Annotated in this window: 54 protein-coding genes; 25 read left to right on the top strand and 29 right to left on the bottom strand. The window is 33.5% G+C overall.

The window, feature by feature from the left end:
- Positions 1-211: 211 nt before the first annotated feature.
- From DFQ11_RS13335 to DFQ11_RS13315, 5 genes are read right to left on the bottom strand one after another with little or no spacing between them, the layout of a single operon-like run.
- Positions 212-1,021 (bottom strand): TPM domain-containing protein, encoded by an 810-nt coding sequence (locus DFQ11_RS13335; RefSeq protein WP_146221537.1) that lies wholly within the window; start codon positions 1,019-1,021, stop codon positions 212-214.
- 17 nt (positions 1,022-1,038) lie between these two features.
- The gene (locus tag DFQ11_RS13330) at positions 1,039-1,476 is read right to left on the bottom strand and encodes a TPM domain-containing protein (RefSeq protein WP_110476374.1); all 438 of its coding nucleotides are present in this window, start codon (positions 1,474-1,476) and stop codon (positions 1,039-1,041) included.
- A gap of 9 nt (positions 1,477-1,485) precedes the next feature.
- On the bottom strand, positions 1,486-2,085 hold the full coding sequence (locus tag DFQ11_RS13325; RefSeq protein WP_110476373.1) for a LemA family protein: 600 nt from the start codon (positions 2,083-2,085) through the stop codon (positions 1,486-1,488).
- Positions 2,086-2,097: 12 nt separating this feature from the next.
- Positions 2,098-2,427: a MerR family transcriptional regulator gene (locus tag DFQ11_RS13320; protein WP_110476372.1), complete on the bottom strand. Its 330-nt coding sequence runs from the start codon at positions 2,425-2,427 to the stop codon at positions 2,098-2,100.
- Between the two features lies 1 nt (position 2,428).
- Entirely contained in the window at positions 2,429-3,400 is a 972-nt protein-coding gene (locus tag DFQ11_RS13315) for a M23 family metallopeptidase (protein WP_110476371.1), read from the bottom strand.
- Between the two features lie 229 nt (positions 3,401-3,629).
- Between DFQ11_RS13315 and alaS the strand changes: the two genes are divergently transcribed.
- The 3 genes from alaS to DFQ11_RS13300 all read left to right on the top strand — a co-directional run bounded on the left by alaS (position 3,630) and on the right by DFQ11_RS13300 (position 8,106).
- Positions 3,630-6,242 (top strand): alanine--tRNA ligase, encoded by a 2,613-nt coding sequence (alaS, locus tag DFQ11_RS13310; RefSeq protein WP_110476370.1) that lies wholly within the window; start codon positions 3,630-3,632, stop codon positions 6,240-6,242.
- Positions 6,243-6,347: 105 nt separating this feature from the next.
- Entirely contained in the window at positions 6,348-7,313 is a 966-nt protein-coding gene (locus DFQ11_RS13305) for a GSCFA domain-containing protein (RefSeq protein ID WP_110476369.1), read from the top strand.
- 52 nt (positions 7,314-7,365) lie between these two features.
- On the top strand, positions 7,366-8,106 hold the full coding sequence (locus DFQ11_RS13300; protein ID WP_110476368.1) for a hypothetical protein: 741 nt from the start codon (positions 7,366-7,368) through the stop codon (positions 8,104-8,106).
- A gap of 86 nt (positions 8,107-8,192) precedes the next feature.
- Here the strand turns inward: DFQ11_RS13300 and coaD are convergent, their stop codons facing one another.
- Both coaD and DFQ11_RS13290 read right to left on the bottom strand, forming a co-directional pair.
- Positions 8,193-8,663: a pantetheine-phosphate adenylyltransferase gene (gene coaD / locus DFQ11_RS13295; RefSeq protein ID WP_110476367.1), complete on the bottom strand. Its 471-nt coding sequence runs from the start codon at positions 8,661-8,663 to the stop codon at positions 8,193-8,195.
- An 81-nt stretch (positions 8,664-8,744) separates the two neighbouring features.
- Entirely contained in the window at positions 8,745-9,725 is a 981-nt protein-coding gene (locus tag DFQ11_RS13290) for a D-alanine--D-alanine ligase (protein ID WP_110476366.1), read from the bottom strand.
- Positions 9,726-9,976: 251 nt separating this feature from the next.
- Here DFQ11_RS13290 and DFQ11_RS13285 point away from each other — a divergent pair, with 251 nt between their 5' ends.
- From DFQ11_RS13285 to DFQ11_RS13270, 4 genes are all read left to right on the top strand, one after another.
- Positions 9,977-10,525, top strand: a complete 549-nt coding sequence (locus tag DFQ11_RS13285; protein ID WP_110476365.1) for a PASTA domain-containing protein — start codon at positions 9,977-9,979, stop codon at positions 10,523-10,525.
- A gap of 9 nt (positions 10,526-10,534) precedes the next feature.
- Positions 10,535-11,572 carry an RluA family pseudouridine synthase gene (locus tag DFQ11_RS13280; RefSeq protein WP_110476364.1) on the top strand — a complete coding sequence of 346 codons (1,038 nt, stop codon included), beginning with the start codon at positions 10,535-10,537 and terminating at the stop codon, positions 11,570-11,572.
- Between the two features lie 330 nt (positions 11,573-11,902).
- Entirely contained in the window at positions 11,903-12,661 is a 759-nt protein-coding gene (gene yaaA, locus DFQ11_RS13275; protein WP_110476363.1) for a peroxide stress protein YaaA, read from the top strand.
- A 21-nt stretch (positions 12,662-12,682) separates the two neighbouring features.
- A complete protein-coding gene (locus DFQ11_RS13270; protein WP_110476362.1) occupies positions 12,683-13,417 on the top strand; it encodes a hypothetical protein in 735 nt (244 codons plus the stop codon).
- 154 nt (positions 13,418-13,571) lie between these two features.
- Here the strand turns inward: DFQ11_RS13270 and DFQ11_RS13265 are convergent, their stop codons facing one another.
- Positions 13,572-14,138, bottom strand: coding sequence for a hypothetical protein (locus DFQ11_RS13265; RefSeq protein WP_110476361.1), 567 nt, complete (start codon positions 14,136-14,138; stop codon positions 13,572-13,574).
- Positions 14,139-14,240: 102 nt separating this feature from the next.
- A complete protein-coding gene (locus DFQ11_RS13260) occupies positions 14,241-14,948 on the bottom strand; it encodes a 2'-5' RNA ligase family protein (protein ID WP_229791301.1) in 708 nt (235 codons plus the stop codon).
- Between the two features lie 113 nt (positions 14,949-15,061).
- Between DFQ11_RS13260 and DFQ11_RS13255 the strand changes: the two genes are divergently transcribed.
- The 4 genes from DFQ11_RS13255 (at position 15,062) to DFQ11_RS13240 (ending at position 17,742) form a co-directional block, all read left to right on the top strand.
- On the top strand, positions 15,062-15,868 hold the full coding sequence (locus DFQ11_RS13255; RefSeq protein ID WP_110476359.1) for a tryptophan-rich sensory protein: 807 nt from the start codon (positions 15,062-15,064) through the stop codon (positions 15,866-15,868).
- 104 nt (positions 15,869-15,972) lie between these two features.
- A complete protein-coding gene (locus DFQ11_RS13250; RefSeq protein ID WP_110476358.1) occupies positions 15,973-17,259 on the top strand; it encodes a DEAD/DEAH box helicase in 1,287 nt (428 codons plus the stop codon).
- Between the two features lie 3 nt (positions 17,260-17,262).
- On the top strand, positions 17,263-17,475 hold the full coding sequence (locus DFQ11_RS13245; protein WP_110476357.1) for a DUF6500 family protein: 213 nt from the start codon (positions 17,263-17,265) through the stop codon (positions 17,473-17,475).
- Between the two features lie 39 nt (positions 17,476-17,514).
- Positions 17,515-17,742 carry a VF530 family protein gene (locus DFQ11_RS13240; protein ID WP_110476356.1) on the top strand — a complete coding sequence of 76 codons (228 nt, stop codon included), beginning with the start codon at positions 17,515-17,517 and terminating at the stop codon, positions 17,740-17,742.
- Here DFQ11_RS13240 and DFQ11_RS13235 read toward each other — a convergent pair.
- The 4 genes from DFQ11_RS13235 to DFQ11_RS13220 all read right to left on the bottom strand — a co-directional run bounded on the left by DFQ11_RS13235 (position 17,739) and on the right by DFQ11_RS13220 (position 20,154).
- On the bottom strand, positions 17,739-18,398 hold the full coding sequence (locus tag DFQ11_RS13235; protein ID WP_110476355.1) for a hypothetical protein: 660 nt from the start codon (positions 18,396-18,398) through the stop codon (positions 17,739-17,741). The genes DFQ11_RS13240 and DFQ11_RS13235 overlap by 4 nt on opposite strands.
- Before the next feature lie 410 nt (positions 18,399-18,808).
- Positions 18,809-19,261 carry a tRNA (cytidine(34)-2'-O)-methyltransferase gene (locus DFQ11_RS13230; RefSeq protein ID WP_110476354.1) on the bottom strand — a complete coding sequence of 151 codons (453 nt, stop codon included), beginning with the start codon at positions 19,259-19,261 and terminating at the stop codon, positions 18,809-18,811.
- Between the two features lie 5 nt (positions 19,262-19,266).
- Complete coding sequence (locus tag DFQ11_RS13225; RefSeq protein ID WP_110476353.1) at positions 19,267-19,506, bottom strand: hypothetical protein; 240 nt, start codon at positions 19,504-19,506, stop codon at positions 19,267-19,269.
- Between the two features lie 81 nt (positions 19,507-19,587).
- On the bottom strand, positions 19,588-20,154 hold the full coding sequence (locus DFQ11_RS13220) for an anthranilate synthase component II (protein ID WP_110476352.1): 567 nt from the start codon (positions 20,152-20,154) through the stop codon (positions 19,588-19,590).
- Between the two features lie 263 nt (positions 20,155-20,417).
- Here DFQ11_RS13220 and DFQ11_RS13215 point away from each other — a divergent pair, with 263 nt between their 5' ends.
- From DFQ11_RS13215 to DFQ11_RS13205, 3 genes are all read left to right on the top strand, one after another.
- Entirely contained in the window at positions 20,418-20,732 is a 315-nt protein-coding gene (locus tag DFQ11_RS13215) for a rhodanese-like domain-containing protein (protein ID WP_110476383.1), read from the top strand.
- Between the two features lie 21 nt (positions 20,733-20,753).
- Positions 20,754-21,158, top strand: a complete 405-nt coding sequence (locus tag DFQ11_RS13210) for a rhodanese-like domain-containing protein (protein ID WP_110476382.1) — start codon at positions 20,754-20,756, stop codon at positions 21,156-21,158.
- 156 nt (positions 21,159-21,314) lie between these two features.
- Complete coding sequence (locus DFQ11_RS13205; protein WP_110476351.1) at positions 21,315-23,744, top strand: protein-disulfide reductase DsbD family protein; 2,430 nt, start codon at positions 21,315-21,317, stop codon at positions 23,742-23,744.
- Between the two features lie 89 nt (positions 23,745-23,833).
- Here DFQ11_RS13205 and DFQ11_RS13200 read toward each other — a convergent pair whose 3' ends face one another.
- Genes DFQ11_RS13200 through msrB form a run of 3 tightly spaced genes read right to left on the bottom strand, consistent with a single transcriptional unit; the run spans position 23,834 to position 25,348 of the window.
- Positions 23,834-24,316: a peroxiredoxin family protein gene (locus tag DFQ11_RS13200; protein ID WP_110476350.1), complete on the bottom strand. Its 483-nt coding sequence runs from the start codon at positions 24,314-24,316 to the stop codon at positions 23,834-23,836.
- 31 nt (positions 24,317-24,347) lie between these two features.
- Complete coding sequence (gene msrA / locus DFQ11_RS13195) at positions 24,348-24,896, bottom strand: peptide-methionine (S)-S-oxide reductase MsrA (RefSeq protein WP_110476349.1); 549 nt, start codon at positions 24,894-24,896, stop codon at positions 24,348-24,350.
- Complete coding sequence (gene msrB, locus DFQ11_RS13190; protein WP_110476348.1) at positions 24,896-25,348, bottom strand: peptide-methionine (R)-S-oxide reductase MsrB; 453 nt, start codon at positions 25,346-25,348, stop codon at positions 24,896-24,898. The genes msrA and msrB overlap by 1 nt, the downstream gene beginning before the upstream one ends.
- 175 nt (positions 25,349-25,523) lie before the next feature.
- Between msrB and DFQ11_RS13185 the strand changes: the two genes are divergently transcribed.
- Positions 25,524-25,952 carry an FKBP-type peptidyl-prolyl cis-trans isomerase gene (locus tag DFQ11_RS13185; protein WP_110476347.1) on the top strand — a complete coding sequence of 143 codons (429 nt, stop codon included), beginning with the start codon at positions 25,524-25,526 and terminating at the stop codon, positions 25,950-25,952.
- Between the two features lie 177 nt (positions 25,953-26,129).
- Positions 26,130-26,957, top strand: coding sequence for a universal stress protein (locus DFQ11_RS13180; RefSeq protein ID WP_110476346.1), 828 nt, complete (start codon positions 26,130-26,132; stop codon positions 26,955-26,957).
- A gap of 36 nt (positions 26,958-26,993) precedes the next feature.
- Here DFQ11_RS13180 and DFQ11_RS13175 read toward each other — a convergent pair whose 3' ends face one another.
- The 13 genes from DFQ11_RS13175 to DFQ11_RS13115 form a co-directional block, all read right to left on the bottom strand.
- On the bottom strand, positions 26,994-27,443 hold the full coding sequence (locus DFQ11_RS13175) for a hypothetical protein (protein ID WP_110476345.1): 450 nt from the start codon (positions 27,441-27,443) through the stop codon (positions 26,994-26,996).
- A 98-nt stretch (positions 27,444-27,541) separates the two neighbouring features.
- Complete coding sequence (locus DFQ11_RS13170) at positions 27,542-28,915, bottom strand: MBL fold metallo-hydrolase RNA specificity domain-containing protein (RefSeq protein WP_110476344.1); 1,374 nt, start codon at positions 28,913-28,915, stop codon at positions 27,542-27,544.
- An 11-nt stretch (positions 28,916-28,926) separates the two neighbouring features.
- Positions 28,927-29,769, bottom strand: coding sequence for an ATP cone domain-containing protein (locus DFQ11_RS13165; protein WP_110476343.1), 843 nt, complete (start codon positions 29,767-29,769; stop codon positions 28,927-28,929).
- Positions 29,770-29,888: 119 nt separating this feature from the next.
- Positions 29,889-30,743, bottom strand: a complete 855-nt coding sequence (locus tag DFQ11_RS13160; protein ID WP_110476342.1) for a universal stress protein — start codon at positions 30,741-30,743, stop codon at positions 29,889-29,891.
- 65 nt (positions 30,744-30,808) lie between these two features.
- Entirely contained in the window at positions 30,809-31,645 is an 837-nt protein-coding gene (locus DFQ11_RS13155) for a universal stress protein (RefSeq protein WP_110476341.1), read from the bottom strand.
- A gap of 65 nt (positions 31,646-31,710) precedes the next feature.
- Positions 31,711-32,547: a universal stress protein gene (locus DFQ11_RS13150; protein WP_110476340.1), complete on the bottom strand. Its 837-nt coding sequence runs from the start codon at positions 32,545-32,547 to the stop codon at positions 31,711-31,713.
- Positions 32,548-32,680: 133 nt separating this feature from the next.
- Entirely contained in the window at positions 32,681-33,526 is an 846-nt protein-coding gene (locus DFQ11_RS13145) for a universal stress protein (protein WP_110476339.1), read from the bottom strand.
- A gap of 20 nt (positions 33,527-33,546) precedes the next feature.
- On the bottom strand, positions 33,547-34,395 hold the full coding sequence (locus DFQ11_RS13140) for a universal stress protein (RefSeq protein WP_110476338.1): 849 nt from the start codon (positions 34,393-34,395) through the stop codon (positions 33,547-33,549).
- 109 nt (positions 34,396-34,504) lie between these two features.
- Positions 34,505-34,813: a YceI family protein gene (locus tag DFQ11_RS15465; protein ID WP_110476337.1), complete on the bottom strand. Its 309-nt coding sequence runs from the start codon at positions 34,811-34,813 to the stop codon at positions 34,505-34,507.
- Between the two features lie 21 nt (positions 34,814-34,834).
- Positions 34,835-35,221 carry a hypothetical protein gene (locus tag DFQ11_RS13130; RefSeq protein WP_110476336.1) on the bottom strand — a complete coding sequence of 129 codons (387 nt, stop codon included), beginning with the start codon at positions 35,219-35,221 and terminating at the stop codon, positions 34,835-34,837.
- Positions 35,222-35,226: 5 nt separating this feature from the next.
- A complete protein-coding gene (locus tag DFQ11_RS13125; RefSeq protein ID WP_110476335.1) occupies positions 35,227-36,075 on the bottom strand; it encodes a universal stress protein in 849 nt (282 codons plus the stop codon).
- Between the two features lie 85 nt (positions 36,076-36,160).
- Positions 36,161-37,204, bottom strand: coding sequence for a response regulator (locus tag DFQ11_RS13120; protein ID WP_110476334.1), 1,044 nt, complete (start codon positions 37,202-37,204; stop codon positions 36,161-36,163).
- Positions 37,201-39,090 carry a PAS domain-containing sensor histidine kinase gene (locus DFQ11_RS13115; RefSeq protein ID WP_110476333.1) on the bottom strand — a complete coding sequence of 630 codons (1,890 nt, stop codon included), beginning with the start codon at positions 39,088-39,090 and terminating at the stop codon, positions 37,201-37,203. The genes DFQ11_RS13120 and DFQ11_RS13115 overlap by 4 nt, the downstream gene beginning before the upstream one ends.
- Before the next feature lie 229 nt (positions 39,091-39,319).
- Here DFQ11_RS13115 and DFQ11_RS13110 point away from each other — a divergent pair, with 229 nt between their 5' ends.
- From DFQ11_RS13110 to DFQ11_RS13070, 9 genes are all read left to right on the top strand, one after another.
- Entirely contained in the window at positions 39,320-39,667 is a 348-nt protein-coding gene (locus tag DFQ11_RS13110; protein ID WP_229791300.1) for a hypothetical protein, read from the top strand.
- Positions 39,668-39,945: 278 nt separating this feature from the next.
- Positions 39,946-41,913, top strand: coding sequence for a heavy metal translocating P-type ATPase (locus DFQ11_RS13105; RefSeq protein WP_110476331.1), 1,968 nt, complete (start codon positions 39,946-39,948; stop codon positions 41,911-41,913).
- Positions 41,914-41,960: 47 nt separating this feature from the next.
- Positions 41,961-43,184, top strand: a complete 1,224-nt coding sequence (locus DFQ11_RS13100; protein WP_110476330.1) for a metallophosphoesterase — start codon at positions 41,961-41,963, stop codon at positions 43,182-43,184.
- Positions 43,185-43,242: 58 nt separating this feature from the next.
- Positions 43,243-43,713: a pyridoxamine 5'-phosphate oxidase family protein gene (locus DFQ11_RS13095; protein WP_110476329.1), complete on the top strand. Its 471-nt coding sequence runs from the start codon at positions 43,243-43,245 to the stop codon at positions 43,711-43,713.
- A 252-nt stretch (positions 43,714-43,965) separates the two neighbouring features.
- Complete coding sequence (locus tag DFQ11_RS13090) at positions 43,966-44,742, top strand: patatin-like phospholipase family protein (protein WP_110476328.1); 777 nt, start codon at positions 43,966-43,968, stop codon at positions 44,740-44,742.
- Positions 44,743-45,110: 368 nt separating this feature from the next.
- A complete protein-coding gene (locus DFQ11_RS13085) occupies positions 45,111-50,054 on the top strand; it encodes a lamin tail domain-containing protein (RefSeq protein ID WP_110476327.1) in 4,944 nt (1,647 codons plus the stop codon).
- A gap of 217 nt (positions 50,055-50,271) precedes the next feature.
- Positions 50,272-50,802, top strand: a complete 531-nt coding sequence (locus DFQ11_RS13080; RefSeq protein ID WP_146221536.1) for a hypothetical protein — start codon at positions 50,272-50,274, stop codon at positions 50,800-50,802.
- A gap of 120 nt (positions 50,803-50,922) precedes the next feature.
- On the top strand, positions 50,923-51,150 hold the full coding sequence (locus tag DFQ11_RS13075; RefSeq protein WP_110476325.1) for a hypothetical protein: 228 nt from the start codon (positions 50,923-50,925) through the stop codon (positions 51,148-51,150).
- Entirely contained in the window at positions 51,147-51,467 is a 321-nt protein-coding gene (locus DFQ11_RS13070) for a hypothetical protein (RefSeq protein WP_110476324.1), read from the top strand. The genes DFQ11_RS13075 and DFQ11_RS13070 overlap by 4 nt, the downstream gene beginning before the upstream one ends.
- Positions 51,468-51,610: the final 143 nt, after the last annotated feature.

The following is a 51,610-nucleotide window of genomic DNA, read 5'->3' as shown; positions in this document are numbered from 1 at the left end:
AAGATAAAATTTTAAAAGTAAATTTTTTGCCTATGAATTTCAAAATCATTTTTCGGCTATCTAAAAGTTGAAAACACAAAATAATTTACAGTCCCGATTTTAAGTTGTTGATTAAAGCTTAGGTTTTTAGAGAGGTTATTATTTTAAGAGTCGATACAGAGAAATTCATAATTTATGAGTTAGTAAAAATTACTATGAACTAAAGTTTAAATTACCATCCTCCCGAGGCACCACCACCTCCAAAGCTACCGCCTCCAAAGCCTCCTCCGAAACCACCACCTCCAAAGCTTCCACCTCCTGAGCCGCCGCCAAACCCTCCGAAACCACCAGAGCCTCGTGAATAGCTTCCGCGACCCATATTACTCAAAATTATAGCTTCAAGTAGGCTTCTGCTATCAGATCGATTTCCTCTATTTCCACCACTTCCGCCACCATGACTTTTTGAAATAACAATCACGAAAATTATAAATATTATAGCTAGGAATATTAGAGTCTCAAATGGTATTTCGTTATCTGATTGTCTCGATCCTTGATATTCGCCTTTCATGACTTCGAAAATGGCGTCTGTAGCTCGATTTAATCCGCCGTAATAGTCATTTTGTTTAAAATAAGGAATAATGTCCTGATTAATTATTCGCTTACTCATAGCATCAGTTAGTAGGTGTTCTGTTCCCTTTCCTGTGCTTATTCCAATTTGGCGATCGTTTCTAGCTAATAATATAAGGATACCGTTGTCTTCTTTCGCTTGACCAATTCCCCATTTTTCACCCCACTGCGCTCCTAAATAATTAATGTATTCACCATTTGTGCTACTAATTATCACTACTACAATTTGTGTTGAAGTAGAATCAGAATATCTAATAAGTTTCTGCTCTAAATTATTTTTTTGAGTAGGATTGAGTAAGTTGATTTCTTCATCATAAACACTTGTTTCAAATTCTGGCTTTTCAGGAATGTTATACTGAGCTAAACCAATGAATGGACTAACTAAAAATAGTAATACTAATATTCTAATGGCCATAATTTTAGTTTGTTGCATTACCCTTTAGAAATTGAGTTGTCTAGCTCGTCGATGTCATCATGATGCCAAGGAAAATGCTTAGACAATGCTTTGCCTGCTTCAGTAATGCCATCAATTATACCTTCTTTAAAATTTCCAGCTTTAAATTGATTAGAAATTTTATCACGAGTAGAGTTCCAAAAGTCTGAGCCTACAATATTATTAATTCCTTGATCGCCAAAAATCACAAAGGTTCTATTGTCAATAGCTACATAAATAAGCACACCATTTCGTTGAGCTGTATTGTCCATTTTCAAATAGTGAAAGACTTCTAGGGCATGTTCGTAAACATCGATGTCACATTTCTGTTCAATATGCACACGGATTTCGCCTGAAGTATTACATTCAGCAATTCGAATAGCTTCAACAATTTCCGCTTCTTCTTCAGAAGTGAGGAAATCTTCAATTTTTGGCATAATTATATTTTATTTAAAGTCAAAATCTACATCTGGAGCGTTTTCACTTCCTGGGTCTGCTTTGTATCTAGGCATTTCTTCAAATCCAAACATCCCTGCTAATAGTGTTCCAGGGAATTTAGAAATATGTTTGTCGTAAATATTTACGTTCTCATTATATCTGTCTCTCGCTACATTAATACGGTTTTCTGTTCCTTCTAACTGGCTTTGTAATTCAAGAAAGTTTTGATTGGCTTTTAATTCAGGATAACGCTCAACAGAAACTAAAAGTTTGGATAAAGCACCACTCAAGCCTGTTTGTGCTTGTTGGAATTGTGCCATATTTGCTTCTGTTAGCTTACTTGCATCAATGTTTGTAGAAGTGGCTTTAGCTCTTGCTTCAATAACCTCTCTTAATGTTGTTCTTTCAAAATCTGCAGCACCTTGTACTGTTTTAATTAAGTTTCCAATGAGGTCGTTTCTTCTTTGGTATGAGCTTTCTACATTAGACCAAGCTGTTTTTGCGTCAGCTTCATATTCTACAGCAGTGTTATTGAATCCTACAGCCCAAGAATAGAGTCCGAATGCTACAATTGCAATTACGATTACAGGAATAAGCCATTTTTTCATGATTGTTTAGTTTTAAAGTTGTGTTTTTATTTTTACAAGTTGTGCTTTTATACTTTCGAGTTTATCTATGATTTCAAATTTCTCTAAAGCTTGCTTTTTATTTTCTTTTAAGTGAGTCTTTGCGCCATCCAAAGTGAATCCTCTTTCTTTTACCAAATGGTAAATAAATTTAAGATTTTTTATGTCTTCTGGAGTGAATTTTCTGTTCCCTTTTGCATTTTTCTTTGGCTTTATTACATCAAATTCTTTTTCCCAAAAGCGAATCAAAGATGCATTCACCTTGAAGGCTTTGGCTACTTCGCCAATACCATAATATCGCTTTTCTGGTAAATCTATATGCATTTTAATCTAGGGATTGATTTTCTAATGATGCCTTTTGCAACAATTCGTCATACTCTTCTGCAGATAAGTTTCCGTAGTAGAAGTTGATTGGGTTAATACGTTCACCATCTTTAAATATTTCATAATGTAAATGAGGTGCTTCTGATCGTCCTGTACTTCCTACATAGCCAATTAAATCGCCACGTTTTACACGCTGATTCACCTTCACATTATACTTATATAAATGTGCGTAGAGTGACATATAGCCGTAACCATGATCTATTCTAATATGGTTTCCATAACCAGTTGCACTATTATCTGCGCGTTTTACAATACCGTCACCCGAAGCATAAATAGGTGTTCCTCGAGGTGCTGTAAAGTCCATACCGTAGTGGAACTTTCTCACCTTAGTAAAAGGGTCGGTTCTATATCCATAACCCGATGCCATACGTGTTAAATTTTCATTACTTATAGGTTGAATGGCAGGAATGGCTTCTAAGAATTTTTCTTTGTCTTCAGCAAGTTTAGCAATTTCATCTAAAGATTTAGATTGTACCACAATTGCCTTTTCTAAAATATCTAAACGTTTATTGCTTTCTCCTATTAATTCTGAATTGTCAAAACCTTCATACTTCTTATAGCGGTTAATACCACCAAAGCCAGCACGACGTTGTTCAATTGGAATTGGATTTGCCTCAAAATAAAGTCGGTAAATGGCATTATCGCGTTCTTCAACGTTTTCTAAAGCTGCGATGGCATCATCCATTCGCTTATTTAATAACTCGTATTGCAGTTCCATATTTTGCAATTCACGAGCCATTTGACGCTCCTTTGGCGATTGTATATATTGACTCGCCACAAAAAAGGATAAAAAACCGAATAGTGCAGCAGCTGTTAAAAACACTGTAGCATACTTGAATGTTGTGGTTTTTTTACGCTTTATTCTTCGATAAGAAAGCGTTTCAGAATCATAATAATATTTTACTTTAGCCATGTTTGAATTTATGCTATTTTTGCAGCATTATAGTCACCTTTAGTGCCTGTAATTTAATGGTAGAACAATCAAACTTACAAAATTAATCCATTACAAATTTAATAAACTAATGGGATATATTTGTGGACGCTGCTCTCTGAGCATAAAAGTAAATTAAATTTCTCAGAGAAAAGATAAAAATTGTTTTGCATTTGCGCCTAGATAATACAACAAGCAATAATTTCAATATATGAAGTCTCAAGACATACGTGCTAAATTTTTAAGTTTCTTTGAAGAAAAACAACATCTTATCGTGCCATCTGCACCAATGGTATTAAAAGATGATCCAACTTTAATGTTTATCAATGCTGGAATGGCACCTTTTAAGGAGTACTTTTTAGGTAATGCCGAACCAAAAAGGAACAGAATTGCCGATTCACAAAAATGTCTTAGAGTGTCTGGTAAGCATAATGATTTGGAAGAAGTGGGCTATGATACTTATCATCATACCTTGTTTGAAATGCTTGGGAATTGGAGTTTTGGTGATTACTTTAAAAAAGAAGCTATTGCTTGGGCTTGGGAACTTTTAACAGAAGTTTACGGTATAGATAAGGATATTCTTTATGTAACGGTTTTTGAAGGAAGTGATGATAATGACAACCTTAAAATGGACACTGAAGCTTATGATATTTGGAAGCAATACATTTCTGAAGACCGAATTTTAAAAGGAAATAAAAAGGATAACTTCTGGGAAATGGGAGATCAAGGACCATGTGGACCTTGTAGTGAAATCCACGTGGATATCAGATCTGCCGAGGAAAAAGCAAAGGTTGATGGAAAATCCTTAGTCAATATGGATCACCCTCAAGTGGTAGAAATTTGGAACCTAGTATTTATGCAATACAACCGAAAAGCCAATGGTTCGCTTGAAGCTTTACCAAACAAACATATAGATACAGGTATGGGGTTTGAGCGACTATGTATGGTGTTACAAGGTGTTCAATCTAATTACGATACAGATGTATTTACGCCTATAATTCGTGAAATTGAAACCATTACGGATAATGAATATGGTAAGGATGAAGTTACGGATATTGCTATCCGAGTTATTTCAGATCACGTAAGAGCAGTAGCGTTTTCAATAGCTGATGGACAATTACCAAGTAATACAGGTGCGGGTTATGTGATTCGTAGAATCTTAAGAAGAGCCATTAGATATGGTTTTACCTTTTTAGATAAAAAAGAACCATTTATATATCGATTAGTTGATGTATTAGGTAAGAAAATGGGAGAAGCTTTCCCTGAGTTGAAGGCACAGCAAGTACTGATTGAAAATGTGATTAAAGAGGAGGAAGCTTCGTTTTTAAGAACTTTAGATCAAGGTTTGGTGTTGTTAAACCGCATTGTTGAAGAAACAAAAGGTGATACCATTTCAGGAGAAAAGGCCTTTGAATTATATGATACCTATGGATTCCCAATAGATTTAACCGCTTTAATTCTTTCTGAAAAGAACTTAAAACTTGATGAAAAAGGGTTTAAAGAGCATTTAGAAAAACAAAAGAATAGATCGCGTTCGGCTAGTGAAACTTCAACCGAAGATTGGACTGTTTTAAGAGAAGATGATGTTGAAGAGTTTATCGGCTACGATGCTTTAACGGCTAAAGTGAAAATAACGAGGTACAGAAAAGTAACGTCTAAGAAAGATGGTGAAATGTATCAGTTGGTTTTCAATTTAACACCATTTTATCCTGAAGGAGGTGGGCAAGTTGGAGACAAGGGATATTTAGAAGACGTTCATGGCGATTTGATTCATATCTTAGATACCAAGAAAGAAAATAATGTCATTATTCATTTCACTAAGAATTTACCAAAACATATTAACGAAAGTTTTAAAGCAGTAGTAAGTGATGAACATAGAACATTGTCTTCTAGTAATCACTCAGCAACTCACTTATTACATCAGGCGTTACGCGCCATTTTAGGTGATCATGTGGAGCAAAAAGGATCCTTGGTAAAACCAAAATCTTTACGTTTTGACTTTTCGCATTTTTCAAAAGTAACTAATGAACAGTTGCAAGAAATTGAAGATTTCGTAAATGCACGAATCGAAGGAAAATTACCTTTAGAGGAACAGCGAAATATCCCAATGGAGAAAGCGTTAGAAGAAGGAGCAATAGCCCTATTTGGTGAGAAATATGGTGATACAGTAAGAACAATCCGTTTTGGAAAATCTATGGAATTATGTGGTGGTATTCACGTGAAGAACACTGCTGATATTTGGCATTTCAAAATTATTTCAGAAGGAGCAGTGGCCGCAGGAATAAGACGAATTGAAGCTATTACGAATAAATCTGTTAGAGATTATTATACAGAAAACAATTCGGCTTTTCTAGAAATGAAAGGACTTTTAAATAATGCAAAAGAGCCTGTAAAAGCATTGGCGAACCTTCAGGATGAAAATGCTGAGTTAAAAAAACAAATTGAAAGCTTATTAAAAGAGAAAGCTAAAAACATAAAAGGGGAACTTAGAAATGAGTTAACTGATATTAACGGTGTTCAGTTTTTAGCTAAAAAAATAGAATTAGATGCGGCAGGCATTAAAGATGTTTGCTTTGAATTAGGAAGCCAGTACAATAATTTATTCTTGCTATTTGGTGCTGAAAACGATGGAAAGGCGATTCTGTCTTGTTATATCTCTAAAGAACTTGTGGCGAGTAAAAACTTAAATGCGGGAACTATTGTAAGAGAGTTAGGTAAGCACATCCAAGGTGGAGGTGGAGGACAACCATTCTTCGCAACTGCTGGTGGTAAAAATCCGCAAGGGATTGAAGCTGCTTTAGAAGCTTCGAAGACTTACTTATAAACCTATACTTATAAATTCATAGAGTAAAAAAAACACAGAGGTTGGTGGACTTCAATCTCTGTGGACTCTATTTTTCTCAGCGTATCTCTGTGTTATTATTAAAATATGAATCTTCAAACTAAAATACCACTGAGGTCACCAGGGCGTAATCCAATTGATTATGAATCTAAGCTCGTGCTTTTGGGATCGTGTTTTTCGGAGAATATTGGAGAGAAATTTAATTATTATAAATTTCCAACAAGCATCAACCCTTTTGGAATACTTTTTCATCCATTAGCCATAGAAAATTTAGTGAGTCGTTCACTAAAGCAGAGTTATTATAGCGAAACGGAATTACAGTTTCATAATGAGCAATGGAGTTGTTTAGATGCACACTCTAAATTAAATCGAGCTACTAAGGAAGATTTACTTAAAGTTCTGAACAGCCAATTAGATGAGACTTACAATAATTTACACAATGCGAGTCATATCGTCATTACTTTAGGAACAGGCTGGGTTTATAGACATTTAGATTCTAATCAAGTTGTTGCTAATTGTCACAAGTTACCACAAAAGCAGTTTAAAAAGGAATTGCTTTCTATTGATGAAATTGTAGCATCACTTGAATCCCTAGTGAGTTTGGTTAAGGAACTAAATCCTAAAGTAACCTTTTTATTTACGGTGTCACCTGTTAGACATATTAAAGATGGTTTTGTTGAGAACACACAAAGTAAAGCACATTTAATTGCTGGAATACATAAGTTTTTAAAGCAATACTCAGCTAGTTCGAATGAAATGGCTTGTTATTTTCCATCCTATGAGATTATGATGGATGAGTTAAGAGATTATCGATTTTACAACTCAGATATGTTGCATCCTAATGCATTGGCAGTAGATTATATTTGGGAACGATTTTTTGAGGTTTGGATATCTAAAGACGGACAACAAACGATGAAACTTGTCGATGAAATTCAAAAAGGATTAGCTCATAAACCTTTCAACCCAAAATCCACAGCCCATCAAAAATTTTTAGTGAACCTTCAGAATAAAATTGAGCAACTTCAAAATAAGTATGCTCACATTTCGTTTTAAGGAGTAAATAAATTAATCTTATTTTTGAACTCAATCGTTTTAAACAATCTATATGAAAAAATTACTTTTTACCTTTTGCCTTTTTAGTTTAGTGTTTAATTCTTGTAATGATAACGAACTTGAAGATTATGTTGACAATGTGACTTCAGATTCTGTTTTTCTACAAAAGAAAATAGAAACGTATCAGGATGAAGAGGTGGTTACAAATTATATTTATGATGAAGATAAGCTAATTAGTCTATCTGATTCTGACGGTTATAGTGAAGTGTTTACTTATACAGATGACCTTTTAAAATCTATACAAGAATATGAAGATGGAGAATTAGGTTTTCAAACTCAATTAGAATACGACAGTTTTGGTCGATTAGTGAAGGAAATTATATCAATTGACTCAAATACGGTTCAGGTGAATGAATTTACATATAATTCTGATGGCACGATAACTATGGTAGAGGATGGTGAGAACACCTATATTTTTAGTTACGATAATTATGGTAATCGCGTTTCAGAAGTGCATTTAGAAGGAGATAACGATTATAGTTATACTTACGATACGAGAAAAAATCCTTTTAGAAATATTCATCAAAGAATGGTTTTTGAACTTATAGGTCATGATGTCTATAATAATAACGTGTTAAGTTATATTAGCTCAAGTAGTTCGAATATGACGGATAACTATAATAGTTCATATGCCTATAATGCAATTGGATATCCTACAGGAGGAACTCAAACTTACAATCCTGGTACTGATAATCAGGAGGTAGTGACTTTACAATTTATATACGAATTATAAGATTAGTATAAATCATAAAAAAAAACTCAAACTTAGTCGGTTTGAGTTTTTTTATGCTTTAATAATTCTAATTTATAAATACGGAATTATATGTCGTTCTTTTGAATGACCCGAACACTACTTGGAACAAGCTTGGTATAATCGCCATGATTTCTAATCACATCACGAACAATTGACGATGAGATATAAGAGGTTTTTGCAGCGGTTAATAGAAATACGGTTTCTATTGGAGCTAGGTCTCTATTAGTATGAGCAATCGCTTTTTCAAACTCGAAATCGGCAGGGTTTCTTAAGCCTCTTAAAATAAACCTGACATTGTTCTCCATACAAAAATCAACAGTGAGTCCTTTATAAGTAACCACTTTTACTTTTGGTTCATCTTTAAAAGAATCTTCAATAAATTTTTTACGCTGCTCTAATGAGAACATATACTTTTTTTCAGCATTGATACCAATTGCAACAATAACTTCATCAAAGAGGTGAACGCTACGCTTAATAATATCATAGTGACCTAAGGTGATAGGATCAAAGGACCCTGGAAAAATGGCTTTTTTCATCGACAAGTTTTTGTCTTTCCCTTAATTCAAGGAAACGTGATTAGATTCAAATATAACAATTCTAAAAGTCTTTATAAATTACTACGAATGCTTCAAAGCTTCCTCAATCGCATTTCCAAATAAATCCTGCAAACTAATTCCGGCTTCAGCAGCTTGCTGCGGTAAAATACTTTCAGTAGTTAAACCAGGAACGGTGTTGACTTCTAACAAATGTGGTTCATCATTTTTAAAAATGAATTCACTTCGAGAAAAACCTTTCATGCCAAGGCTTTCATATATTTTTTTGGCCTGAAATCTCACTTTTTGAGCGTAGTCTTCAGAAATACGAGCAGGAGTAATTTCTTGAGACTGACCCAGATATTTAGCTTCGTAATCAAAGAAATCATTTTCGGAAACAATCTCAGTGATTGGTAGAACCAATGTCTCACCTTTGTACGAAATTACACCAACTGAAACTTCAACACCATCTAAAAATTGTTCGATGATAATTTCATCATCTTCTTTAAAAGATTTTTCAATAGCCGTTTTTAACTCTTCTTTTTTATAAACTTTAGAAACCCCAAAACTACTACCAGCTTTATTAGCTTTTACAAAGCATGGCAATCCTACTTTGTTTATAATCGCATTTTCATCAATCTCATCACCAAGGTTTAGATGATAGCTTTCAGCCATTTTAATTCCATAAGGTTTTAATGTCGCTAATAAATCGCGTTTATTAAAGGTTAGAGCCGCTTGGTACATGCCGCAACTCGTCTGTGGTATATCCAATAATTCAAAATAAGCTTGCATATAACCATCTTCACCTGGCGTTCCGTGAATAGCGTTAAAAACGCAGTCAAATTTAACTTTTGTGTCGTCTACTAAAACTGAAAAATCATTTTTATCAATAGGGAATTCTTCATTTTGGTCATTGACAAATACCCATTTATCTTTAAAAATATGAACACGATAGAGGTTGTATTTTTTCTTGTCTAAAGTATCATAAACCACGTTACCACTCAAAAGGGAAATCTCGAATTCACTTGAGTAACCTCCCATGATTATTGCAATATTTTTCTTCATCTTTAATGCCTACAAAAGAGGCTGTCTTTAAGTTTAAAATAGTAGAGGGTAAAAGTATCAATTATTTTTCAGGTATAGATATATCTAACACAGATATGGGGTATGTAGAGACTATAAATTATTCATCAAGCTCTAATAATTTTATTTACTTAGTCCGTTCAATAATCTAATTTAGCCATAAATACGTATTTTACTTATGTGACGTTATTATACGTAAGAATTTCTTAGTTTTGTCATCAATTATTTAGCTTATGAGTTTTGTTAAGTTTGTTACTAGTAAAGTGTTTTTAAAACAATTAGTATTGGCTATTGTGGCTATTATAGTATTGAGTTTTTTAACACTTCAATGGTTAAAGATGTCTACAAACCACGGAGAGTTTGTGGTCGTACCTGATTTGAAAGGGAAATCTCTAGAAACAGTTTCTATAGAACTAAAGGATCATGATTTAGCAATGGAGATTCAAGATTCTGCAAATTATAATCCTAAATACCCTAAGTATTCTGTCATTGAACAAAATCCGATTGCAGGATCTCATGTAAAGGAAAATAGAAAGATTTATCTAATTTTAAACCCTTCAGGTTATCGAAAAGTTGAAGTGCCAAATGTACTGAAACGAACACTTAGGCAAGCAAAACCACAGTTAGAAGCTCTTGAGTTTCAAATTGGAGAAATTACTTATAAAGACGCTATTGGTGAAGGTGTAATGTCTATGTCTCATAAAGGCAAACCATTAGAACCAGGAACATTATTACCCTTAACATCTAAGATCGACTTGGTATTAGGTAATGGTAAACTATAAAATAAAATAATGCCAAATATTACTGATACTTCAGAATACGACGACGAACTTTACGAACATTATGCTTTTAAAGTTGAAAAAGGACAACAACCACTTCGTATAGATAAATACTTAATGAATTTTGTAGAGAATGCTACTCGAAACAAAATTCAAGCCGCTGCTAAAGAAGGTAGTGTCTTTGTGAATAATGTTGCTGTAAAATCAAACTACAAAGTCAAACCTAACGATTATATCACAGTAAGGTTTAGCCATCCACCACATGAGAATTTATTGGTGGCGGAAGATATTCCTATCGATGTCGTTTATGAAGATGAAGAATTACTTGTGGTAAATAAGCCAGCAGGTATGGTGGTTCATCCAGGTCATGGGAATTATTCAGGAACTTTGATAAATGCATTAATTTTCCATTTTGAAAATTTACCCAATAATTCTAGTGAAAGGCCAGGATTAGTGCATCGAATTGATAAAGATACAAGTGGATTGTTAGTTGTGGCCAAAACCGACCAAGCGATGGCGCATTTATCAAATCAGTTTGCTGAAAAAACGAGTGAACGTGAATATGTCGCTTTAGTTTGGGGAAATATTGAAGAAGATGAAGGAACTATAGAAGGTAATATTGGTCGTCATCCTAAAAACAGACTACAAAATACAGTTTACGGAGGCGATGAAGCGGAAAATGGCAAGCCTGCCGTAACTCACTATAAGGTTTTAGAGCGTTTAGGATATGTAACATTGGTTAGTTGTAAGCTCGAAACGGGACGCACGCATCAAATCCGTGTCCATATGAAACATATTGGGCATACCTTATTTAATGACGAGCGATACGGTGGAGATAAAATCTTAAAGGGAACAACTTTTACGAAGTATAAGCAATTTGTAGATAACTGTTTTAAGATTCTTCCAAGACAAGCATTACATGCTAAAACTTTAGGGTTTGAACATCCAATTACTGGTGAGTTTTTAAGATTCCAAACTGAAACTCCAGAAGATATGCAACAGTGTATTGATAAATGGAGACATTATGCCAAACATGTAGGTGAAGATTAAACTTGACTTATAGCTTTTTCTTGGCTTTAGAGAGTTAAGATATACCACAGGATTTAGTTTGAATTATTATAAGAAACTTGAGGCTTCTAATATTTAGGGGTTAAGAGCTGTTCATTAATTGTCATTAAATCCAAGTCGTGCATTAAGAGTATGGTTGTGTATGTGTAGTGCGCAAGTTTTGTACTTATTAATAGACAACTTTAATAGCACTATCAAGATTAGCTCTCACTAATGTTTGAAACTCTTGTAATTACATCGTATTTTTACATAGAACGAAAAAGAATAATTGTTTAACTTTTAATGAGTTACCCACTTTTGTGGACAATAAATATGAAATTAGTACTGTCACCAGCAAAATCATTAGATTACGAAACGAAATTACCAACGACTAGAACCTCTGAAGGTCTTTTTTTTAAGGAAGCTGAGCAACTTAATAAAATCTTGAAAAAGAAATCGGCAAAGGATTTGTCCAAGTTAATGAAGATATCAGATAATTTAGGACAATTAAATTACGAGCGTAATCAGGAATGGGAATTACCTTTTACAAATGAAAATGCAAGACAGGCGATTTACGCTTTTAGTGGCGATGTTTATAGAGGGCTAGACGCTTATACTATTGATATTAAAAAAATAGATAAAGTACAAGATACAGTTCGAATTCTTTCGGGATTATATGGTGTGTTGAAACCCTTAGATTTAATTCAACCTTACCGATTAGAAATGGGAACTAAAATGCCTGTTGGTAAGAATAAAAACCTTTATGAGTTCTGGAACAAGAAAGTTACGCAAGCTTTAAACGACGAATTAGAAGACGACGAACTGTTTTTAAACTTAGCTAGTAACGAATATTTTAAAGCTATTGACACTAAGGCCTTAAAAGTGCCAGTGGTTAATGTGGTATTTAAGGAATTTAAAAATGGTAATTATAAGATTATAGCATTTTTTGCTAAAGTCGCTAGAGGATTAATGGCGAGATATATTATAGATACAGACGCTAAAACTATTGATGACGTTAAAGGTTTTAACTACGAGAATTATGGTTTTAGTGAAGAGTTATCATCTGAGAATGAATTAGTGTTTACGAGGTAATATGTATTAAAGAACAAAATTATGGATATTTATTTTTTTCTAATTGTAGCGCTTCAAGGCTATTGTATTTATGACGCTTATAGGAATAACAAGGCGTTTTATTGGTATTTCATTATTTTACTACTCCCATTCTTTGGGTCCTTTGCTTATATAATAACTCAAGCCTATTATAAAGGTAATTCAGCAAAAGTAAAAGAAGAAACAACGACTGTCCTACAGCCTTCAGCATCAAAAAAAATCAAGGAATTAGAAGCTAAAGTCGACTTTATTGACTCTTATGCCAATAGAATTGATTTGGCTGATGCTTATTTTAATAATAATGATTTGACCAAGGCTATTGAGAGTTATGAGAAAACTTTAGAAGATAAGGTTCAGGATGATTTGTACGCGAGACAGAAACTTATTTTATCATATTATCAACTTAAGGATTATGATAAAGTTATAGAGCAAGCTGAAAAAATAAAAGACAATTCAGAGTTTAAAGGCTCTAAGGAACAGTTCTGTTATGGAATTGCACTAAGTAAAATAGGAAAGACGGATGAGGCTGAGATGCAATTAATTCATATTGATAGACCATATTCTAATTATGCTGAACGCTTAGAGTTAGCAAAGTTCTATATGGAGAATAATAAAACTTCAGAAGGAAAAGAGTTGTTAACCGAAATTTCTACAGAGTCACAGCGCTTCACTAAACCGAATAGAAAGCTTTTCGCACCTACTATTGTTGAAGTAGAGCGAATGTTGTCTACGCTGTAATAACATATCATTAGAGATGAAGTGATGTGGTTTAAAGTTACATCTTAAAAGAGACTTTAAGCTAGTATTCATTGCCAAATCAAACATTTGATAATAAAAATACCCTTAGAAAATTCTAAGGGTATTTTTATTCAATAAGACTTTTTTTTGAAATTTAATCTTCAGCTCCCCAAGGTGCCTCTGGTGTTTCAATGGCTTTGGTTAAATCAAAGCGCACTGTAAATACTCGGTCTGATCCTATGCGGCGAAGGTTGTAGGTTAAACTAGTTTCATCAATAGTAAACCACCAAATATTGGTTGAAGCTGCAGGTAAGATTTCAGACGTATAAGAATCAGCAGGGAAAACTTGAATATTTGATAAACCAACATTTGAGCTTGTTCCTCCATATTGTGTCAAGTCGTCATCAGAACCATCAGGTTTGCGATGATCGTGTTTAAGACGAATGATTTTATCTTCATTCATATGTAATACCCAAGTTCGTGATCTGTCTTCACCTACGAAAAATGGGATTCTAATATCATTTGTATCGCAAGACCGCACGTGCATCACCAACTTTTCTCCCATGAATCCATCTCCAGCAACACCTCCTGCTGTTATTTCGCCTTCATAGACTTGACCACAGTGCGCTTTTAATTGTTCCCAAAATTTTTCTGAACTAGTTTGTTCTTGTGCTGTTATGTGAAATGGTAACAGTAGTAAAAAACAGATTATTGCTTTCATAATTTATAGATTTAATAGTCGTGATTGTATTAAAAAGCTAAACATACGAAGAAATCAGTTATGAGAAAGAAATAAAAAGGTTGAAGAAGGTTCTAGTGACGCTCACAATTTGAACTCATGAAGTTTTTTAACTAACTTTTCTCTGTGGTACCAGTCCGTGTAAACTAATTCAATAGTATCAACTTCAAAAGTGCCAAAATCATAATCGGCATAACGGTCAACTAATGTCAAGAACGCATTTTTATTACTGAGTTCTGTTTTAAATCGAAGTATAGTGGCGTGAGCCGTTTTCAACAAATAGCGTTCATCTAAACTTTGCTGTAATTCAGAGTGTTTAAAATCTCGCCTTAACTGATTTCTTAAATCATTGATGATAGGTTGTTCCTCATAACCCTTCAGCATAATACAGGATTTAGATGCTGTTAAACCTTTAAAATGAATTTTAATTTTTTCATCTAATGTTGTTATCCGCTTTTGTGCGATAGCCATGTATTCTGAAGGGTCAATTGAATCTAATGAAAAACCTTCATAACAAGATATGATGGATAAGAGTGTCAAATGAATATCAGATTCAGGGTAGTAGTACTGATGAGGCTCCACTTTATTTAATTCATCTAAAAAATCTCGAACATTTTTTTTGACCTCTAATGAAGGTCTAATCACAAGTGAAATCCCGAAACGATTATCTGATTTAGAATCTATCATGTCATCAATTTCGTAATGGTCTGATGCAATATCAGCAATAGATTCCCTGTACATTTTATTATAATGTTCTTTAAGACCCATTGAGCTTTCTTTTATAGTAAACATTTCTTTTAACTCACAATTTTGGAAAGTTAAGCTAAAGGATTAGAATTTCAAACTAAGACGGTCGGCCCATTGTATCTCGAAACTTTATGTAACTTGTAGTTAAATTCACTTTTATGAAAAAAGCATTACAAATTGGTAACGGAATTGCCTTAATTTTTACTCTTATTATAAATTATTTAGCCAATGCAGGCCAACTAAATAATACAACGATTGGCGAAGTTTCTAGTAAATATGATTCACTTTTTACGCCTGCTGGATATGCATTTTCGATTTGGGGTATAATTTATTTGATGCTGATAGTATTTGTTATTTTTCAAGGACGAAGTCTTTTTGTATCAACCAAGACTGATGACTTTGTTATGAAAACGGGATGGTGGTTCATTTTGTCCTGTCTTTTTAATTCACTTTGGGTATTAGCCTGGATATATGGTTATATAGGTGTATCATGCGTAATTATGGTCTTACTACTCTTCTCTTTACTTAAAATTGTGGTTAATAATCGAATGGAATTGGATGACGAACCATTTCCTGTTATCGCATTTGTTTGGTGGCCTTTTATGTTGTACTCAGGTTGGGTAGCTGTGGCGACTATTGTGAATGTTTCAGCCTATTTAGTAAAAATTGGTTGGGATGGTTTTGGACTTTCTGATGTTACTTGGTCTTTAATTATGATTGTCATTGCTGTGAGAATTAATTTTTACTTGACATGGAAACGCAATATGAGAGAATTTGCTGCTGTTGGTGCTTGGGCTTTAATTGGAATAGGTATAGCTAATAAATTTACTAACGATACTGTAATGTATACGGCTTTTGCTGGAGCTATTTTTTTACTCCTAAGTACAGCATTTCACGCCTATAAAAACCGAAGTACGAATCCGTATATAAAATTCAAGGAATGGCGAAATTCGAGAGCATCTTAATATAAAACCCGAATTATTTGAGTGGTGGCGATAATTAGCCGTAACTTCGCACCAAATTAAAGGAGTGACCTAAATAAATAGAGTTTGCTTCATAAACTTTATTTATGTCATTTAAATCATTAGGCCTATCTGAGCCGCTTTTAAAAGCAATCAGTAAAAAAGGATACGATACACCTTCACCAATTCAAGCCAAAGCCATCCCTCCAGTATTAGAAGGAAAAGACGTTTTAGCATCAGCACAAACAGGAACAGGGAAAACAGCAGGATTTACCTTGCCGTTATTAGATATTCTTTCTAAGAATCCCGTGCAAAAACACAGACCTATAAGAGCTTTAATCTTAACTCCAACGCGTGAGTTAGCGGCACAAGTGTATGCCAATGTTAAAGAGTATAGTGAGTATTTAGATATGAGAAGTACTGTAATTTTTGGAGGAGTAAATCAGAAACCACAAGTAGCCACTTTAAGACAAGGTGTTGATGTTTTGGTAGCCACTCCAGGACGTTTACTTGATTTAGAAAGTCAAGGTTTATTATCTTTAAAACGTGTTGAAATCTTCGTTTTAGATGAAGCTGACCGTATGTTAGATATGGGTTTTTTACGCGATATAGAACGTGTAATGAAGCTAATGCCAGACAAAAGACAGAATCTTATGTTTTCGGCAACCTTTTCAAAAGATATCAAAAAGCTAGCGTATTCAATTTTGAATAATCCAATTCAAGTTGAAGCAACTCCAGAGAATACTGCAGTTGAAGTAATTGAACAAAAAGTATACAGAGTTGCTAAAGGCAAAAAAACAGATTTAATTATAAAATTAATTTCTGACGGTAATTGGAAACAGGTTTTAGTTTTTACAAGAACCAAACACGGCGCTAATAAGCTTTGTAAAAAAATGATTAGTTCTGGTATAACAGCAGCAGCTATTCATGGTAATAAAAGTCAAGGCGCAAGAACTAAAGCTTTAGCAGGTCTTAAAAATGGATCGGTAAGAGTATTGGTAGCTACAGATATTGCAGCAAGAGGCCTAGATATTCCTTTGTTACCACACGTTATAAACTTTGAATTACCGAATATTTCTGAAGATTACGTTCATAGAATTGGGAGAACAGGTAGAGCAGGAGCAAGCGGTGAAGCGATTTCTTTGGTTAGTGCAGATGAAACTACATTCTTACGTGATATTGAGAAGTTGATTGATATGAAGATTGAAGTTGAAATCCTTGAGGGATTTGAACCAGATCCAAACGCATCTACAGAACCTATTAAACCAGGTCAGAATAGAAATCAAGGTCGTGGTAGAGGCTCTAATAATAGAAACTCAGGAAAACCTAAAAGCTCTAGTTCTGATAGAAATAGAAGTCGTAGTAGAGCTCGAACTTCAGACAGCAGACGTTAAGAGATGACAGATGCTTTAAAGCATAAAATTCTGCATGTTTGCAATCAAAAGATTAAAGAAAAGGGTCCACATGTTGGACTCTCTTTTTATGCGTTTTTTCAAAATAAAAATGACAATCCAAAATTATTAATGGAAGCTGCTACGTGGTGGATTCAAACCCATCAGTTAGATCACTTTGAAAAAGCAATTAAGATTAAGACATTAATCGAAAGTTAAATTTTGTATTTTGCTTTAGGCTTAATAAATCAAATAAATATGTCTACACAACCTAATAATCCTCTCCATGGTGTAAAGTTAGAACAGATAATAACTGAACTTCAGGCACACTATGGATGGGAGTATATGGGCTATCAAATCAATATTCGTTGTTTTACCCATGATCCTTCGGTGAAGTCTAGTTTAAAATTTCTAAGACGTACGCCTTGGGCTAGAACAAAAGTGGAACATATGTATTTAGACTATTTAAAAAAGAACAAAAATTAATGTTCAACCTCTTCAAAAGGAACAACAGTGACATCAAATTCAGCATCTTTAAATTCATCTCTACTCATCCAGTATTCTGAAGTTGTTAAGGTGTATGCATTTTCTCCAGTAGACTTCAAATCCCAAACAATAGCTTCTGCCTCTTCGAATTCTTCGTTTCCAGCAAGCTGATCGGAAAAAAGACGCTTTATGATATTGTTATTGGCTAAGGTTTTGTCCAGAGCTTTTAATACAAATTCTTTAGTCACCTCCTTATTAGGTGTGATTTCAAATTCGACTATGGTAGCTTTTGCATTTGGGAAATTTCCGTTATAAGCTTTGTGTAACAGTTGGTTGATATTAAACAACTGATGATGAAGTGAAATATCTGCATATTCTTCTGAAATCTTATCCAATAACATTTCGTGAGAGATTTGTTCAATTTGATTTTCGTTGAGCTGTTCTGAAAGCTTATATGTTAAAATGATTTGAGCTGCTTCTTCCGGTTCAAAATCAGAAATAGCCATATGTAATAATTCAATTAATTCTGAAGTCGATGAGGTTTCTATACCATCTAATCCAAACTTTTCTAATAATGCAATATAATCGGCATTGTTCCAAGCGTCCTTTAGCTCGTCAACTGTTTTAACACTATTAATAATAACATGATACTTCATAAGACTATAATTTTATTAAGTTATTTATTGCCATTTACGATTTGTGCGCTTTGCACCTCTCACCATTCATATTTTATTTTATCTGAACTGATTATGTTTCACAACTATTTAAACCTAAATAAATAGGTTAGCCAAAGATTTTAAAGTGATGGATGGTTTGATTTTTTTACATAGTTTATAGAAATTATGGAAACCCGATAATAACTTTCAACCCTTAGGTTAACTAGGTTGCTTTTTATAACAATGCATTAGAGTTTTTTATAACATCTAATAATCAAAATGAAAAATTAAAGATAGCCAATATTTATGAGAAGCCCATGGCTATTAACGTTTCTACAACTTTTGATATGTATAGAAGGTGTAAGTGTCAACTGAAGAAAAAAGCACCTGTGATAAAGGGGGAAGCTTAACTATTTTAATTGCCTCAATCCTTCGTAGACTATAATACTAACTGCATTAGCCAGATTTAAACTTCGGATTGAATCGCTGTAAAGCGGAATTTTGAAAAGTGACTCTTTATGCTTTTCTAAGAGAGGTTTAGGTAAGCCTACAGATTCTTTTCCAAAAACTATAAATAACTCATCTTGAAACTTAATATCCCAATGAGATTGAGTCCCATGACTAGATAAGAAAACCATTTTAGCGGTTTTATTTCTTTGAAAGAAATCATCAATATTATCGTAGTAAACAACATCCAAGTGTTGCCAATAATCAAGTCCAGCACGTTTTAATCGCTTATCATCAATTTCAAAACCAAAAGGCTTAACTAAATGCAGTTTTGAGCCTGAAGCTAAAGCAAGACGACCTATATTTCCTGTGTTATTGGGGATTTCAGGTTCTATTAAGACAATATTTAATGGCATAAATTCTATTGATCTGAAGTAGGTTCAGTGCTTGATTTTTTTAATTTTAATATAATAATTCTTAGTAATAAGATAAAAGGAAAGCCATGCAATAAAACATCAAAATAGTCCTTCATTTCCATGCCATTTTCGCCTCCTGCTATCCATCGGATTTTGCCCAAAAGATGAGGTTCAGGAACAAATGGAGCCAAACCCAAGGTTAGGCATAATAGTGCTACAATGCGCCAATCATTTATTAATTCCATATCGAATTCAAATATAAAAGAATAGAGTTTCTAAATTTATGTTTAGAGGAAATAATTTTATTGCTTAAGTTTTTGGCTGAACTAATCATCAAGCCAGTTTTCTAAAATTTTCTTTCCGTTCGGTGTTAATACAGATTCGGGATGAAACTGAACGGCTTTTACATCATATAGTTTATGTCGTAGAGACATGATATGTCCGTTATCATCGAAGGATGTAGCTTCTAAGACTTCCGGTAAATTGGTGTTTACCACCCAAGAATGATATCTACCCACTTCAAAAGTTGTGTTTAAGCCCTTAAAAAGAGCTTCGTCTAAAACTGAAACGGTTACGTTAGTTGCTACCCCATGATAGACATTTTCTAAATTTTTAAGTGTACCTCCAAAAACTTCAGCAATGGCCTGCTGTCCTAAGCAAATACCTAAAATACTTTTGGTTGATGCGTAAGTGGCTATAATCTGTTTTAATAATCCGGCTTCTTCTGGAATTCCTGGCCCTGGAGATAAAACAATTTTATCATAAGTTGCTACGTCTTCAAGTGTGAGCTTGTCGTTTCGTATGACGGTAACTTCACAATTAAGTTCTTCTAAATAATGAACAAGATTATAGGTGAAGCTGTCGTAGTTATCTATGACTAATATATTTTTCATTTTCTGTTCCTATTAAAGCAGGAAATATTTAGTTCGTCTTTCAATGTTCAAATTTAATTGTAATCTTTTAAATTAAGTGTTTATTGTGATTTCAATATGAAATTCAAAACAATAAGGCTACAATTTAATGTGTTTTAACCTTCGAAACCTATGGGAACCTAGATTCAAATGTTAAAGTTGAAAAGTGGTATGTAAGACTTTAGATTTTCATTCGTCTATATCACAAGGAAATGTTAATTTTGCATAAAAATTTGAATAGAAAAATGGCAGACTTATCACAAGAAGAATGGACTAAACAATTAGAGGCAGACAATAATTCTATTGTTTTAGATGTTAGAACACCTGAAGAGGTTGCTCAAGGCGTTATTCCAAATGCAATACATATAGACATTTTTAAAGGTCAAGGTTTTATTGATGAAGTTGAAAAATTAGATAAAACCAAAAATTATTACGTGTATTGTAGATCTGGTGGTCGTAGTGGTCAAGCTTGCTCAGTAATGAACCAATTAGGTTTTGAGAACGCTTATAATTTAATGGGTGGATTTGATGCTTGGCAAGGTGAAGTTGCTGAATTATAATAAATTTTAAAGTTGATAATTGTGAAAAAAATCATCGTAATATGTTTGTTGTTTGTGGGATATGCCACAAGCTGTGCAGATAAGGAGGTTAAAGAAGGAGAAATTAAATTAGTCACTGCTGAAGAAATGCAGTCTATTTTGGAGTTGGAAGACGTTCAATTAGTAGATGTTCGCACTCCTGAAGAACATGAAACTATTCATATTGTCGGTTCTGAAAACATTGATTTTATGTCTCCTACGTTCGTAGAAGATATAGAGAAGTTAGACAAAAGCAAACCGGTAATTATTTATTGCAGATCAGGAAATCGAAGTGCCAAATGTGCGAAGCAGATGAAAGAGGCCGGATTCGAATTGATCTACGATCTCGAAGGAGGAATATCGAAATGGGAACATTCCGAAAAGCTTGAAATAAGCACAAAATCATAATTTTAAAAACCAAACTTCGTGTTTGGTTTTTTTATGCCATTCTTTTACCTGTTTAATTCTTAAGGTTTTTATAAATTAGGCGACTGTTAGCCAAAAATAGAAACGCATCTGTTACATTTGCGAATTAGATGTTTTTTGTGAATTAAGATAATATATATGACCTTTAAGAAAGTATTTCTGTTATGCCTCTTGGCATTTTCTTTTTCATTTAATTTAAAAGCACAAGTTTTTGATCCTGTAAAGTGGGAAACAAAAACTGAAAAAATTTCCGACACTGAGTACGATCTAATATCTACCGCCACAATTGATGCTGGTTGGCATTTATATTCTCAAGATGTGCCAGAAGGAGGTCCTATTGCTACAGGATTCGCTTATACAATTAATAAAGATTTTGAACTCGTTGGGAAAACATCAGAACCTAATGGTGAAACTGTTGATGATCCTGTCTTCCTAATGAAGATAAAATATTTTGATGGTAAAGCTGAATTTAGACAACGTATAAAAGTTTTAAATAAAGAGTTATCAGTAGTTGAAGGTGAAGTAGAGTTCATGGTCTGTGATGACGAAAAGTGCTTACCTCCAAACTATGTTGATCTTAAATTTAATTTAAAAGAAGCACAAAAAACGGATGCGCTTAGTCATGATGATTCTGTTCCTGCAGCTATCAATTTTGGTGGCGCTGACGCACAGACACTGCGTGAGCCTGTAAAATGGAGTTCTTCAGTTGAAAAGATTTCTGAAACGGAATATGTATTGGTGTCTAAAGCTACCATCGATTCAGGTTGGAAATTGTATTCTCAAACCAATGTTGAAGACGGCCCAATTCCAACAAGTTTTGACTACCAAGTGGAAGATGGTGTAGAATTAGTAGGTGATACGAAAGAAGAAAAAGGAGCCAAGGCTTTTGATAAATTCTTTAATAAAGAGATAAAATATTTCAGTAGTACCGCTGAATTCAGACAGCATATTAAAGTAGCCAATAAAGAGGTCTCTTCTGTATCAGCTGAAGTTGGTTTTATGGCATGTGACGACAAAGAGTGCCTAGCGCCAACCTATCATGATTTAAAATTCGATTTAACTAAAACTGTAGCAGTTTCTAATGATGCTGATGATCAGTTTGAATCTACGACTGGTAAATCGGAAAAAGACAATTCTAATAAAGGATTATGGGGCATATTCTTTATTGCTTTCTTATCAGGATTTGCAGCATTGTTAACACCTTGTGTGTTTCCTATGATTCCAATGACGGTAAGTTTCTTTACAAAACAGAGTAAAACTAAAGCCAAAGGTGTTAAAAATGCCATCACTTACGGTATTAGCATTATTGTTATATACCTTGTTTTAGGTATTGTTGTAACTGCAGTTTTTGGGGCAGATGCGCTAAATGCTATGGCGACTAATGTCTGGTTTAACCTAATTTTCTTTTTACTTTTAATTGTCTTTGCGGTGTCCTTTTTAGGAGCGTTTGAGATTGTTTTACCAAGTAAATGGTTGAACAAAGTAGATAAGCAAGCCGATAGAGGAGGATTAATTGGAATCTTCTTTATGGCTTTGGCTTTAGCCTTAGTGTCATTTTCTTGTACAGGACCAATTGTTGGTACCTTATTAGTTGAAGCAGCATCTAAAGGAGGTATTGCGCCAATAGTTGGAATGCTTGGCTTTTCATTAGCTATTGCCTTACCATTTGCATTATTTGCGGCTTTCCCTGGTTGGTTAAATACTTTACCAAAATCTGGTGGCTGGTTGAATACCGTAAAAGTTGTTTTAGGATTTTTAGAGCTTGCATTAGCATTTAAATTTTTGTCGCAAGCCGATTTAGTGTTACAACTACACTTTTTAGAACGTGAAGTATTTATTGCGATTTGGATCGCAGTATTCGGTACACTGTCTTTATACTTATTTGGTAAAATCCAATTACCTCATGATTCACCAATAAAGCATATATCAGTTGGTAGATTATTATTAGGATTATTAACTCTAACGTTTACCATTTATATGATTCCGGGACTTTGGGGAGCGCCATTAAAAATCATTAGTGCTTTTCCACCTCCATTAGATTATTCTGAGTCGCCATACGGCGTTGGTAATTCAAAAGGTGGCGGTTCTGCGAGTACCATGGATATACCCGAAGGTGCACATTTATTAGCGCCTCATGACATCTTAGCATTTAACGATTACGAAACTGGTTTAGCATACGCTAAGAAAGTTGGAAAACCAGTTATGCTCGATTTTACCGGTTGGGCTTGTGTTAACTGTCGTAAGATGGAACAGAATGTTTGGGTTGATCCGGAAGTACTGTCTAAATTAAAAAATGACATCGTACTTATTTCACTATACGTTGATGAGCAAATTGACTTCCCTGAAGGTGAAGCACCAGATTCTAAATTAAGACCTGGGAAAAAGCTTAGAAATATGGGGCAGAAGTGGAGTGAAATGCAAACTATTAGATACAAAACCAATACACAACCGTATTATGTGTTAATGGATCATGATGAAGAAAACCTAAATGAACCTGCTGGATATACACCAGATGCCAAAGAATACAATGCTTGGCTGAAAGAAGGTATCGGGAACTTTAAGAACTAAAGATTAAAGACTACATAAAAATGCCGATTTATATTTAGATATTATAATCTAAACGTAAATCGGCTTTTTTTTATAAAATATTAGGGCATTTACTTTAAAGCAGACAGAAACTCAATTGCAGCAACCGTATTTAAACTAAAATCTTCGAATACCACATTGTCGTGTTTATCAATAAATATAAACCATGGTGTACCACGTGTTTTATAATTGGTCATAATTTGACTTTGGGATTTTCCATCAATTCCGGCATCATGACCAAATGGGATTTTTAACTCATACAACTTTTGAGTGCTCACCATATTTTTATAAGTGTTGAGATGATAACTTTCAAAAACGGTTTGAACGGCTAAAAACTGGATGTTATCCTTAAGACCTAAGGCTTCGACCATATTTTTTAAAGCAGGAAATCCTTTGCTATGGCAGCCCATACAAGCACTTTGAAAGCAGTACACTACTTTAAACTTACCTTTAAAGTCAGATAACTTTATCGGGTTTGTTTTCTCACCATTCTCATCGATCCATTGGTGGACATTGAATTCTGGAGCTTTAAATATTTTTTCTTCTGTAGACATAAATTTAGTGCTTTCAATGGCCAAAATGTTGCTATGCGGTAGACTTCAACTTATCGCCATGTAATTTTCTAAGCCGTGTTAGTTTAGGTGTGATAACAAAACTACAATAGCCTTGAGTAGGATTGTTTTTATAATAATCCTGGTGCTCTTTTTCTGCTTCATAAAAGGTTGGAGCAGGGCTAAGTTCGGTGACAATTGGGTTTTCGTAATATTCTGCTAATTCTTTGATTACAGCTTCAGCAATGTCTTTCTGCTTTTCATCATGATAAAAAATAACCGAACGATATTGTGTGCCGCGATCGACGCCTTGTCTATTCAAAGTTGTTGGGTCATGAGTGGTCATAAAAATGATTAAAATATCTTCGTAACTAATCACCTTAGCGTCAAAAGTGATTTTAATGACTTCAGCATGACCTGTGAGTCCGGAACAAATTTCTCTATAGGTTGGATGACCAAGTACGGTACCTCCAGAATAGCCAGAAACAACTTCTTCAATCCCTTTTACTTGATCAAATACGGCTTCAGTACACCAAAAGCATCCACCACCAAGTGTGGCTGTTTGTAAATTTTTATTAGTCATTATGCATTTTCCTTTTCTAAAGTCATTGATTCCGAATTAATACAATATCGCAATCCGCTAGGTTCTGGTCCGTCTGGAAAAACATGACCTAAATGCGCATCGCATGTATTACACATTACTTCAACTCTAACCATTCCAAAAGAGGTGTCACGATGGTATTTAATCGCATTTTCTTTAATAGGTTGCGTAAAACTTGGCCATCCTGAACTCGAGTTGAATTTTATGGTAGAATCAAATAATGGCGTGTCACAACAAATACAATTGTATTTACCATCATCAAAGGCTTTACAAAGCGCACCGCTATTTGGTGGCTCAGTACCTTTCTGTCTTGTAATTCTGTACTGTTCAGGAGATAATTGAGCTTTCCATTCAGCTTCAGATTTTTCAACGCGTTTATCTGGAGTTGGATTTCCATTCACGGAAAAGTTGATAATATCTTTCCAAGTTAACATAAGTTCGTTTTTAAAATTGTTTAGTCTTAATCGATGTATTTTATCCTAATTTACAAACGAATTAGGTGAATCACGTTAAGTTTTTCTTAAATACACCGAATTAATTTAATATCATTCTTTATTGTGTCTTATAAATAATAGTTTTGTGCCTTATTTAAATGAAAACAAGAAATTTATGAGTCAAGTAAAAGAAAATGATACTGTAAAAGTTCATTACACAGGAAAATTAAAAAACGGACAAGTCTTTGATAGTTCTGAAGGACGTGAGCCATTAGAATTCACTTTAGGACAAGGTATGTTGATTCCTGGTTTTGAAAAAGCAGTGATTGATATGAAGGTGAACGATAAGAAGACAGTAGACATTCCTATGACTGAAGCTTACGGAGAAGTTCGAGAAGAATTATTTCATAAAGTTGAAAAAGGACAATTACCAGAAGAAGTTAAGCCAGAAGTTGGTTTAGGTTTAGTATCTAGAGATGCTGAAGGTAATGAGCACCAATTTAGAATTGCAGAAGTTAACGAAGATCACGTTATAGTAGATGGAAATCATCCATTAGCTGGACAAGAATTAACATTTGATCTTGAAGTAGTAGAGATTAAATAATAATTTAGTTCTTCATAATATAAAGCCTGTAAATTTATTTTTACAGGCTTTTTTTCTTTCAATGCTGCTGTTTATTGCTCAATGAGTACTTAGTCTTATTAAATTAATAAGTGCGTTTATGATATTAATCACTTCCTCCCTCATTGAGTTTTATTAATTTTATATAAACTTCTTATCATGAAACAAATACTCTTGCTCACCGATTTTTCAAAGAATTCTATTAATGCCATGCATTATGCTTTACGTTTATTTGAAAACGATAAATGTCAGTTTTATGTGCTTCATGTTGAAAGTACTAGCGCCTATATAAGTGATGATTTGGTAATGTCGGGAGGTAAAAGTGTTTATGATTCTTTAGTAAAGAAAACGAAGCACAGGCTTTTAAAACTTATAGATGATCTTAAGTCTGAGTTTAAGAATGAGAAACATAGTTTTCACGAAGTCGTAGATTACGATGGTTTAACCACCGCAATTAATCAAGTTAAAACTTCAAAGACTGTGGAGTTGATAGTGATGGGTAGTAATGGTGTTACTGGGGCCACTGAAGCTATTTTTGGTAGTAATACTATAAATGTAATTCGTAATGTAAATTGCCCAACATTGGTGGTGCCGGAAGGATTCGCTTATCGTGAACCCAAAGAAGTGCTTTTGCCTTTAGATGTAGATAAAGCCTTAAATAGTAAGGCTTTTTTACAATTTCTTAATATTACTGAACCGTATAGAAACAAACTCCATGTATTGCGAATAATTGAAGGTAATGATGCGTCAAAGGTTGAAGACGAGGTAAGAGGTGTTGATTTACTAGTTTCGGTTAACTTTGATTACCATGTTATAGATGATGTACCCATTGAATATGCGGTAAGCAGTTATATTCAGACTAATCATATTGATTTAACGGCCTTGATAGTGAAAAAGGAAACACTTTTTGAGAGATTTTTTGTGAGCTCAACGACTAAGAAAATGAGTAATGAACTGAGAGTGCCCTTATTAGTGCTTCATAATTAACTTCCGGCAATACTTTATGGATAACGTTATCTTAGATTAGTGCTTGTCCAATAAGTGCTTTTGTTTTTCCTCTTTTCGTATGGTTTTAATGATATCGAAAAGTTGGGTTTTTAATTCTTTATATTCATCGTAAAATTCTTCGAGTTTAATGATTAGTCCACGATGTGAATCTTTATAAGCTTTTTCCTTTTTAGGTTCGTCAACACCATCCATCATGATTTGAAGTTCATTCTTATGCACCTTTATGGCTTCAATCAATAAATTATTATGCTTTTGTGACTTATTAAGAGCGTCGATGATCTCTTTATTGTTAGAAAATTTTTCAAGAGCAATCAATTTTGAGGTAAAGGAGGTGATTAAATCTTCAAAAAATTGATGTTCATCTTTTATAAATAATAATTCTGACAACCAGTCATTAGACGATTGATGCATTTGTTCGGGGCTGATCCACTCTATATATTTTGGATTTATATATGCAATTTTCATGATTTCTATAGTTTAAATTAGACATTTTGATGCTTCATAAAATTTAGAGCTATTATGTCATATCTGTTATGATTTTTGTCAGTTGAATTAGCTTAAATTCAAAGTGTTACTTTTTCCACATCATTTAATTTAGGAATGCTGACATTCCAATGGTAAGTATCTTTGATTTTTACTCTAAAAGCATCTAAAGCTGAAGGCTCGCCATGGATTAAAAACACATTTTCAGGTTTATTCTTAATATTGCTCATCCAGTTGATCAAGTCGTTCTGATCAGCATGTGCAGATAAACTATCTATACTTTTTATAGTAGCTTTAACAGGGAAATATTTGCCGTAAATTTTAATTTCATGAGCACCTTCTTTTAATAATCTACCACCAGTGCCTTCAGCTTGATAACCTACTAATAATACCGTTGTTGAAGGTTGATCTATAAGTTGCTGTAAATAGGTTAATACGCGTCCGCCTGTAACCATTCCGCTTCCAGCAATCACAATTTTAGAGCGTTTATCGTCAATAGTTTCCCAAGTTTCGCGGAAGGATTCTATGATATTTACATGGTCGCACATCGCATTGTATTCGGCATCAGATAATTTATGCCATTTCGGAAAACGATTAAATACACTTAGAACATTGTTACCCATTGGACTATCTACGAAAATAGGAATGTTCGGGATTTTATTCTTTTTATAGAGTTGCCAAAGGATATACATTAAGGTTTGTAGACGCTCAACAGCAAAACTTGGAATAATAAGATTACCTTTCTTTTGAATAGTTTCATGAATAATTTCAGTGAGTTTTTCTTCAACATCTTCTTCGGGATGTAACTTATTGCCGTAGGTACTTTCTATAAATAGATAATCGGCCCATTCTGGCTTTTTAGGATCGTTAAGTAAATAGTCATCGGTTCTTCCGATATCTCCAGAGAAAACAAAACGTTTACTGTTAATGTCTAATTCAATAAATGTAGCCCCTATGATATGTCCATTATATTGAAAGCGAAAAGATATATGGTCAGTTAATCGAATCCAAGTATTTTCTAATTCTACCTGAAACCGGGCTATAGTAGCTTCGGCATCTTGTATCATGTAAAAGGGTAGGGCAGGTTCATGTGAACTGTATTTTTCTTCGTTGGCTTTTTCGGCTTCTTCTTCATGTATTTTAGCACTATCTTTTAGAATAATTTCAGCAATTGCTAACGTTGGTGCTGTTCCTAATATTTTTCCTCTAAATCCTTGTTTTAATAGGCGTGGCAAATAGCCAACATGATCTAGGTGACCATGAGTTAATAAAACTACATCGATATCTTCAACTTCTACAGGAAGGTCTATCCAATTAAGCTCTCGAAGTTCTTTTAATCCTTGAAACATCCCAGCGTCTATTAAGATGTTTTGTTCTGAGGTTTCGATAAGAAACTTAGAGCCAGTAACTACTCCTGAAGCTCCTAAGAAATTGATAATTGCAAAATTTTCCATAATTCATTGATTTAGAGTTGGCATAATTGCTCGATTTCATTCAATATTTTTTTCTTTCTTATTTCAGAGACTCCTAAATGGTCTAAATAAAACTTATCGTGTAAAAGTTGTTTACAAAGTACTATATCTCTACTCAGTAGAAATTGTTTTTCTCTACTGGTAAGTAAAGTTGAAACCGTAATTGGATATAGTCCTAAGCGTTCAATACGGTCTTGCAGGCTATTGTCTTTTGGATAATCCCAACTAAGTAAATAGAGACCACAACACTTGCCATATTGTATAGCATCTTCTGTAAAACGAGTATTGGTTACTACCCAACCTTTTGTTAATGTTGTTTTATTTTTTGAATTTTTATCCCAAAAAGATTTTACATCTTGATACCGCGAATTGAAATAAAGTGGGACTTTGACGTTGCAATTAAGTCCTGGTTCATTATGAAATTTGCATTCTATAATGATGCTTGTGTTCTTTGTGTGTGCAATGACGTCAATTTCGTGTTGAACACATTCACCTTGTAATATAGAACCTACTTCCGTTTTATAACCTGAATATTTTAATAGTTCACTTATAAAACGTTCGAAGGGAAATCCGGTTGGACCTAATTCATAAATCGCTTTTTTGAGTTTGTATCTTGAGGCATAATGACTTTTCTTCTTTTTTAGTAAGGCAAAAGCTCTATTGTATATTTCTTTCGTTGAAATCCCTTGGTATAATTCGTCCCTAACACTATCAATAATATGATCTATGGTTTCTTTGTCTGCACCAGATTTAGTTAATGATGCACGTAATTTATCTAATGAGAATTTTACTTTGTCTCCTGTAGATTTTGTAATATGTAAATTATGAATATCCATAGTTGTGGGTTAAAAAAAACTGCCATCATCTGTAATAGATTATGGCAGTTTTACTTTTCAAACTAATTTAATTATCTAAAGTCAAAAGGACTTATACAAGTCTACATTTGAATGCCATTTTAATTTTTTAAATCGTGCATCGTTAAAATCGGAACGTTGAGGTGAAATGATATTTTTTTCACCATAGGATTGCTTAGAATACTTCCAAAGAATGGGTGTTTTCTATTTATAAAAGCAACCATGTCACTTGATCGACTTTCAACGAAAATATTAACCGCTGTCATTACGGAGCTGTTAGGTAGGTTATGAAATTTATACTGCGTTCCTTTTAAAATTTCTTCGAGTAGTTTTTTATTTTCTTTTTGAGCTTTATCCAATTCATCTTGCTCAAGAATATGCAATACTATAATTGTAGCGTTACAACTTTTAGCAATATTGGTAAGGTAACTAAGTTCTCTCCGTTTATAATTTAATTTGTAATCTGTTGGAAAAACAATCTCCTTAGGTAATTTTAAATCAGCACTATGAGGTACCACAATAACTGGGCAATTACGAACCTTCTCCATTATTTGAATAGCCACACTACCAAATGATGCCATGGCAGAATCGGTCTTACCTTTGGTTCCCATGACCACCAAATCTATGTCTTTTTGGTCGACAATGGATTTAACAGCTTCAACCACTGTGTTAGATGTAGACATCACTTCAAAGCGATGTTTTGAGTTATAATTAGCGCTCATCGTTATCATCTCGAAGACCTTCGCTAAGCCATTTTCAGAATTTAATTTAGCGGTTTCGTAAAGGTGATTACCAGGTTCTAAATTCATGATATTTTTCAGAATATTTCCTGATAAGGTAAAAACGTTGAGCAAGTAAAAATCGCAAAAGTCATCCTTATACAATTCCCTAGCATAATTAATAGCCTTTATGGAATTTTTAGAGAAGTCGGTTGGCAGTAAGATTTTATGTCTCATGATAAGTTGATTTAATCCAAGTAGATAAAGCTAATCACTTATCAATGAGTATGAAATGATATCCGTCAGTCTACACTAGGAATAACTAAGAATGGAATTCTTGAATGAAATCCCATTTTTTTAATAATTGGTTCTTTAATAAGGTTAGCAACAAAGCTATGTTTATAGTTAATCATAGTTAAGATGTTTATGTTCTTCTCTTCGATAAACTCGGTAATAGCTTGCTCTTTTTTACCTGATTTTGGTTTCCAGTTGACATCGTAGACGTCGTTTACAAAATAAGATTTTAGCTGTTCTAAGTTCTTAGTCTGTTTTGTAGTAATCTTGTCTTTAACTTTGATATGGAATATTTTAATCTTCGAATTATGTAATTCTGCAATTTTCTTTAAAGGGAGTAACTCTTCGTTATAAAATCTATTTAATTTAGTAGGGAAACAAATGTTTTCCGGAACCTCGTATTCATAATTACTTGGAACTAACAAGAAAGGACATAGTCTAACTTTATTAATCGCAGCAACTGTATTACTACCAAATAGCACTTTTTTAGCACCAGTAGCACCTTTAGTTCCCATAACCACTAAATCTATCTTTTGTTTTTTAATAGCATACTGAATGGTGTCTTCTAATGAGCCTAGACCAAAAATTGTTTCAAACTTATGTTCACTATTTGAAGTTTCTTTTTTAGCCTGCTTTTTCAGTTCAGCTAACTGTTTTTTTGCTTCATCTTTTAGAGGGTCAACATATTCTGGCGAAATATAAGTTCTAGAACCTAAGTTTAAAAAAGTCCATGCATGAGAAAAGTAAAACGTACATGGTTCATTAGCGTATAATTCAATAGCATATTTTGCTGCGCTCCATGCATTTTCTGAAAAATCAGTAGGTATTAAAATATTATGTCTCATTATTCTCTAATTTTATACGAGTGGTTAAAGCTAAGGAATTATCTGTCGGTATCAAACGATAATTTTTAACTAAAACTAGGGATAACTAAAAATGGTACTCTTGTATGATGTCCAAGTTTCCTAACCACGGGCTCTTTTATTAAATTTTCAATAAAGCTGTGTTTATAATTAATCATAGTAAGGATTTGAATATCAAACTCTTCAATAAACGATTTAATAGCCTCTTCTTTAGAACCAAGATCAGGCATCCAATGAAAACTATGTTTACAGTCTTCCAAATAGGCTTTTAACATTGAAAAATTATAGTTCTGCTTTTCACTAAGACTTTCTTGGGTGTTAATATGGAACACTCTAAGTCTTGAATCATTTAATTTAGATAGTTGTAGAATAAAGTTTAACTCTTCACCATAAAAACGGTTGAAATCTGTAGGGAAGGCCATCTGTTCTGGTTTAGTATACACGTAAGCCTCAGGTATGACCATTAATGGACAATGTCTCATCTTGGATAGGATATTTACGGTATTACTCCCAAAAAGAAACTCTTTAGCACCTGTAGCTCCCTTAGTTCCCATAATTACCAAATTAACATCATGTGCTTTAATAGCCGTTTCTATAGCATCAATTAATGAGTCTGTACTAAATATCGTTTTGAACTCATGGTCTTTATTGGTACTCTGAGTTTGAATTTTATCTTTTAATTCTATCAACCGATTTTGAGCCTCCTCCTTTTGCGTCTCTATATAGGTTGTAGTGATATATGTTCTATTGGTTGTATTTGAAAATGACCAAGTATGTAATAAGTAAAATGTACATGGTTGGTTTTGATAAAGCTTTAAAGCATAATTAGCAGCACTTGCCGCATTGTCTGAAAAATCTGTAGGTAGTAAAATATGATGTCTCATAATATTTAAAGTTTTATTCTTATCAGCGAAATTAATTCAATAAATCAGAGGAAAATATGACATCTGTCAGCTATTTTAAAGTTGAAGAAGAGGTGCATTTTTAATTTATAATAACCACTTTAAATTCTCTAATTTAAGTGTTAGAAGGAATGACTAAGAAAGGCACTTTTAAATGAAAACCGATTTGATTAATGGTCGATTTAAAGAAAAGGTTTTCAAAGAACGAATGTTTGTTATTAATCATTGCTAAGAGGTTAATCTTAGAGTTAATCTGAAACTGATCGATGGCCTCCGTAACATTCATAATGGCATATTCATGATATAAATAAGCCGAATCTTTAAAATGAGCTTCCAATGCTAGCTGGTTGTTAATCTGATTAAATGTTAAATCATTACCTGTAGAAACATGTAAGGCATGGAGTCGCGAATTATTAGCTTTAGCTATATCTTTTAAAATACCAATTTGAAATAAATTATAGTCTACCAAAAGATCAGTTGGAAATAATATTTCTAGAGGTCTTTCGTAATTATATTCATCAGGAACCGCTAAAATAGGGCATTTAACGTGTTTAAACACATGTACTGTATTAGAACCAAATAGGACCTCCTTTGCTCCAGTGGCACCTTTGGTTCCCATCACAATAAGATCTGTTTCGTTTTTTGAAATGTATTCTTTTATACCTGAAACTAACATGTCGAATCGAGATAATACTTTGATATTATGTCTAGGATTGTCTCCAAAGGTTTTCGTAATTCTTTCCTCTAGATTTTTTAGACCTTCTAAGGATTGTTTTCTTATACTATCACCCAAATCATCTTGGCCTGGGGTGCCTAAAACATATTCAAAATTATAGATGATAGGTGTATAGGTGTTTAACAAATGAAAGGTGCAAGCTTCGTCCTTAAAAAGGTGAATGGCATACTTTATTGCATTCCATGAATTTTCAGAAAAATCGGTGGGTAAAAGTATATGTTTCATAATGAGTGATTTAAGTTGTTTTAGTTGCGTGTTGTGTTTTGCAACGCTAATAATGGTATTTCTAAACCAAGACTCACTTTGTCTATTGTTGAAGGAAATAACATATCTTCTAAAAACGAATGTTGTGTGTTCGTCATAGTAATCATATCAATTTGGTGTTCTTTGATGTAATTAGTAATAGTTTCAGCAACTTTTCTACTATTTACAATGTTGAAATTAACTTTGTTTACGAGTAATACGTCTTTTAAAAACGACTGATTATCTTCTTGTCTAATAGATAACTTTTGGGTTGGAGAAATATAAATTACATCGATGTCACTTCTATATGATCTAGCTAATACAGATAATAGTTTTAACTCACGTCTTTTGTAAGGAATGAGATAATTAGTTGGGAATAAGATTCGTTTAGGTTGCGTATTGGTATAATTAACCGGAATTGCTAATACAGGACATTGAACATACTTTAATACTTGAAAAGTTTGACTTCCAAATACGATTTTACTGTCATTGGTTTTTCCTTTGGTCCCCATCACTATTAAGTCGATATTGTACTTATCTGCCAATTCATTAGATTCTTCAACCAAAGTATTGAAGGCGGAGACTGTATGGTAGGTGAAATTAGGATTCGGAGATATTTCCTCTACTTTTTTGAGAAGCTTATTTAAGTTGCTTTCGGACTCTTTTTGAACCTTATCCATAACGGCGTCAAAAACATCACGGGACACTAAATCATCATGATCATAAAATTCATTTCTATAGGCATGCATAAAATAGAATTGAACTTTCTGATATTTAAAAAACTCCAAGGCATATTTAATCGCACTTATAGAGTTTTCTGAGAAGTCGGTAGGAAGCAAAATTGATAGCATAATCACAGGTTTTTTTGGTGTGGATTAAAGTTAAAGGTTTAATCCTTTAAAACCTATGATATTTATCAGATGTATATTTGTATTGAGTTGATTCTGTGTGGTATGTATTCTAATTTTCTTTGATGCTTAAATTGAAAATAATTTCAATAGTATCAACTATAGTTATCATCCCGAAAAGTTTTTTAGGTGCAGTGAGATTATAATCACTTAGTTGTATATCTAATTGACCTGATACTTGTAAGTTATTATTTCTTTTAATACTTAATGGAATCTTATAACTTTGAGAATGGCCAGCAATGTTTATCACAATGGTAGCTTCAACCTCAGATGGATTATCCGTGCCTTCAATTTTTTTAAGATTTAATCTAATTTGAGGAAATTCTTCGGTATTTAAGGTTTTTTGGAAATCGTTGTTTATACCTCGTTTGAGAAATTAAATTTACATTAATACAATCCCATAGGCGGTATTGAGTAAAAATATACCAATTAAAAATAATAAGGTATAAAGCACCTGGACTAATTTAACGTTGATGTAATTAAGCCATGCCACCGTAGGTTTAGGAAATGAAAATAAAGCTAAGCCTATAAATAAAGCCGACCATCCTATTAAAGTTATAACCAGTTTATAATTAGCCTCCCAAATATTGTGAAATAAAATATTGATTAAGCCAATGACAATTGCTATAAATGCCGTAAGAATTAGAAACTTTTGATCTTTAAGGTCGTTAAACACTTGTTTAATTCGTTTAGGATTAAGTGTTAGAATTAAGAAGAATATCAGTAGGTACCAGCCCCAAAACTTTGCTAAAAAAATTGAATTATCCATGATGGTTAGTTTTTTTCGTGTAAAACCAAAAATGGAATATCAGTATGATAACTTATATTCTCCACTTTTGAATGAAATAATATTTGCTGAAAATAATTTAGGTTTTTGGCCACCATACATACCATATCTATAGATCTACTTTCTACGAAACATTGTATTGCATTTTCAACCTTTTTATTGGTTAAATAATGAATACTATGATTGTAATGGTTAAAGTAGTCTTCAAGTAGTTCTTTGTTCTCCTGTTGATCTTTGTTAAGATTTATTTTACTCTTACTTATATGGACAATTTTTAACTCAGAGTTAAACTGTTCTAAAATGTCAGTTATAGGCTGAAGAATATGTAAATTGCTTGATAATGAGAAGTCTGTAGGAAAAGCAATTTCATGAGGTGTTACAAATTTGGCGTTTTCTGGAATAACCAGTGTATCGCATTTTACTTTGGTAAGGACGTCGGCTGTATTGGTACCTAAGATAATTTTCTCTAGGCCTGAAGCGCCTTTAGTCCCCATAACGATAAGGTCAATTTGTTTTTCTTCAATTGTCTTACGAATACCTTCAGTGAAAAAGGTGTATTCTATAATTGTAAAGAAATTGTGATTTTTTTTATTTGGAGATAATTCAGATAGTTTTTTTAATTGTGCTCGTAATTTTTGTTTTGTAGGTTGAATGTAAATCGTATCTATATAATCTTGATTTAAAATTACAGGCTCTTCATGAGTTGCTAAAGTTTGGATAGTTTGAATGTGCAACAAGTAAAAGTTGCATTTATCATTTTCGAAAAACTGGAGTGCATAGGATATAGCATTCCATGAGTTTTCTGAAAAATCTGTTGGTAATAAAATATTTTTCATGGAACAATAGCATTAGGATAACAAATCTAGAGGTAAGTTGTCATCCTTGAAATGATATTGGTCACTTTAAGGTATTATCCCCTTGTTATTGAATGTGTTTTAGTTTATCTAAATCTAATATTTTTATATTTCTACCATCAGCTTGTATAATTCCTTGTTTTTTAAAGCTGGCTAATGTTCTTATAAAAGTTTCTGTTGCAATACCAGCGACACTAGCTAAGTCGCTTCGAGATATGGAAATAGGATCTTCAGGTTTACGGTTTATTTTTTCAGCAAATTTCAAAATTGTAGCCGCCGTTTTTTTATGTACAGAACCATAGGCCATATCTAATAATTCATTTTTAACAATTAAAAGATTATCAGAAAGGAGTTGTATGAGCTCTAAAGTGACTTTAGGATTATGATTCAAAATTTCATTAAACCTTTTACTTGAAATACCAGACAGTTGCGTGTCTTGTAGTGCAATAGCTGTTTCCTTATGAACTACATTATGAGTAAATGACGTATATCCAAACAAATCATCTTCTTTATACAAACCGGTGACAAGCTCTTTTCCTTGTTCATCAATTTGCTGACACTTTACAGAGCCCTTACCAATAAGGTATATATAATTAGAATGCTCACCTTCACTATAAATAACCTGATCTTTTGCATAGTTAAATTCATCACCATGATCGTCAAATAAGATTTTTAAATCATTTAGGGTTTTGATTTCGTCAGATTGAGAAACTCTAGAATTGTCTTGTGCTTCTTTAAGTATAGCCGCTTTTGCCAAACGACTTTCAATAGCACTCACAAGTTCTTCTTCCGTGAAAGGCTTTGTGATATAATCATCGGCTCCCATATTCATACCTTTCCTAACATCTCTTTGTTCAGTTTTCGCAGATAAGAAAATAAAAGGAATATGTCTTGTAGCTTCGTCTTGAGATAAAAGAGCTAAAGCACCATAGCCATCGAGCTCTGGCATCATAATATCACAAACAATAATGTCTGGTAAATGTGTTTTAGCCATTTCAACACCAATTTTACCATTAGATGCTGTTAATACTTTATAATTAGAAAATTCTAAAAGTTCTGCGGTGTTTTCTCTTAATATAGTGTCGTCTTCTATAAGTAATATGTTTGTCATTCTTTTGCTTTATTTGGAAGTCTGATTACAAATGTAGTTCCTTTATTGGCTTTACTTGTAAAATTTATTGTACCTCCTAAATTTTCTAAATGGTTTTTTACAATATTAAGACCAATACCAGTTCCTTGAGAGTTACTTACATTTTCTGCTCTATAATACCGGTCGAAAATATTTTTTTGATCTTTCAAAGGTATACCAATACCTTGGTCTTTGACTTCTATTGTAGTGACATAATCATCCTGATTAACTACAATTGATATGCTTGTATGTTCCGGAGAATACATAATGGCATTATTTACTAGGTTAGATAGAATCACCTTGGTTGTTTTTTCGTCATGATAAAGTGAGTAGTCATCAATATTTTCAGGATATTTTATTGATTGCCCTTCTTTTAATAGCATATTAGCATTATAAATCACTTCGTCTATCACTTTGCTAAGTTTAAAATTATTAAAATTATAATTCAGCTTACCAGATTCTAGTCGCTCTAAAGACAAGAAATCATTTAGAATCGAATTTAAATATTGAATTTTATCTCCTATAATTTTAATGTGTTTTTCACGTTTTGGCTGTTCTTCACTGAGTTTGTATTTGCTAAGAAGTACAGATGACGTTAAAATACCACTTAAAGGTGTTTTAAATTCGTGAGAGACTAAAGAGAGGAATTTAGTTTTTAGCTCGTTGAGTTCTTTCTCTTTGGACAAAGCGATTTTCAATTGTTCTGTTCGCTCATTTACCGTTTTTTCAAGTTTTTTTGTATAGTTTTTACGCTCGGTAACATCTAAAACAATTGAAACAAAGACTTTGCGTTCTCCTAATTTATGAAGTTGAAGGTGTATTTCTATGGGATAGGTCGTACCGTTTTTCCGTTTATGTATAGCTTCAAATTGTAATTTTTCAACCTTACGATCAAGGACAGCACTAACCGTATCTTTAAATTTTTCTTCAGTATAATCTAACTTAAGGTCAGCGGGAGTCATTTCCTGTAATTCTTCAAGGCTATAACCTAAATTTTTTCGGGCTCCTAAATTTGCGTTTATAAATTTGAAAGTATGGGCATCGAAAACAAAAATTTCATTTAGTGAGTCTTCAATAATATCAACGAGATGATCTCGTTCTTCCTCTGCCGTTTTTATCTGAGTAATATCATTTTGAATGCCGATATAATTAGTCAACACACCATTGTTATCAATAATTGGTATAATGTAAAGATCGTTGAAGAACAAAGTGCCATCTTTTTTATAATTACGCAATTTTACACGACAGCTTTCTTTTTTACTAATAGCTTTTCTAATGGTTTTTAGGCCTTCTTGATCTCTGTCTTCACCTTGTAAAAACCTACAATTTCTGTTTAATATTTCATCGCTCGAATAACCAGTAAGCGTCTCAAATGCTGTGTTAAAATAAATAATAGGATGGTCTTCTTTCAGAGCATCTGTTATAATTATTCCACTGCTGGCAGATTGCAGAGCGGTACTTTTCAACATTAGGTTTCTTTCAATCTCTTTGCGTTCTGAAATGTCTTTCACTAAAGCCATGACGTAAAGTTTGTCATTAATGGCATAAGGGTTCAACTCAACTTCAATAGCAATTGTGACGCCATTCTTTTTTAAACCGAATATATCAGAAGCTTCGCCCATACTTCTTCGTTTCCCACTTTTTAGAAACTTTTCGAAATATTGTCCGTGTTTAGAATGAAACTTGAATGGAATTATTTTATTCAAATCTTGTTGAATCAACTCACGAGGCTCATAACCAAATATGGTTTCTGCATTAGAATTAATTTCTACAATTTTCTGATTCTTATCTACGATTAGAATACCTTCTGAAACTGCTTCTAAAAGTATGTTGAAAATTTCTTGATCTTGACGAAGCGTGTTACTCATATTAATGGTCAAAGTATTAGCTATAAATTTATGCAAATTTAGACAGATGAACAATTCTAATACATGATGATTTCTAACAAGTTATTGTATAGTTCTCAAGCTGATTTATATCATGGTGACACTCAATCGTTTCCTGTAATTTTATATTCACTATAAAAGCAAAATTTTGAACACAGAAACCCATAAGATCCTGCAGTTTTACCAAAATTTAGGTAAGCTTTTCTATGCTATGTCAGCAATTGATAATATAGTAAGAGAAGAAGAATGCAAGTCGGTTGAAGAGTTGGTGAAAAGACATTGGTTAAAGCTGGATTTTCTAGATGACAATACAAAACTCGAAGCTGAAGCTGCAATTTTAGAAACTTTCAAATGGTTATGTAGAGATAAGGAGTATAATGCTGAAGACTGTTATACTAGTTTTGTAGGATTTAAAAGAGCGAATCCAACATTTTTCACGAATGAAATTAACTCCCTAATCTTAAAAACCGTCGGCCAAATATCAGCGAGTTTTTCAGGTCAAAATAAATCTGAATTAATTCTGTTAGCCAAACTCAATATCGAATTAAAAAATGTCTAAAGTTAGCTTGAACAACATATTATAGACGAAAGTAAATGTATGCTATAGTAAGGTTTTATGAGTATCTGCAATTTTTAAACACATTAAAGTTCTGTATTTGATTGTAAAAGTTAAGGGTGGTATAATAAATAATATAATCTCATATTGATTTCATAATGGCTTTTTTGGCCTTTATATGCTAATCATTATATCTATCAATTTCTTTCTTAATCCATTTACTCACATATTGATTTGTTGTCATAAAGATTCTTAAATTTGAAAGCATAAACGATTTCTAAATGGTAAACAAACAAGACCACGCTCACGGACATCACGGAATTTTTGGAAATAAGGGAGAGCTTTATTTTGCCATCCTAAGTGGTGTTTTTTTACTCATTGGGTTTTTAATTCAAAAACTAACTGACTTGTCCCTTTGGTATTACTTGTCGACTTATATTATGTCCTATTTTTTTGGAGGTTATTTTATATCGATTGAAGCTTCCAAAAAAATAACGAAGGGTGAGTTTGAAATTGATTTTTTAATGATTGCTGCAGCTGCAGGTGCGGCTTATATAGGACATTGGACAGAGGGTGCTTTATTGCTATTCCTATTTAGTTTAGGCCATGCACTTGAGCATTATGCGATGAATAAAGCAAAAAAATCTATTGAGGCTTTGGGTAATTTATCACCAACCACGGCCTTACTTAAAAGAAATGGACAAGTCGAAGAAATTGCGGTTGCCGATTTGAAAATTGGAGATGTAGTTGTAGTAAGACCGAATACTAAAATTGCGGCAGATGGCGTAGTTATTAATGGAAGTAGCTCAGTGAATCAAGCCCCAATTTCAGGGGAAAGCATGCCTGTAGATAAAGAAGCATTGGAGGATACAAATGAGTTGCCGGCGTTTAAAGAAATAGATACAAAGCATACTGTGTTTGCTGGAACTATAAATGGAGATAGCGCTATTGAGGTTAAAGTTCTAAAACTCACAAAAGATTCGACAGTCGCACGGTTAATCAAATTGGTGAGTGAAGTAGAAACACAAAAATCGCCTACGCAACGATTGACAAAAAAGTTTGAAAAATGGTATGTGCCAATAGTGATTATTGTAGTTGTTTTATTGTGTTTCGCCTATGTTGTCATCGATGAGACTTTTACTGACAGTTTATATAGAGCTATTACGGTTTTAGTTGCTGCAAGTCCATGTGCTTTGGCCATTTCAACACCAAGTGCCGTATTGAGTGGTATTGCAAGAGCTGCTCAAAAAAGCGTTTTGATTAAAGGAGGTAAAGCTCTTGAAGATTTAGGTGAAATAACAACCATTGCTTTTGATAAAACAGGGACCCTCACCGAAGGTAAGCCCAAGCTTAAATCGTTACTTCCTTTAAATGGATTTGATAAAGAAAAGTTGCTAAAAATAGTGCTCGATGTAGAAAGTTTAAGTAATCATCCATTAGCAAAAGCAATTAGTAATGATATTAAATCACAATATAATTTAGAGCCGGAACACATAAGTTCTGATGTTAATGCGATTCAAGGCAAAGGAATTGAAGCCAATTATAATGGCGAAAAAGTGTATATAGGTAATGTCAATTTGATGTCGTCTTCTAATATTGAAGTGGAGTCATTTATTCTTGAGCAAATGGAAGGCCTCATTGCAGGAGGACAAACGGTCATGCTGGTTGCTTATAGAGGTAAGTTAGCCGGAATGATTAGTGTTATGGATCAGCCAAGAAAAACGGCAGCAGCGACCTTAGTAAGGCTTAAAGAAATTGGTATCAAGAATATGGTGATGCTTACTGGCGATCATCAAAATGTGGGTGATGCCATTGCGAAACAAATCGGGCTTACAGAAGCTAAAGGAAATTTACTTCCTGAAGATAAAGTGACCGCTATACAAGCGCTAATAGATAGAGATAAAAAAGTAGCAATGGTTGGTGATGGTGTAAATGATGCACCAGCTATGGCTTTAAGTACGGTAAGTGTAGCCATGGGAGCTGCGGGAAGTGATGTTGCTCTGGAGACAGCAGATGTGGCACTTATGTCTGATAAAATTGAGAACTTACCCTTCGTTATTGGTTTAAGCAGAGAATCTAAACGAATAATTAAGCAAAATATATTTATCAGCTTAGGAGTTGTTGCCGTATTGGTCCCTGTTACAATTTTAGGATTAACCAATATTGGTTTGGCTGTTATATTTCATGAAGGGTCAACTTTAGTCGTGGTAATAAATGCCTTGAGATTACTTCGATACAAAATGGATTAAAAATGAATGACATTCTTAAATGCTTTAAACACAAAGAAATTTAATCAATGAAATCGTTTTCACTGTTTACGATTATATTATTGTGTGTAGCTATTTTAGTAGTAGATACCGTAGCATTTTATTGGTTGCAATCTATAACACAACTTATAGAGTCATCATTGATTAGAACGGCAATTAACGTTCTGTTTTGGGTGTTTACAGTAGGCTTGGTGGTTTCTATAATTGTTCTAAAAATAACTTTAGATGATATTAGTCCAACGAGAAAGCAAGTTCTTATTTCACGTTTTTACGGACTAGGAGTTTTGTCTTTTGTGCCTAAACTCATTTTCGTCATTGTCATTACAATTCTTTATTTTTCAAACTACTTACTTACCGAGACACAATCATTTTTTATAGTGCCAATAGTTGGGTTGCTCTCGGGTTTTTTGCCATTCTTTGTAATTCTTCATGGTATTTTTAAAGCTATTTATAAGTACAAAATTTATCATCATAGCCTAAGCTCTAAAAAGTTACCTAAGTCTTTCGATGGATTAAAGATTGTTCAAATTTCAGATTTACATTTAGGTAGTTTTAATTATGCCTATAAAAAAATTGAAATCGCCATGGAAAAAATAAACAATCTTAAACCAGATTATATTGTTATGACAGGAGACTTGGTCAATAATTATGCCTGGGAATTAAAAGGTTGGGATAAAGTGTTTAAGAAATTAGAAGCGAAACTTGGAAAGTATGCTATTTTAGGTAATCATGATTATGGTGATTATAGTCAATGGGAATCGGAAGAGGCTAAAAAAGAAAATTTTATTGGTATTACTGAATTCTTCAAAACAATTGATTTCGAGTTATTGATGAATGAATCTAAGATTATTTCAAAAAATAAAGAGAAAATAGCTATAGTTGGTGTGGAGAATTGGGGAACCCCGCCGTTTAAACAATATGGGGATTTGGAAAAAGCATTGACCGATGTTCAAGATATTTCCTTTAAAATATTACTATCACATGATCCCACGCATTGGACTGAAGAAGTGATTGAGAAAACGGATGTCGTCCTCACATTAGCAGGACATACTCATGGCATGCAAGCCGGTTTTCAATATAAAAACAAGCAATGGAGTCCTATAAAATATAAGTTTAAACACTGGGCAGGACTATACGAACAAAACAATCAATACCTATATGTTAATCGCGGCTTGGGTTGGTTAGGCTTTCCAGCGAGAATAGGAATGCGGCCTGAGATCACTTTAATCGAATTAAGATCGACTTCCAACTGATGAATGTCATAACTTGTTTGTTTGAAATCAAATAACTTAGTTGAAAATAAATGCGATTATGATACGAGTTTTAGATGCACAAGAATGTCTCCATATTTTATCTTCTAATTATATAGGAAACTTAGCCTATATCTACAAAGATAGACCGTTCGTAGTGCCAGTTACTTATTTTTTTGATGCTCAAAACAATGTCATTCTTGGCTATTCTTCCGAAGGGCATAAAATAAGTGCCATGAGAAAAGATGCTCATGTTTCAATCAGCATTTCGGAAATCGATTCTGTTAACTTATGGAAATCTGTACTGGCACATGGAAAGTATGAAGAATTAACCGGTAGCGAAGCTAAAGCCAAACTGCATCAATTTTCACTAGGGGTGAAAGATTTAATTATCAATAAAGAACATAGAAAACTAGATTACATCAGTGAGTTTTCGAGCAAAATCTACACGGATGATTTGCCTGTCGTTTTTCAAATAAAAGTTGAAGAACTTACAGGTAAAATGAGGAAACAGTATGTATCAGATTTATGAAATAATATACTCATAAGGACAAAGTTTCTATCTTTATGAATTTCAAATTTATCTTGAATATTAGTTGATTATCGCCAAAACTCTTGTGTAGTTGTTTTATTTTAAGACTACATTTAGTTTAGAGATGCAATTTTTTAGTCATTATAGATTAAAGAAAATATCAGTTTCAAATTAGAACATCATATTCACTCATATCATTAGCGAGTTTTATTATAAATCTTAATTTTGAGACAGTTTTAAAACAATAAGTTTATGTCTATAGGTTTAGTATTGTCTGGTGGAGGAATGCGTGGAGCAGCGCATATTGGTGTTATAAAAGCATTAGAAGAACATGGTATACATGCTACACATATTACTGGGACAAGTGCAGGCGCTATAGTTGGTGCTTTGTATTCCTATGGTTATAACTGGGAGGAAATATTAGTGTTTTTTAAAAGTTTTCAGCTTGTAGATATTACAAAATACGCCTATGGTAAACCAGGTTTTATAGATGCGGATAAATATTACCCTATGCTTAAGACCTATTTAAAGGAAGATAATTTTAAGTTTTTAAAACGAAAGTTAACCATAACGGCTACAGATATTTTAGAAGGAAATTTAAAAACTTTTAGTCGGGGAGAACTTATAAAACCAGTACTTGCATCTGCGGCATTTCCTGGAGTTTTTTCTCCAGTTAAAATGAAAAATTCGTATTATGTAGATGGTGGTGTATTAAATAACTTTCCGGTAGACCTCTTAAAGTCGAAGTGTGATTTACTAATAGGTATTTACGTCAATGGGTTTCATCATATAAAAAAGGAAGATATTAAACATTCATACTCTGTAGTAGAACGTGCCTTTAAAATAAAATCTTATCAAGAAGATCTTCAAAAATTTAAGGATTGCGATATGATGATTGCGCCTAATCAACTAGGAAACTATGGTACCTTTGATAAAAAGAATATAGACGTCATTTTCAAAATTGGATATGAAACGGCAATAGAGGCCATAGAATCTAATGCGGATCTTCTATCTAAATATAACTTATAGGATAGGCTCTAGACCATGAGCTTAAGCTCTATAAATTACTATTCAACAACTTTCCAGCAAAGAGTAGTTCTGTAGCTTTTTGAAAGTAAAATTTTACAGTTTTATTTAACGGTTGGTCTAAAATTTAGTACGATTTGTCGAAAACACAGCTAGAAACCATTTAATAAAATTACTAAATTGTGTTTGTTCGATATAAATTTCTACATTTATAACGCTATTAATCAACAGTTTTCATTTTGGGGACCTATTGTAGCCAACCAATTCTACTTTAAAATTATTCTTTTAGCGTCTGATCATATGTTAGCCATATGAATTTACGCATGCTTATGTTTTGGTCTATTGTAATCAACCAACAATAACCTAAAACTATGAGACATCTCTATTCTAATTTTATCGTTTCTTTTCTTTTTTTATTCATTTCTTATTCTGCGATATCACAAGAATCTACAAATTGTACTGTTTCCGCTGTATGCCAGGATTTAACTGTTTATTTAAATGCAGATGGTGTCGCGAGTATTATGGCTCAAGATATAGATAATGGTTCAACGGCTGACTGTGGTATCGCGAGTATGACCTTAAGTCAAAGCACATTTGATTGTGATGATGTGGGAGCTAGCGGAGGCGGGACAATTATAGCTGATTTGTTTATTTCTGAATATATTGAAGGCGGTGGAAATAATAAATGTATAGAAATTTATAATGGAACGGGAAGTTCTATTGATTTGTCTGCAAATAATTACAGATTAGAAAGATATTCAAATGGTAGTACTTCTGGAGTTGAAATCCCTTTAACAGGAATTATTGCCGATGGTGAAGTTTATGTTGTTTGTAATAGTAGCGCTAGTTCGTCTTTTACAAATCAAGCAAATATAACAGACGGACAGTTAAATTTCAATGGAGATGATGCTGTTGCCTTAGTGAAAAACGGGACCAGAATCGACATTTTTGGGAGTATAGGTGAAGATCCTGGCTCCTTTTGGAGTGGAAATGGTATTCGAACTCAAAATAGAACATTAGTTAGACATCCTGATGTAACTGAGGGAGTTATTAGTAATGCCGCTGGATTTCCAAGCTTAGTCAATGAATGGATTGAATACCCACAGGATACCTCAACTTTTTTAGGAAGTCATGATATTAATATTAATGGCGGGAGTAATGGTATTCCTGTGACTTTAACGGTTACAGATTCACAGGGAAATACAAGTATGTGTACGGCCAATGTTACCGTATTAGATGAGCTTGCACCAGAAACGGAATGTCTAAGTGATATAATCAAAAATTCAGATGCAAACTCATGTGGGGCAGTAGTTAACTATACCGTCACAAATTCTGATAACTGTGGTGTAGACACTGTAGAGCAGACAGAAGGCATAGCATCTGGGAGTTTATTTCCAATAGGTACAACTACAAATACGTTTGTAATAACTGATATTAACGGAAATAGCTCAACTTGCAGTTTTAATGTTACTATAGAGGATAATGAATTACCATCGGTAGTCTGTCAAGATATTACAGTCTTTTTAGATGCTAACGGAGAGGCAATTATATCAGCTCAAGATATTGATAATGGTTCTTCTGATAATTGCGGAATTGACACTATAAGTTTAGATAGAACAACCTTTAATTGCAACGATGTTTCAGAAAGTGATGGAGCAAATCTTTCACATGATTTATTTATATCTGAATATGTAGAAGGTGGAGGCAATAATAAGTGTATCGAAATATATAATGGAACAGGAGCTGATGTTGATTTAAGTGCAGGAAATTATGAGTTAGCGAGATATACTAACGGAAGTACGAGCCCGAATTTAATTTCCTTATCTGGAGTTTTAGCTGATGGTGATGTATTTGTTGTATGTAATTCTAGAGCAAATAGTGGTTTTACAAGTCAAGCTGATATACTTACAGGTTCCATGACCCATAATGGGGATGATGCGATAGCTCTATTAAAAGGAGGAATCGCTCTAGATATATTCGGAAGAATTGGACAAGATCCAGGTTCGGAATGGAATCAAAATGGTAATAGTACGAAAGACCAAACCTTAGTTAGAGCGCCATTTGTTACAGATGGAAACACTGATAATACGGTTGGTTTTCCTGCTTTAGGAACAGAGTGGATAGCATATCCGAAAGATGATTCATCTCAAATAGGTAGTCACACCATAACAGGAGGAAATTCCTCAGGAGTTGAAGTTGTTTTAACGGTAACCGATATAAATGGAAATAGTAATTCATGTACAGCAACGGTAACTGTAGTTGATATATTGGAACCAGAAACAACCTGCGTCATGGATCTTACTAGAGAAACTGAAGTAGGGGAGTGTAATTATATGGTTTATGGAACGGAATTCGATGCTACAGCATCAGACAATTGTACTACAATTACAGTTACAAACAATTTAAATGGAACAGATTCAATTGCAGGAGAAATTCTTCCCGTAGGAAACACAACAGTTATCTGGACGATGAATGATGGAAGCCAAGAAACTGTGTTTTGTACATCGGTTATAACGATTGAGGATAACCAATCACCAACAGTAGTTTGTCAGGATATCACCGTATATTTAGATGCAAATGGACAAGCAAGTATAGCTCCTGAAGATTTAGATAATGGTTCTTTTGATAACTGTGGAATAGATACTTTGGTTCTCGATAGATCAACTTTCGATTGTAGTGACGTGGTAATGGAAGGCACAGTGACGCCTTCTAACGATTTATTCATTTCTGAATATATAGAAGGAAGTGGAAATAATAAGTGTATCGAAATCTATAATGGAACTGGTGAGACAGTCAATTTAAGTACGGCTGGATATTCAATTCAAGTATTTTTTAATGGTAATACGTATGCAAGTCAAACTATTGACCTTCAGGGAAGTGTTGCCGATGGTGAGGTATTCGTTATTTGTAATTCAAGTGCTTCAAGCGCGTTTACTTCTCTTGCAGATCAAGAAGATGGTGGACTCCAATTTAATGGAGATGATGCTGTTGTGTTAAGAAATGGCAATACGTATATCGATGTCTTTGGGAGAATAGGGCAAGATCCAGGCTCTTCATGGAATCAAGGAGGTAATAGTACAATTAATAAAACTTTAGTTAGAGCTTCACATATTACCGATGGGAATATCGATAATGTATACGGGTTCCCGTCATTAGGCTCTGAATGGATACAAAAGATAGAAGATGATTCGTCTAATTTGGGAAGTCATACTGTTGAAGGTTCCAGTTCTACAGGAATCGAAGTAACCCTTATTGTAACAGATGTTAACGGTAATAGTGATTCGTGCTTGGCTTATGTCACCGTATTAGATAATATGGAGCCAATTATAAATTGTGTTGAAAGCGGTATTAGAAATACAGATCCAGGACAATGTAATTATACAATTCAAGGTGCTGAATTAGATGCCACATTTACCGACAATTGTGAAGGCGGTAGTATCAGTAATAGTTTAAATGGAACAGCGAGTATAGCTGGTGAAGTATTACAAAAAGGAACTACGGTAGTCACATGGACCGCTGTAGACGCTTCAGGCCTTACTGCAACGTGTACAACGGAAATTACAGTTGAAGATAATGAAGAACCAGTATTATCATGCGTTGCGAACGCTATAAGAGATACAGATGTAGGAAAATGTGATTATACGGTACAAGGAACGGAGTTTGATGCTGAGTTCAGAGATAACTGTGGAGATGTTAGTATTACAAACGATTTAAACGGAACAGCAAGCCTTGAAAATGAAGTATTAGCTCAAGGTGATACTGTAGTTACATGGACTGTTGATGATGGAAATGGGCAAATAGTATCATGTACAACGACCATTACAGTTATTGATAATGAAGTACCAATAGTGAGTTGTATGGATTTTCAAGTGACATTAGATGCCAATGGTTTAGCAAGCATTACACCTGATGATATAGACAACGCTTCTTCTGATAATTGCGGGATAGCCACTTATGAGGTTAGTCCTTCATCCTTTAGTTGTGCAAATATTGGAGATAATACGGTGACTCTAACCATTACAGATAATAATGGAAATATTGAAACATGTACGGCAATTGTAACTGTAAACGGGATTATGCCTTCTGTGACTATTTCAGAAAGTGAACTTCCTGAATTCTGTCAAGGAGCTGTACTTGAGTTGACAGCGAACAGTGATGACGCGATTTCGTACTTATGGAATAATGGCGAGTCGACTCAAACAATAGAAGTGTCAGGAAATGGCACCTATGGTGTTACAGTAACATCTGCAACTAACTGTACGGCTTATGTAGAATATACGGTTACGGAATTTGATCCAGGTGCACTAACCTCATCGTATACGATAATTGCTACGGAAGAAGTAGAGTTAAAAGATGGAACTATAGTACAATCAGGAGGCGTTGGAGTAACAGATGGAAGAGGAGAAATTGAAGTAAAAAAGAATAGTCAAATTGACGATTTTGCACAGGCGACAAGAATTGAAATACAGCAAAATAGTTCTGTGACTAATGCAATTTATCAACCAGCTAATCCAACAATTCCAAACTTCTTATACAATAACGAATCTGATAAAAATAGTCCAGATGTAACGGTAGATAGTTACCAAACTCAAACACTTACAGGTTCGGTATATGATAAAATTGAATTAAAAAAAGGTGCTACAGCTATTTTTACACAGTCTAATGTGTATATAAACGAATTAAAGACTAAAAAAGATGTGACTATCGAATTTGAAGGATGTACCAATTTATTTATCAATGAAGATTTAAAATTTGAAGAACGTACACTATTTAACTCTTATGGTTATATGGTAACAATTTACGTTGATGACGATGTCGATGTGAAGAAAGAATCGTCTATCAATGCACGAATTCATGCGAATGATAATGAAATTAAGGTAAAAGGAAAGAATGGAAGAAATTCTGTCCCAACTTATATGACTGGTTTATTTATTGCTGAAGAAGTAAAAGCTGATAAGAATGTCATTTGGAACGCAGATACAATCTGTAGCCCATGTGCTGTTATTGACACCAATGACCATTCGGATCAAGATAATGATCAAGATGATGAAGATGATGATCTAAAGAAGAACTCTTCAGTAGTTAAGACATGGCCAAATCCATCTGACAATTACTTCAAATTAAAGTATAAAACTGAAAATTATAAAGACAGAGTATCTATACATGTTTATGACTTGAATAACAAGTTAGTCCATAAAGGTGATTTTAACCCTAAAGATGTTTACATTTTTGGAGAAGACTTAGATGGAGGTGCTTATATAGTTAAATTGACACAAGTAGGAAAAACAGAATACACTAAGGTGATAAAGTTTTAAACTCAACTAATTAATAGCCTGGCCTTGAATAGTAAAAATGCTAATTTAGGGTTGGGCAATTATATTTAGACGGAATGTAAAGTCTATAATTATGTAAATCAATTTTAATACTAATTTTAATCATAACAGCTTTTCATTAAAAAGGCAAATCCCCTCTCCATATTAAGATTGCCATTGCACGAGGTGATGGTGACGCAACATATTAAAACCAAAAATAATGAAAACGACAGTTCTGTTTTTCCTTATGTGTTTTGGCATGCTATCATGTGAAAACAACTTAAAGGCAACCTCTGAATCTAATGCTAAATCATCAAATAAGAACTATGCTGAATTACCCTGTGAGTTTTTAAGTGAAGATGAAATAAAAAACATCCTATTAATACCAAAAGAAGCGGAAACAACAATGAAAGATAAAAGCAGAAACTATCCGTCATGTTTTTATAAATGGGAATCGGTATCCTGGGAGGCTAAGTTTATGGGGTATGATACTAAGTTTCATCCGGAAATGAGTATTGTATTCGTTGACAAGGCGAATGACGAGAAATATAATAAGGCCATCTCTTCTTATGATGATGGCGTAGAGGAAAAGGGTATAGAAGAAAAGGCTACGTGGAGCAAGAAAATGAATCAGATCACCATTTTGTACAAAGGAAAAATGGTCCACATAAGATCCAAAACCTCTGAAGATGCCGCGTCAAATAGGGAGAAAACTCTAAAATTAGCTAAGCTAGTTTTAAAGAAGCTGTGATTCGTCCAGTTGTAAAACCATCGCCAGTTCGTTCAACGATTAGGAAATATATTTGAACCAGAAAGCTTTATATGGACGTCTTTAAAAGGTTCAATCTTAAAAAAATTACAAGTAATTATTATGAAAACTAAAATTTCAAAAATAAAGGTATTCAACAAGTTATTGTTTCTGCTTTTCGTTATAAGTATGACCTTTAATATCAGCTGTGGAGACGATAAAAAGTCAAATGCCACTGTAGAGAAAAATAGTGAAAATGAAACGGTTCAAAATATTGAATCGAAAGTGAAGAGCGAGAACCATACCTATGATATCTCGATTAATCCAGGGCTGCTAATGCACGTCATTTGAAAGGAGAAATCGAAAACACTTCTAAAACAGGTTTTATGGACAATAATTATTCGAATTATAGTAATGCAGATAATGGAAAAGGGATTGTCCTTAGAATAGCTAATGATGACATTATCATTAGTGGAATGTTCTTCTATGATAACAACGGAAACACAGCTCATTTATCAGATGGTTCTGAAGATCATGATGAAGTATCTCATATAATACTAACCATTAATCCCCCAAGTACGGATGCTCAAAATAGTTTGTCTGGAACGGTAAATTTATCCAATGTTAAATTCGCATTTCAGAATCCAGAAGGAGGGGCAGTGGGCTAAACTTTGGTCTTCGATGGTTCCTTTGAAGACTATGACGAAAACATATCTCAGATTAAAGGGAAAGTTGAGGTTAGAGTTCCTAATTATTGAAAACAAAGTTTTTGATTAAATGGGCTTGTCTACTTCATTAAAAAACTCATAAG

It is taken from the genome of Winogradskyella epiphytica (genome assembly GCF_003217215.1).
Classification (GTDB): Bacteria; Bacteroidota; Bacteroidia; order Flavobacteriales; family Flavobacteriaceae; genus Winogradskyella; species Winogradskyella epiphytica.
Note: the sequence above shows the minus strand (reverse complement) of the source record. Positions and strands in the feature narration are given on the sequence as shown.

Excerpts from the sequence above, each read along its gene's own strand:
- DFQ11_RS13325 (WP_110476373.1), bottom strand. The coding sequence starts at position 2,085 with ATGAAAAAATGGCTTATTCCTGTAATCGTAATTGCAATTGTAGCATTC.
- DFQ11_RS13110 (WP_229791300.1), top strand. The coding sequence starts at position 39,320 with ATGTCAGCAATTGATAATATAGTAAGAGAAGAAGAATGCAAGTCGGTT.
- DFQ11_RS13155 (WP_110476341.1), bottom strand. The coding sequence starts at position 31,645 with ATGAGACATAATATTTTAATACCTACTGATTTTTCAGAAAATGCATGG.
- DFQ11_RS13335 (WP_146221537.1), bottom strand. The coding sequence starts at position 1,021 with ATGGCCATTAGAATATTAGTATTACTATTTTTAGTTAGTCCATTCATT.
- DFQ11_RS13255 (WP_110476359.1), top strand. The coding sequence starts at position 15,062 with ATGAAAAAAGCATTACAAATTGGTAACGGAATTGCCTTAATTTTTACT.
- DFQ11_RS13150 (WP_110476340.1), bottom strand. The coding sequence starts at position 32,547 with ATGAGACATCATATTTTACTACCTACAGATTTTTCAGACAATGCGGCA.
- DFQ11_RS13330 (WP_110476374.1), bottom strand. The coding sequence starts at position 1,476 with ATGCCAAAAATTGAAGATTTCCTCACTTCTGAAGAAGAAGCGGAAATT.
- DFQ11_RS13280 (WP_110476364.1), top strand. The coding sequence starts at position 10,535 with ATGCCAAATATTACTGATACTTCAGAATACGACGACGAACTTTACGAA.
- coaD (WP_110476367.1), bottom strand. The coding sequence starts at position 8,663 with ATGAAAAAAGCCATTTTTCCAGGGTCCTTTGATCCTATCACCTTAGGT.
- DFQ11_RS13315 (WP_110476371.1), bottom strand. The coding sequence starts at position 3,400 with ATGGCTAAAGTAAAATATTATTATGATTCTGAAACGCTTTCTTATCGA.
- DFQ11_RS13300 (WP_110476368.1), top strand. The coding sequence starts at position 7,366 with ATGAAAAAATTACTTTTTACCTTTTGCCTTTTTAGTTTAGTGTTTAAT.
- DFQ11_RS13085 (WP_110476327.1), top strand. The coding sequence starts at position 45,111 with ATGAGACATCTCTATTCTAATTTTATCGTTTCTTTTCTTTTTTTATTC.
- DFQ11_RS13100 (WP_110476330.1), top strand. The coding sequence starts at position 41,961 with ATGAAATCGTTTTCACTGTTTACGATTATATTATTGTGTGTAGCTATT.
- DFQ11_RS13245 (WP_110476357.1), top strand. The coding sequence starts at position 17,263 with ATGACAGATGCTTTAAAGCATAAAATTCTGCATGTTTGCAATCAAAAG.
- DFQ11_RS13095 (WP_110476329.1), top strand. The coding sequence starts at position 43,243 with ATGATACGAGTTTTAGATGCACAAGAATGTCTCCATATTTTATCTTCT.
- DFQ11_RS13075 (WP_110476325.1), top strand. The coding sequence starts at position 50,923 with ATGAAAACTAAAATTTCAAAAATAAAGGTATTCAACAAGTTATTGTTT.
- DFQ11_RS13235 (WP_110476355.1), bottom strand. The coding sequence starts at position 18,398 with ATGAAGTATCATGTTATTATTAATAGTGTTAAAACAGTTGACGAGCTA.
- yaaA (WP_110476363.1), top strand. The coding sequence starts at position 11,903 with ATGAAATTAGTACTGTCACCAGCAAAATCATTAGATTACGAAACGAAA.
- DFQ11_RS13320 (WP_110476372.1), bottom strand. The coding sequence starts at position 2,427 with ATGCATATAGATTTACCAGAAAAGCGATATTATGGTATTGGCGAAGTA.
- DFQ11_RS13145 (WP_110476339.1), bottom strand. The coding sequence starts at position 33,526 with ATGAAACATATACTTTTACCCACCGATTTTTCTGAAAATTCATGGAAT.
- DFQ11_RS13270 (WP_110476362.1), top strand. The coding sequence starts at position 12,683 with ATGGATATTTATTTTTTTCTAATTGTAGCGCTTCAAGGCTATTGTATT.
- DFQ11_RS13165 (WP_110476343.1), bottom strand. The coding sequence starts at position 29,769 with ATGGATATTCATAATTTACATATTACAAAATCTACAGGAGACAAAGTA.
- DFQ11_RS13160 (WP_110476342.1), bottom strand. The coding sequence starts at position 30,743 with ATGAGACATAAAATCTTACTGCCAACCGACTTCTCTAAAAATTCCATA.
- DFQ11_RS13290 (WP_110476366.1), bottom strand. The coding sequence starts at position 9,725 with ATGAAGAAAAATATTGCAATAATCATGGGAGGTTACTCAAGTGAATTC.
- DFQ11_RS13260 (WP_229791301.1), bottom strand. The coding sequence starts at position 14,948 with ATGTTTACTATAAAAGAAAGCTCAATGGGTCTTAAAGAACATTATAAT.
- msrB (WP_110476348.1), bottom strand. The coding sequence starts at position 25,348 with ATGTTAACTTGGAAAGATATTATCAACTTTTCCGTGAATGGAAATCCA.
- DFQ11_RS13170 (WP_110476344.1), bottom strand. The coding sequence starts at position 28,915 with ATGGAAAATTTTGCAATTATCAATTTCTTAGGAGCTTCAGGAGTAGTT.
- DFQ11_RS13175 (WP_110476345.1), bottom strand. The coding sequence starts at position 27,443 with ATGAAAATTGCATATATAAATCCAAAATATATAGAGTGGATCAGCCCC.
- DFQ11_RS13220 (WP_110476352.1), bottom strand. The coding sequence starts at position 20,154 with ATGAAAAATATATTAGTCATAGATAACTACGACAGCTTCACCTATAAT.
- DFQ11_RS13130 (WP_110476336.1), bottom strand. The coding sequence starts at position 35,221 with ATGGATAATTCAATTTTTTTAGCAAAGTTTTGGGGCTGGTACCTACTG.
- DFQ11_RS13180 (WP_110476346.1), top strand. The coding sequence starts at position 26,130 with ATGAAACAAATACTCTTGCTCACCGATTTTTCAAAGAATTCTATTAAT.
- alaS (WP_110476370.1), top strand. The coding sequence starts at position 3,630 with ATGAAGTCTCAAGACATACGTGCTAAATTTTTAAGTTTCTTTGAAGAA.
- DFQ11_RS13225 (WP_110476353.1), bottom strand. The coding sequence starts at position 19,506 with ATGGAATTAATAAATGATTGGCGCATTGTAGCACTATTATGCCTAACC.
- DFQ11_RS13080 (WP_146221536.1), top strand. The coding sequence starts at position 50,272 with ATGAAAACGACAGTTCTGTTTTTCCTTATGTGTTTTGGCATGCTATCA.
- DFQ11_RS13120 (WP_110476334.1), bottom strand. The coding sequence starts at position 37,204 with ATGACAAACATATTACTTATAGAAGACGACACTATATTAAGAGAAAAC.
- DFQ11_RS13185 (WP_110476347.1), top strand. The coding sequence starts at position 25,524 with ATGAGTCAAGTAAAAGAAAATGATACTGTAAAAGTTCATTACACAGGA.
- DFQ11_RS13240 (WP_110476356.1), top strand. The coding sequence starts at position 17,515 with ATGTCTACACAACCTAATAATCCTCTCCATGGTGTAAAGTTAGAACAG.
- DFQ11_RS13125 (WP_110476335.1), bottom strand. The coding sequence starts at position 36,075 with ATGAAAAATATTTTATTACCAACAGATTTTTCAGAAAACTCATGGAAT.
- DFQ11_RS13115 (WP_110476333.1), bottom strand. The coding sequence starts at position 39,090 with ATGAGTAACACGCTTCGTCAAGATCAAGAAATTTTCAACATACTTTTA.
- DFQ11_RS13305 (WP_110476369.1), top strand. The coding sequence starts at position 6,348 with ATGAATCTTCAAACTAAAATACCACTGAGGTCACCAGGGCGTAATCCA.
- DFQ11_RS13285 (WP_110476365.1), top strand. The coding sequence starts at position 9,977 with ATGAGTTTTGTTAAGTTTGTTACTAGTAAAGTGTTTTTAAAACAATTA.
- DFQ11_RS13250 (WP_110476358.1), top strand. The coding sequence starts at position 15,973 with ATGTCATTTAAATCATTAGGCCTATCTGAGCCGCTTTTAAAAGCAATC.
- DFQ11_RS13215 (WP_110476383.1), top strand. The coding sequence starts at position 20,418 with ATGGCAGACTTATCACAAGAAGAATGGACTAAACAATTAGAGGCAGAC.
- DFQ11_RS13105 (WP_110476331.1), top strand. The coding sequence starts at position 39,946 with ATGGTAAACAAACAAGACCACGCTCACGGACATCACGGAATTTTTGGA.
- DFQ11_RS13200 (WP_110476350.1), bottom strand. The coding sequence starts at position 24,316 with ATGTCTACAGAAGAAAAAATATTTAAAGCTCCAGAATTCAATGTCCAC.
- DFQ11_RS13090 (WP_110476328.1), top strand. The coding sequence starts at position 43,966 with ATGTCTATAGGTTTAGTATTGTCTGGTGGAGGAATGCGTGGAGCAGCG.
- DFQ11_RS13140 (WP_110476338.1), bottom strand. The coding sequence starts at position 34,395 with ATGCTATCAATTTTGCTTCCTACCGACTTCTCAGAAAACTCTATAAGT.
- DFQ11_RS13265 (WP_110476361.1), bottom strand. The coding sequence starts at position 14,138 with ATGAAAGCAATAATCTGTTTTTTACTACTGTTACCATTTCACATAACA.
- msrA (WP_110476349.1), bottom strand. The coding sequence starts at position 24,896 with ATGACTAATAAAAATTTACAAACAGCCACACTTGGTGGTGGATGCTTT.
- DFQ11_RS13230 (WP_110476354.1), bottom strand. The coding sequence starts at position 19,261 with ATGCCATTAAATATTGTCTTAATAGAACCTGAAATCCCCAATAACACA.
- DFQ11_RS13205 (WP_110476351.1), top strand. The coding sequence starts at position 21,315 with ATGACCTTTAAGAAAGTATTTCTGTTATGCCTCTTGGCATTTTCTTTT.